Raw genomic sequence first — 55,921 nt, forward strand, 5'->3', positions numbered from 1 at the left:
CTCCCTTCTGTCCGCTCGACTTGCATGTATTAGGCACGCCGCCAGCGTTCGTCCTGAGCCAGGATCAAACTCTCCGAGGTATGCAGGATCCATATCACACATGCGTTGCTATACAATGTAGCGAACTTAGTATGTGATCCTTCCTGCCTCGTCAGCTTGACTGACTACCTATGATGTATCATAGGATTTTTTTATAAAAACTCGAATTAACAGGTACGTTTTGTCTTGTTTAGTTTTCAAAGATCATGTTCGTTGTCGCTCAGAGGCGACTTTTTCAATATAACATTTGAGCACCGCGTGCGTCAAGTGTTTTTTAGAATTTCTTTTTGTCAGCTTTTCTTTCAAAGCAACTCAGTTGCTCATTAGCGACGTTTAATAATATACCATCATAATATTCATGCGTCAATATCTTTTTTTATAAAATATCCTCGATGATAGATTTTTTGTCCCTTTGTCTCAATTGGCTCCACTTGAACAATTCCTTTTTCCACAAAGAAATCAATCATGACGCTAAGGTCAGGCGTGAAATGCTTGAGGTCAGGATGCGCAAGAAGCTCGCCAAAAAGCCAAATATCCTGCTGTTCCATGACATGACGCAAATGAGCGGCACCAATTTCTGCTTTTGAATGGATCAAAAAATCATTCGCTAAAAATAACAGTTCCAAACGCTTATGCAGGCTTTCGTGGCTTTCAATCAGTTCTGAATAAAGTTTATATACTTCCGGCTCCATATGACGCACTTGGTTCCAAACCGTCACTTCTGGGTGGAAGCCTTTATCAATCACTTCAATACGTGCCAGATGATGCAGGGCATGCACAATGGAATTATATGCATCAAGGAATTGATTTGACTCAAAAAATGCTTTTCCTTCTATATATCTGCGAATGAGTTTTCCATATTCTAAACCGATTTTGAGCTTACGGTTTGAAAACGGGAATGTACTCAGTTCATCAATCAAGTTGAAAATATATTCATTACGATCAAATAGGACTTTTCCATTCAAAATCCAATCAATGATTCGGCGGTTAGTGCCGAGGGTAATCCATTCCTTCAGCTGATCATCTGTGACAACATTTAAGGAAGCTGTTTGGTGATCGGATTCATAGTGTTTGATAAATAACGGCTCTTCCGCTTCTTTTACAATGACAAGAAGTGCTGCATCAAAGTTATCCGTCTCAGAAGATACTTTATGTCTTCTTTCTACTATAATCACAGCTAATGTGTCTGGATGGCTCGCTCGCTCTTGATAAATAGGACGGAGAAGATTTTCCATAGTGATTCCTCCAATACTTGGGTGTAAGGTTCTTCTCTAATGCTATTTATTTCTCCTCATAGAATCAAAATTCCTTCAATACATGAAAAAAGATCATTGAATCATTATAAGCAATTTATTCACAAAACTCTATAACTAATTCAAACAGAAAGGTAAAATGTGCTATATTGGAGATAAGGGGGGCTAGGGATGGCGAAATACTCCAGTAAGATTAATAAAATCAGAACATTTGCACTTAGTTTGGTTTTTGTCGGCTTTCTGATCATGTATATCGGTGTGTTCTTTAAGGAATCGATCTGGCTGTCGACTTTTTTTATGCTGCTTGGCGTCTTATCGATCGGATTAAGTACAGCCGTTTACTTTTGGATTGGCATGCTTTCTACGAAGGCGGTACGAGTCGTTTGTCCAAGCTGTGAAAAGGAAACAAAGGTGCTCGGACGAGTGGATATGTGCATGCATTGCAGAGAGCCGCTTACTCTCGATCCAGCATTAGAGGGTAAAGAGTTTGATGAATCCTACAATCGAAAAAAGTCATAAAAATAAGCTGACCATTCACCTGGTCAGCTTTTTCATTAATGATTTTCTTTTTTCGCACATTCTTGACAAGTTCCATAGATCTCCAAGCGATGATGACTGACTTTAAAGCCCGTCACATGGGATGCAAGCTGTTCAACTTCATCAAGGCCAGGATAGTGAAAGTCAACGATTTTCCCGCAATTTTCACAAATCGCATGGTAATGGTCAGATGTCGCAAAATCAAATCGGCTTGAGGAATCACCATACGTTAATTCCTTTACTAATCCAGATTCCCGGAAGACTCGTAAATTGTTGTAAACCGTTGCTACACTCATATTTGGAAATTTTCCTTCAAGTGCTTTATATATATCGTCCGCGGTTGGGTGAGTCATAGAATTTACGAGAAACTCCAAGATGGCATGGCGCTGCGGAGTAATTCGAACACCGGTTTCTTTTAAAGCATCTAAAGCGTCTTTTAGTTCGTGAGCAGCCATTTCATCATGCACCTCTCTTCAAAAATATTCTTATATTATAATCTTTATAAATAGTGTACCCCCAGAGTCGAAACTTTGTCAATTACAATCCTCTTTTTTACCTATTCTTCTTCACAAAAAAGACCGGCATGTCTGCCGATCTCATCCTGTGATGATATTAAGCGTGAGCTTTCAGTTCCTCAAGCGCTTCTTCTACGTGGTCTTTCACCTTGACTTTTCGCCATTCTTTCACAAGCGTTCCTTCTTTATTTATAAGAAACGTTGAACGTTCAATGCCCATGTATTCTTTGCCAAAGTTCTTTTTCAGCTTCCATACCCCAAAGGCTTCAGACAATTTCTGTTCATCGTCTACAAGAAGCAGGAACGGTAAATCATGTTTTTCTTTAAACTTTTGGTGCTTGTCCTGACTGTCTGGGCTTACGCCGATAATGACAGCATCTAATTCTGCAAAGCTTTGATGGCGATCGCGGAAATCACATGCTTCTGTTGTACAGCCTGGTGTCATATCTTTTGGATAGAAATAAAGGACAATATGTTTTCCTTTAAAGTCAGAAAGCTTTACTTTCTCCCCGTTGTCACCGGTTAATTCGATTTCAGGTACTTGCTGGCCTATTTCGATTGTCATGACTCAATCCCTCCAACCTATTTTTTAATTAGCCTATCCAATTTTGAAAGGATATTCAACTAAGGACGCTTGCATCGGCATGTTAAAATAATGATAGACGACGTGATACGTTGAGATAGGAGGCTATTTATGAAATTCACAGAATCAGAAAAATTACATCAAGAGGCGCTGGAGCATATCGTTGGAGGTGTCAACAGTCCCTCTCGTTCATATAAGGCAGTAGGCGGCGGTTCACCCGTGGCTATGGAAAGAGGAGAAGGCGCTTATTTTTGGGATGTTGATGGAAACCGCTATATCGATTACCTAGCAGCATACGGTCCAATTATTACAGGACATGCCCACCCGCATATTACAAAAGCCATCACGAAAGCGGCTGAAACGGGTGTCCTTTACGGAACACCGACGAAGCATGAAGTCACGTTTGCGAAGATGCTGAAGGAAGCGATGCCTGCTTTAGATAAAGTTCGTTTTGTCAATTCAGGTACGGAAGCTGTGATGACTACGATTCGTGTAGCTCGCGCTTATACAGGCAGAACAAAGATCATTAAATTTGCCGGGTGCTACCACGGTCACTCTGATCTTGTGCTAGTGGCAGCTGGCTCTGGCCCTTCCACTTTAGGAACGCCTGATTCAGCGGGCGTACCAAAAAGCATCGCCAACGAAGTCATTACCGTTCCATTTAATGATATTGACAGCTACAAAGAAGCATTAGATCGCTGGGGCGATGAGGTAGCGGCTGTCCTTGTTGAGCCGATTGTCGGCAACTTTGGGATTGTGGAGCCTAAGGATGGTTTCTTGCAGCAGGTCAATGACCTCACTCATGAAAAAGGCGCACTGGTGATCTATGATGAAGTGATTACAGCTTTCCGCTTTATGTACGGCGGTGCACAGGACTTGCTTCAAGTAAAACCTGACCTCACTGCATTAGGTAAAATTATTGGCGGCGGTCTTCCAATCGGCGCTTACGGCGGAAAAAAAGAAATTATGGAGCAAGTCGCCCCGCTTGGACCAGCCTATCAAGCTGGCACGATGGCAGGAAATCCTGCGTCCATTCTTTCTGGTATTGCATGCTTGGAAGTGTTAAAAGAAGACGGAGTCTACGAGCGTCTTGATCAGCTTGGCGCTATGTTAGAAGAAGGAATTTTAGCCCATGCCAAAAAACATCAAGTAGATATTACAGTGAATCGCTTAAAAGGTGCTCTCACGATTTATTTTACAAAAGAAACGATTGTGAACTACGAGCAGGCTGAAAATACGGATGGCGAGATGTTCGCACGCTTCTTCAAATTGATGCTCACGCAAGGTATTAACCTTGCTCCTTCTAAATATGAAGCTTGGTTCTTAACCATCGCACATACTGAAAAAGATATTTCTGAGACGTTACAAGCGGTAGATCATGCGTTTGAACAGCTGAAAATATCATAATGGAGACAAAAACAGACGTAAATCCATGCGTCTGTTTTTTTATTAATCAGCTCATGATTGTCAAAAGCGAGTGAATCTGTTACATTTTTTCTCAATACCTTCTTTTGATGTTTTCATGAACTTTCAAAAATCACTTGAATATTTCGGAAGACCGCTGTATATTACTTAGTTGTTTCATCAAAATATTTATAATAAATGACGAGTGATCATCTATTATCAAAAAGAAAGGAATGCAGGGACAAAACCAATGAAACTTGGAGCCCGTATTTTAAAAACTGGTATCGCCATTGTACTCGCGCTTTACCTGGCAACATGGCTTGGGTTGCCAACGCCCGTCTTCGCGGGAATTGCAGCTGTATTTGCTATCCAGCCATCTATTTATCGATCATTTTTAACGATCGTTGATCAAGTGCAAGCCAATATTATTGGAGCAGCACTTGCCATTATGTTCGGTCTGCTTTTCGGCACAGGACCAGTCATTATCGGCTTAACCGCCGTCATGGTCATCGCCATTAATTTAAAGCTGAAGATTGAACACACGATTCCGATTGCACTTGTAACTGTCATCGCGATTTTAGAAAGTGCAGGGGATCATTTCCTTTCCTTTGCCTTAATTCGAACAGCTACTGTGGTGTTAGGGGTACTTTCTTCATTTTTAGTGAATTTAATCTTCCTGCCGCCAAAGTATGAAACAAAGCTGGTTCATCACATTATGGAAAATACGGAGGAGATTTTAAAATGGATCCGTCTGAGCTCCAGACAGTCTACTGATCATTCCACTTTAAAGGATGACATCGATCAAATAAAAGAACGTATGATCAAATTAGATCATATTTACTTGTTATACAAAGAGGAACGAAGCTATTTAAAGAAAACCACGTATGTCAAATCAAGAAAGCTGGTTTTGTTCAGACAGGCAATTATGACGTCTAATCGAGCTCTGTACTTGCTGAAAAAGCTTCATAAATTAGAAAATGAAATTCATTTGATGCCAGAGCATTTCAGGGAAAGCTTAACTGATGAGATTGATTATTTACTGTATTGGCATGAGCGCACCTTGATGAAGTTTGTCGGAAAAATGAAGCCGCAGGACGATGATTTTCAAAATGAATGCTCTCTTCGTCTTGAAACATTAACGAAATCATTTATTCAGCATCAGCAAAACCAAGAAAACGACTTGCTCGATTACAATATGCTGAATGTGATGTCCAGCATCATCGAATACCGTGATGAATTGGAACATTTAGATACATTGATTACAAGCTTCCAGACGTATCACCCAAAAGATAGTGAAATTGAGACAGAAGAAAAAGAAGCATAAACAGAAAAGACCGATTCCCGAGAATCGGCCTTAGATTGTTGACAAAGGGCTAAAATGATCTTCATTTTAACCCTTTGTCTTCTTTTTTCAGCGTAGCCTGAAAACCCTTGAATTCTAGGAAGGACGAGCACCGAAGCACAGACCTGACAAAGAATAAGAGGGTTTGCCTACAAGCTGAGGCCGATTCTTAGATTCGGTCTTATTTTATTTTCTTCATTTTAGGATCAAGTGTATCTCTTAATCCATCTCCCATCAGATTAAAGCCAAGAACCGTCAGCATGATAGCTATCCCTGGGAAGAATAAAGTCCATGGGGCTTGAATGAGATAAGGCCTTGCATCGGCTAGCATTTTTCCCCACTCCGGACTTGGCGCCTGTGCACCCAGTCCTAAAAAACCTAAAGCTGCCGCTTCAATAATTGCCGTTCCGATCGCAAGCGTCGCCTGTACGATGACCGGCACCATACTATTTGGCAGGATGTGCCGCAGGACGATGCGGCGGTGTGACATCCCAACTGCCTTTGCTGCTAGCACATATTCTTCTTGTTTAATACTCAGCACCTTTGATCGAACCAGCCTTCCAAAGGTCGGGACGTTAATAATCGCTATGGCAATAAGGGCATTTTGTAAGGAAGGACCTAAGATGGAGACGATGGCAATCGCTAATAGAATGCTAGGAAAGGCGAGTAAAATATCAAATAGTCTCGAGATCACAGCATCCAGCACCCTTCCGCCATAACCGGCCATCAATCCAAGCAATGTGCCTAAAATGACTGACCCGAGAACCGAGAAGAAACCAACCCATAAGGAAATCCGCGCTCCATGTACAACTCTTGAAAATATATCTCTGCCGAAATCATCTGTACCAAACCAGTGCGCAGCTGAAGGTGCACTAAACCGCTCACCGAGTGATTGTTCATTGATTCCATAAGGAGCAATGAGCGGTGCGAAGATCGCTAGGATGAGAAATAAAAAGACAATCACACTGCCAATGACCGCAAGCTTGTGCTGAAAAAACTGCTTCATCGATTCAAGAATCAGTGATTGAGAGCGTTCTTTTTTTGGCTTAGGTGCTTGAAGCTCCTTTTGCGCTTCCATGTTGTCACTCTCCCTTCTCTAATATTTAATCCTTGGATCAATAACTGCATACAATATGTCCACGATGAAATTGATCAGGACAAATATGAGCGCAACAACGAGAATACCTGTTTGAATGACTGGGTAATCACGATAGCTGATCGCATCGTATATATACCGCCCAATTCCTGGCCAAGCAAAAATCGTTTCTGTTAAAATGGCCCCGCCAAGCAAGAGACCTGTCTGAAGACCGATAATCGTCAAAATCGGAATGAGCGCATTTTTCAGCCCATGCTGATAAATAATGAAAAACGAACGTACCCCTTTTGCTTTTGCTGTTCGAATATAATCTGAATGGAGCACTTCCAGCATACTTGCCCTCGTAATCCTCGCAATAATCGCAGCAGGGATTGTTGCGAGTGCTGTACTTGGTAAAATCAAATGCTTGATGCTATCAGTGAATTGATCAAACCGGCCTTGCAAAAGCGTGTCCAGTGTATGAATATAAGTGATTGACTCCACTGGATTCCTCACATTTTCTCGGCCCGTTGTCGGCAAAATGCCTAATTCGATCGAGAATAACCACTGCCCCATTAAGCCTAACCAGAAAATCGGCATGGACACACCAATGAGAGCAATAAACATCGCGACATAATCAAAGAAAGAATGCTTAAACCAAGCACTAATGATTCCAGCATTCACTCCCACAAAAATCGCCAGCACCATCGCAAAAAATGTTAGTTCTAACGTCGCAAATAAGTAAGGCTTCATTTCCTGGGCAATAGCTGCTCCTGTTCGAATGGAAGTCCCTAAATCACCTTTTAAAAGGCCCAGCATGTAATGGCCGTATTGAACGTACCACGGCTGATTCAAACCAAGCTGGATGGTTAATTGCTCTACTGCTTCTTTTGTTGCCCGCTGCCCTAAGATGACCTGTGCTGGATTCCCCGGTATAAACCGAATAATCGAAAACACGACCAATGTCATTCCGATCAGTACTGGGATGAGCATTCCTGCTCGTTTCATACAATAAGCAAACAAACAGCTTTCACCGCCTTTTGATTTGTTTGAATAAGGGGGATAAAATTCTCCCCCTTATTTGCTTATTCGAAATACACGTCAGTCAAAGCTTCTGAACCAGTTGGGTGCGGCTGGTATCCTTTTAAATCACTAGTTGCTGCGAGCATTGGAATTGAATGCACCAATGGAATCCAAGGCGCTTCGTCATGAATGATCTCTTGAGCTTTTTTATACAGTTCATTTCGTTTCTTTTGATCTGTGTCTGTTTGCGCTTCAATTAAAATGTCATGCATTTTATCATTTTGAAAGAATGTATAGTTGTTGCCGCCAATGCTGTCTTCATCCAGTAGTGTATAAATGAAGTTATCAGGATCGCCATTGTCTCCTGTCCAGCCTAACAAAAACACATCTGCTTCCCCTTTACTTGCCTTATCTAAATAGGTCGCCCAGTCATATGTCACAATTTCTGCTTTGACGCCGACCTTTTCAAAGTTTGACTGAATGACCTCTGCTACCTTCATCCCATCAGGCATATACGGACGCGGAACAGGCATTGCCCAAAGCTTGATGCGAAAGCCGTCAGGGAAGCCTGCCTCTTTCAATAGCTCTTTCGCTTTTTCTGGGTCATATGGATATGGCTCTATGTCGTCATTGTAGCCTTCTAAAGAGGGAGGAAGCGGATTTTTCGCTGGTTCAGCAAGTCCGCCATAAAATGACTCAATGATGGATTCTTTATCGACCGCATAATTGAGCGCCTGACGAACCAGCTTGTTATCAAGCGGCTTTCTCGTCACTGTCAGTCCGATATAGCCTACATTCATCGATGGTCTTTCAATGAGCTGGAGGGCTTTGTCCTTTTTAATGCCATCTAAATCAGACGGATTCACGCCATCCATTAAATCGATTTCGCCTGTTTTCAGCGCATTTAAACGGGCAGAGTTTTCAGGAATGGAGCGGAAGATGATTTGATTCAGCTTTGGTTTATCCTTCTGCCAGTAATCTTCGTTCTTTTCTAAGACAATGCGGTCGTTTTGCTTCCACTCTTTAAACTTAAATGGTCCTGTACCAACTGGATTTTCACGAAATGAATTGCCGCTTTTTTCGACAGCCGCAGGACTTGCGATCCCGAATGGAGACATGGCAATGTTTTTCAGAAACGTTGCCTGCGGGCGCTTTAGTTGAAATTCAACCTCATGCTCACCTTTGACGATGATGTCCTTAATGACATGTCCCTTATCTTTTTTATAGCCGCCAAACATGCCGTAGTAAGGAAATTTTTCTGCATCGCCATTCATCCAGCGGTCAAAGTTGAATTTGACTGCTTCTGCGTTAAAGTCTGTGCCATCGTGAAATTTCACATCTTCTCTTAAGTAGAACGTGTAGGATTTCCCGTCCTTTGCAACATCCCATTCCGTAGCTAGGCCAGGATGGATGGTCGTGTCTTTCTCGCCGTAATTCAGAAGCTTTTCAAACAAATTCTCTGTGACCTTGAAGGTTTCACCTTCTGTCGTTGTAATCGGATCAAGTGAAGTGGAGTCTCCTCCTCTGCCGAATACGAGGGTGTCTTTTGTTGCCTTTTCTTCTGATGTTGGTGCAGACGAACAGCCTCCTAAAAATAGCGCAAGTGCCAGCACAAAAATGAAACTACTGAATAACCATGTCTTCTTCATTGTGTTCCTCCTTTTGATATAAATAGCAGGCAGCTGCGTGGCCAGTTTCCTCCTCATACAAAGTAGGAACAGCTTGCAGGCAGTGCGCCCACCTTTTCGGACACCTTTTGTAGAAAGGACACCCGCCTTCTTCCGCCAAAGTCGACTCTTCTGCTTCCACATCATGCGTCTCTAGCACGTGATCCATATGTGGAATGGATTTCAGAAGCAGCGAAGTGTAGGGATGGAGCGGCTTGTGAAATACGTCTTCCGCAGGACCCATCTCCACAATGCGGCCAGCATACATCACAGCAATTCGGTCGCTCATATACTTGACAACGCCGAGATCATGAGAAATAAACAGATACGTAAGAGAAAGCGTCTTTTGCAATTCGAGCATCAAATTCAGAATTTGTGCTTGAACGGATACATCTAACGCCGAAACGGGTTCATCGGCAATCACAAGGCTTGGATGGGTGATGAGTGCTCTAGCGATCCCAATACGCTGCCTCTGTCCGCCGCTGAATTGATGCGCATAGCGGTCTCCATAGGACGGATCAAACCCAACAATGTGCAGCATCTCCTTTACCCGCTTTTGCCTTTCTGCTTTCTTCCCGTGTTGATGAACGATGAGCGGTTCCTCTAAAATATCTTTGATTTTCATTCGTGGATTTAAGGAAGCGTATGGATCCTGAAAGATCATTTGAATGTCTTTTCTTAAGGAACGCATGTCTCGTTCTTTCAGAATTGTCACTTCTTGCCCTTTCAGTTGAATAGAGCCTGAAGTCGGTTCAGTCAATCTCATTAAGCTTTTGCCAAGCGTTGATTTTCCGCAGCCTGATTCGCCAACAATGCCAAGCGTTTCCCCTTCCTTCAAATGAAAGGACACTTGATTTAACGCCAAGGTCGTGTGTTTATTTTTAGAAAAAAAAGCTGATGTCTCATAACGTTTTGTCAGCTGATTCACTTGCAAGAGTGGGTGACTCAGTGTCTTCTCCTCCTTCCATTAGAAAACATGCCACGCGATGATTGTGTTCAATGGATTGTAAGGCTGGGTCGTTTTCTAGACATTGCGGCATTTGATATGGACAGCGTGGTGCAAATTGACAGCCGGACTGGATGGCCCCGGGCTTTGGTACATGACCTGCAATAGAGATGAGTTTTTCTTTTTTCTCTTTAAATGATGGAACAGAGGCGAAAAGGCCTTTTGTGTAGGGATGCAGAGGTTTTTGAAAAATACGGTCAACGGTTCCTTCTTCTACGATTCGACCGGCATACATAATCATGACACGCTGGCATATTTGCCGCACGACGCCTAGATCGTGGGTAATAAATAAAATAGCGGTGTTCATCTCTTCGTTTAACTTTTTGAGCAAACGAAGAATTCGTGCTTGGATGGTGACATCAAGTGCAGTCGTCGGTTCATCTGCAATCATGAGTTTTGGGTGACAAAGCATGGCCATCGCAATCATCACACGCTGGCGCATGCCGCCCGATAATTCATGTGGGTATTTTTTAAGTAACGATTCTGCTTGTTTCAATCCAACTGTCTGAAGCAAATCAACAGCCTTCGCTTTTGCTTCTTTTTGGCCGATTGCTTGATGTGTGAAAAGAGCTTCTGTCATTTGCTTGCCAATGGTCATTAATGGATTCAGAGAGGTCATTGGCTCCTGGAAAATCATCGAAATGTCATTTCCCCTCACCTCTCGCCACTGTTTCTCCGAAAGTGACAGCAGGTTTTGACCTTCGAATTGAATCTCACCCGTTGTTTCTGTTTGCTGATTCAGCCCCATTAATGACATCGATGTGATACTTTTCCCGCAGCCAGATTCGCCAACAATGCCTAAGGTTTCTCCTTTTTGAATCGAGAACGATATGTGATGGACGATCGGCACTCTCTGCTTTTTTTGCTGAAACGCAATGGATAGCTGTTTGACATCTAGCAACACCTCTTGTTCTTTCACATGTTCACCACCCCGTCATACTTTTTAAAATTGTATTGAGACAAGCTGGGAAATATGTCATGTTTTTGACAAGCATAAAAAAGCCTATCCGCTAGATTCGGATAGGCTTCTACTAATTTAATGTTTGAATGGTAAATAGATGGCGATAGTGGCTGTCTCGGTTCATTAATTCTTCGTGTGTTCCTTTTTCCACAATCTCACCTTGTTCCATGACGACAATTTGATCGGCATGGGTAATGGTCGATAAGCGATGCGCGACAATAAAGGTTGTGCGGTCCTTCGCTAGCTTTTGCATCGCTTCTTGAATATAATGCTCACTTTCTAAATCAAGTGCAGACGTCGCTTCGTCTAAAATGAGGAGCGGCGGATTTTTGAGAAATACCCTCGCAATCGAAATCCGTTGTTTTTGACCGCCTGACAGCTTCACGCCTCGTTCTCCTACCTTCGTGTCATACCCTTCAGGAAGAGACATAATAAAATCATGGGCATTTGCCGCTTTGGCAGCCGATACGATGTTCTCAAAGGACGCTTCCGGGTCACCAACAGCAATGTTTTCTTTAATCGTGTCGCTGAATAAGAACGTATCTTGCAGCACCATTCCGACTTGATTTCGGAGGCTTCTTGCTTTGTACTCTTTAATATCGATGCCGTCAATTTCAAGTGACCCGTTTGTGACATCATAAAATCTTGGAATTAAGCTGACGAGCGTTGACTTCCCTCCACCGCTCATTCCTACAAGCGCAATCGTTTGTCCTTTTTCTACTTTTAAGGAGATATTATGTAAAATCTCTTCCTGTGTATGTTCATAGCGAAACGACACATTTTTAAATTCTACCTCTCCTTTTAAATCGTTGGCTTCTTTTGCATTTGGCCGATCTGTTACCTCATACGGCTCATCGATAAACTCAAAAATACGATCCATAGACGCAACCGACTGGGTTAAAGTCGTCGATGAGTTAATGAGACGGCGAATCGGGTTGTACATCCGGTCAATGTAGCCGACAAAGGCAATCATTGTCCCAATCGAAAGCGATCCATTAATCACGGTGTAGCCAGCAAATGCAATGATGAGTAGCGGTGCAATGTCAGTGATGGTATTGACGACTGCAAATGTTTTGGCATTCCAATTCGTGTGATTGATCGCTTTGTTTAAGAAATTCTTGTTTTCACCGTGAAAATTCTCTTGTTCATACTCTTCAATCGCAAAGCTGCGAATAACAGGCATTCCTTGTACTCGTTCATGGAGATGCCCCTGCACCTCCGCCAGCGCCTGTGACCGCTCTTTTGTCAGCTTGCGAAGCCGTCCATAAAAATACTTCACAGCTATCGCATAAAGTGGAAAAATAATGACAGATACGATGGTGAGCTTGATATCCAGTGTACACATAATGGCAATGACAATAAGGACGGTCATCAAATCCAGCCAAATGTTCATCAGGCCTGTAATGACAAATTCCTTCGTTTGCTCCACATCGTTGATCACCCTTGAAATGATTTCGCCTGTTCTCGTGTTGGCATAATAACGAAGGCTTAGCTTTTGAATGTGCGAGAACAGCTTTTCCCGAATATCAAACAATACCTTACTGCCTGTCCACTGTGCATAATATTGTCTGTAGTATTCGACAGGCGGCCTCATCACTAAAAATAATACGAGCATGATTCCCATCATGATGAGTAGAGATGATGTCTTTTCCTCAGCCGACCCCGAGCCTTGGATGACATCATCAATGACATACTTTAAGAGCAAAGGCAAGGTTAAGGGTATCGAGAACTTGATCATTCCGATGACCATCGTCAATGCAATCTGTTTTTTATACGGTGTTACAAAAGCCATGTAGCGTTTAATGACCCCCATGTAAATCTCCTTCCCAATCTATCAGTGCCTCTTATCCGTACGCAGTCAAAAACCTGTTAGCCTATAAAGCCAAACAGGTTTTTGCTGATCTTGCTTATTTTGTATAATGTAAAAAACGTTCATACCACATATCCACAAATTCAGGAGCAAACGGACCTTTCCGCTGGTGAATCCAATGCAGTAATGTATTCAGATGCTCTCTTAAGATACTATCGATTTCTTTTGGATAATTCATCTGCCTCTTATGGTCTGCATATTCATCTTCATCCAAAATATTGTACGTCATGTCTGGAAAGACTTTGACATCTAAATCGTAATCAATATACTTAATTGCCTCTTCGTCTGTCGCAAAAGGAGAGCTAATGTTGCAGTAATAATATACCCCATCATCTCTAAGCATCCCAATTACATTAAACCATTGTTTTGCATGAAAATAGCAAATAGCCGGTTCTCTCGTCATCCATGTACGGCCATCGGATTCAGTCACCATTGTACGGTCGTTTGCACCAATGATACACAATTCCGTTGCTTTCAGAATGGTGGTTTCATTCCAAATCCTGTGGATCAAGCCATTATGTTTATAGCTTTGAATTTGGATGGTTTCTCCTTCCTTGGGATAGCCCATATTTTCTCCCCTACTTTCTATAACAAACAAACCTAACAGTCCAAAGACCTAATTTCCCAACTAAACATGTCTCTATTATATTATACCGTTACATAGTTAAAAAATGAAATGAAAAAGCCATTCAACCCAATTGAACGGCACACTCTCTTACATCACGGTTGAACTCTTCTCCATTTGCTTATATGAATTGATGACCTGTTCTGTCTGTTTTGTAAATAAAGTTTGGACTTTTTGCAGTTCTTCTCGTTTCTGTTTGATTTGGTCATGAAGCCTATGCCGCTCTTCTTTTTTTTCATCTTGCAGCAATCGTTTTTCTGTTTCTAAGCACATGTCGAGTTCCCCTTGTACATCGAGCAGCTGATCCATGAGCTGCATTTGCTTTCTTACAAGCTGATCGAAATCAGACATCTAACTCCTCCCTTTTCACTCAAATCCATTTTTTGTATCTATACCATTTCTTGAAAGGTTGAAGAAGTCCTTTGACTGTTTATGTAGAGGTTTTACAGGTTTTGTCGGATGGTGGTGACAGGCAAAAAGAAAAGCACTTCATTCGTAGATGAAGTGCTTCCCTCTGTTTCAGTGATTAGCTGTTTTGTTGTTTGTTTTGCTCAGCTTTTTGGTTGTATTTTTTTACTTGCTGTGCGTCAGTCTCGCTAGCAAATTCAGTACCATATTGACCTTGAGCAGCAGCTTGGTTTTGTTTTTTCACTTGTTGTGCGTTTGTTTTGTTTTGTTGTTTATCCATCATTATCACCTCCACGCACATTAATTTGTGCAGAAGGTGTACATCCTATTCATGATTTTTTTAAACAAGCAAAGAACGTCCGCCATCCACAATAATCGTCTGTCCTCTAATCATGTCTGCCTTGCCTGATACAAGGAACTCCACGCTGTCGACCATGTCTTTAATTTCCACCATCCGGCCAGCAGGGGTGTTTTTCTTCGCGTCTTCTAAAAGCTCTTCTCGGTTCGGGAAGTGCTTGAGTGCATCTGTGTCGATCGCGCCGCCAGATACGGCATTCACGACAATATTTTTTTGTGACAGCTCAACAGAAAGGTAACGCGTTAAAGCTTCTAGTGCTGCTTTTGATACACCGACCACTGTGTAATTTTCAAGGTAGCGGATGGAGCCTAGTGAGCTAATGCTGACGATATGTCCGCCGCCGTTTTTCTCCATTAATTTTGCCGCTTCTTGTCCGCAGAATAACAAGGCTTTCGCATTGATATTCATTGTCCAGTCCCAATGGTTTTCTTCAAGGTCCATGATTGGGCGCTGTACGCCAGATGCCGCATTGTTGACAAATACATCTAAACGGCCAAATGTTTCATCGATTTGCTGAAACATGTCTTTGATTTTCTCAGGCTGGCCTACATTGGCTTTAACGACCAATGTTTTCACGCCCATCGCTTCAATTTCTTCCGCTGTTTCAAGCGCAGCTTTTTTGCTTCTTGCATAGTTAATGACAATGTCATATCCTTTTTCAGCTAGGCGAAGGGCAACTTCTTTACCGACACCTCTGCTGCTGCCTGTAATTAATGCACATTTACGTTGACTCATTATGGTTCATCTCCTGATTTGAATAGTTTTCGTCCATTCGCTTCACACTAATAGGAAAGTTCCTATTAGGAGGTTACATTCATGTATGTCGGACGCGATTTAAGCCAGCTTGGCATGATGTCCAAGGATCAATGGAAAGATACTGAGCTTGCTTACTTTCATCATGCTTTCCAACAAATTTTACCTTATTTAAACGAAGAAGGGCAATCTAAGTATCGAGAAATCATTTCTGAAATCGAAAACCGCGGGGGTCTGCACCGGAATGAAGCCGATTATACCCACGGTACAACGGTTAAATACGACTAGGCTGCTCGAGTGCCATCTTCCATATTTTTTGATGTGAGACCGGCAAAGCATACGCCTCAAACTCTTCTGTTGTGACTTTTTTAAGCTCAGTGTCATCAGATACAGAGGTCACACGTCCAAAGAAAACAGAAATATTCCAGATGAGGTGGGTAAATACGTGCTGAATGGTGCCTTCTAAATCACCAAGCTCCGCTTGTACACCTGCCTCTTCTTTTAGAAATTCAAGCAGCTGCTCTTTTTCCGTTTTTCTTCCCTTCACGGTTTCCAAGTTAGGGAATTCCCATAAATTCGCAAGGAGGCCTGTACTTGGCCGCTTATGAATATATAGGTGACCTGCATCATCAAATAAAACCGCTGCTGCCATTGATTTGGCAGTGGGCTTTTTCTTTTTGCTTTTCACTGGGAGCTCATGCTGAACACCTTCCTCGAGTGCCGAGCAATGCATGTTCACAGGGCAAATGAGACATGCAGGGGATGTTGGGGTGCAAATGAGCGCACCTAGCTCCATCAGCCCTTGATTGAATTCAGACGGCTTTTCCCGGGAAATGAGCTGATCGACAGCAAATTCGAACGTGTTTCTCGTTTTTGGTTTTGCAATGTCATCCCATATCGATAAGATCCGGGAAATGACCCTCATGACGTTGCCATCTACAGCAGGGTACGGCTTGTTATAGGCGATACTCAGTACTGCGCCGCTCGTATATGGGCCTACACCTTTGAGCTTTGAAAATTGCTCTTTCGTATCAGGGACGACACCACCGTAGGATTCATATACTTCTTTCACAGCTGCCTGCAAATTACGAACTCTTGAGTAGTAGCCAAGACCTTCCCATGCTTTCATGACCTTTTCTTCATCGGCTAAAGCGAGATCTTTGACAGTCGGAAATTGCTCCATAAACCGGTTGAAGTACGGAATGACCGTATCCACTCTCGTTTGCTGGAGCATCACTTCTGATACCCAGACCCGGTATGGATCTTGATTTTCACGCCATGGCAGTGTCCGTTGTTCTTTTTCATACCAATCAATTAAATCATGCTGAAAACCCGCAATATCTTTGCGGTCCAGCTTTTCTTGAATGTCTTTCATCTTTATACTCCTTCTCATTGAACCAAGGGCTAACGTTCTGAAAAGAACCTTATTTGTTGTATACTGTTTGTAGATACGTTAACATGTTACATTAAATTAGGACAAAGCAAAAGTGATTTTGCACATAGTCTTGAATGAAGACGTATACTTTGTATGATTGTTCCTAAGCATGACAACTAGGAGGTAATCAATTGGATACTGGTACTCATGTAGTAATGGGCATTTCTCTTGGGGGACTTGCACTTTTAGATCCAGCCGTCAGCGCAGATCCACAAATGGCACATGCCGTGATGATCGCGACCATTGCCGGCTCCCAAGCACCAGACATTGATACTGTGCTAAAACTAAAAAATAATGCGGTTTATATAAGAAATCACCGAGGATTTACTCACTCCATTCCGGCTGTACTGTTCTGGTCGTTGCTGATTCCGGCTGTGCTTTTCCCATTTGTGCCGGGGGCGAATTTACTTCACCTTTGGTTATGGACTCTGTTAGCCGTCGTGCTACATGTGTTTGTCGATATTTTCAATGCATACGGCACGCAGGCCATTCGTCCATTTTCGAAGAAGTGGGTAGCACTTGGGATCATTAACACCTTTGATCCGTTTATCTTTTTTACACACCTTGTCGCCATTGTCATCTGGGCCATTGGCGGACATCCCGGCTATACGTTCATCACGCTGTATGCCGTGATTTTCTGTTACTATATCGTTAGGGTCATCATGCAGCTTCAGATTAAACGTCAGCTGTGTGCACGATTTGATGAAATTGAAGAAATTATCATCTCGCCTACAATGAAGTTCAGACAATGGCGCATTGCAGTCAAATGCAAATCCTCTTTCCATGTCGGTCGAAGCATGAATGGAGAGATTGTCATTTTAGACACCTTTAACCGTGTGCCGGTCCCTGATACAGAAATTATGAAAATTGCTAAGCAAGATGAAAACATTTCAGCCTTTCTCTCCTTCTCCCCTGTCTACAGGTGGGAAGTGGATAAATACAAGGATCATTATGAAGTGCGGTTCATTGATTTGCGCTACCGCAGCAAAGGTCACTATCCTTTTGTCGCGATCTGCCATATCGACATGGATCATCAAATCAAAAACTCCTATACCGGCTGGATTTTCAGTGAAGAAAAACTGCAAAAAAAATTAAGACTCGGCTCTGTGTGAGCGAGTCTTTTTTTGTGTTGTGATTGTGAAGGGGTGTTGTACGGGAGGAAAAAGTAAAGTGTTTTTGATTAATGATTCAGGTGGAGTGCGGCAGGTTTCAAAACGCAATTGAGCAGCTACAAGAAATTTCAATACACGCACTCATATAGAATGCGACTTTATTGGTGATGCTGAAAAGTTGCAATTAACTATTATTTCAATACACGCACTCACATAGAGTGCGACTTTATTGGTGATGCTGAAAAGTTGCAATTAACTATTATTTCAATACACGCACTCACATAGAGTGCGACTGCGATTTCCGCCCTAATTGTAACATTTTTTAGGGAATGATTGTAAAAATCCTCAAACTTCAATATAGAATTTTGTTTTCTCTTTCATGAAATATACATTTTTCTCATTTTTGTCGAATAAAAAGGTGCGAATGCCCCGGGGATTTTATGTTCACCTCACATTCGCACCATCAGTTCCTCTTATAACTTCGTCATATATTCCACAATAAACTCCCAAAATCCAGGTCCCTCTTGGTAAATCAGCCGGTCTATTTTTTCGATAAGTTTGATATAGAGTTCTTGTTCGAGGTCTTCTCTTTCTTGATATGCCGTGTTTTGTAGTTTCTTTTTGATCATGGGTGTGAAGGTTTCAATGAGTTCTTCCATTTCTCCATTGGTCATTTTGTCTTCGTGCACGGACATCTCCCCCTGTTTCTTCTTTTAGTTTGTTGAGTGCCTTTTTGTGAATGTTTGAGATGTTTTGTCTTGATTCGCCCAGCCGGTCGGCTATTTCCTTCATCGTTTGGCCTTCGACATAGATTTGAGTTAAGACCATTTTTTGTTTGTCTGTGAGCTGCTGATAGGCCTTGTACAATGTTTGATCTTGCAGGTGCTCCCCTAAGTCTTGTTGGTTGAAGAGCACAGCTTCATACGTATCTGTTTGAACAGGGTCTTTCACTTCTTGTTGATCAGGATGATCGAGTATGAGCGGAAAACGCTGCTGCTTTTTTTTGACTCGTTTGTCAAAGTCGACTGAAAAGATGCGGATCATTGTGGAAATATACTTGATGATGCGGATTTTTTGATAAAACTGCTTGAACTCGGAATCTAGCTTTTTCGCATTCTCCTCGTTTGGCTCTTCCATGACTTGCCTGAGCAGCTGCTGATTTTTAGGATTGCTTAAAAACTGCTGAATAAGCGGGTGATCAATGATTTCCTTCCATTTCGCTTTCAATAACAGCCGATAATCCATGTGCATCCTCCCCTTTGTTTCCTCTATTTGAATTAAGTGGACAAAAGTTAAAAAAAGTAAACTTCATGAAACGGGTCTAATGGTTCATTTTCTCCCGCTTTGCTTTCCTTTTTCTTCTTTCAGACCACCTATATAAGAGACGAGCATCAGCTGGGAGGTGAGACAAATGGAGAACCTTTTTTCAGAGGAATGGCTGAAGCAGCTCGGTCAGGCTGGCTTCCCCGCCATTTTGACGGTTTACTTGCTGACACGCTTTGAACGAAAGTTTGATGAATTAAGCAAGCTCATCCAACGATTAGTCGCTGCTCAAAAAAATGATGAATCAGATTGACATCTGCTTGATTGGTTTCACCTTATGAAAACGAGGGCGAAATGAAAGGCCTTTTGTCACCTCACACAATACGATGTTGAAAGGAGATTTTATCATGAGTGAAAAGCAAAATGGTGTACCACAGCCGATCCGAGGAGAAAAAGGAGCAACGGTCAAAATTCCACGTAATCTCGAGCGGGACAGACAAAACCCAGATATGCTCACGCCGCCGGAAACAGATCATGGAACGGTCTCCAACATGAAATATTCTTTTTCTGATACGCACAACCGTTTAGAAAAAGGCGGCTATGCCCGCGAGGTAACAGTCCGCGAACTACCGATCTCTAAAAGCCTTGCATCTGTCAATATGCGGCTAAAGCCTGGTGCGATTCGCGAGCTGCACTGGCATAAGGAAGCGGAATGGGCGTACATGATTTATGGGGAAGCCCGGATTACATCGGTTGATGCAGAGGGGCGCAATTTTACAGAGGATGTAACAGAGGGTGATTTGTGGTACTTCCCTTCTGGCCTGCCGCACTCTATCCAAGCACTTGAACCGGGAGCTGAATTTTTGCTTGTGTTTGATGACGGGTCTTTCTCAGAAAATAGTACCTTCCAAGTGACCGATTGGCTTGCTCATACGCCAGAAGAAGTCGTGCTCAAGAACTTCGGACTGACAAAGGAACAGTTTAACAAGCTGCCAGAGAAAGAGAAGTATATATTCCAAAAAGGTCTGCCTGGCTCCCTTGAAAGTGACAAGGTGAAAACAGAGCAAGGAGAAGTCCCTCATTCCTTTAAATATGAGCTGTTAAAACAAGAGCCGATTACTTCAAGCGGCGGACAGGTCTGGATCGCAGACTCAACCAATTTCAAAGCATCTAAAACGATTGCGTCCGCTCTTGTCAAAGTCGATCCTGGTGCCATTCGTGAGCTGCACTGGCATCCAAATACGGATGAATGGCAATATTTCATTTCTGGAAAAGCACGAATGACGGTATTTGCTTCTGACGGACATGCAAGAACCTTCAACTATCAGGCGGGAGACGTGGGATATGTACCATTTGCGATGGGGCATTATGTAGAAAATACTGGGGACGAACCGCTTTATTTCTTAGAAATCTTCAAGAGCGATCATTATGCAGACATTTCACTCAATCAGTGGCTTGCGGTCACACCGAAACAGCTGGTGCTAGACCATTTAGATCAAGGCGAAGACTTCTTAACATTGCTTTCTACAGAAAAACATCCTGTCATCGCTGCACCTAAAAAAGAGGATTAACGCATACTTCCTGCAAAAAGGCCTGTCCTTTTTGCAGGTATTTCATGTAAAGGAGTGATTGTTTACATATGCAGCAATCTGTTCACGCTTTATGGCAAGGGCTGAAATGGCTCATGGCAGCCTCTGCTGTCTGTTACATATTTTTGTTGTTTTGTGTGCTGTTCTTTCATTTGACGGGTGCTTTTTATCAATCGATTTTATCGATGCTGCTGTTTATGGGCATCTATGTCGTGCTTGGGATATCTTTTGAACATGTGGAACATGTGCTCGTGCGGTTTGTCAAAAAGTGCCGGTCCAAAAAACGATCGATCGTTTTTTATGCCATTTCACTTCATCTTTTGTTTATTTGGGGAGCCGTCTATTTATCAGACGAATTGGTGGGCGGCATTTGGCTTTCTACCTCTGAGGAAATTCTCTTTGCTCTAAGCCTTTGTTTGTTTCATTTTTTGTTTGATTATGCTACGTTTCCGTTTGAGAAAGAAGCTTCGTGACTCTCTATTGTCTTTCTGGAGAGAGTGCGTCTTTGATCTGCTTCATATGATGAATATCATGCTCAATCAGCCCTTGAAAATAACTTGATAACGTCAGCTCGGTTTGACCGATAAAAAAGGATGTATTCCAGCGAGATGCTTCGATTTTCTTCATTTCTTGAAGTAATTCTGTTCTGACAGCAATAAATCGTCGAATGGTCTCACTTTTTTCTTCCTTTCTCGCTCTTTCGGCTGACTGCTGGTTCATTTTGTGCACATCAGGTCCTTGAGGTAACGGCCGATTGTTCCAAAATTCCTTTAGGCGATCGTGTAAAATAAATTCATCCCACGGAACGAAATGTGAGATGATCTCAGCAATGCTCCACTTTCCATCAGCGATAGCGCTGCGCCATTCTTGGTCTGTTACTTCTGTGAGCGACTGTACCCATTCAAGGGTGTGTTCATAATGATCAATAATAGATTCTTTGTTTAACGTCAAATGGCTCTCCCCCATACATGCTTTATATAGATTGTATCAATTAGGTGATAAGAAAGATAAAAAAACACCACTTATGATGAAAAGTGGTGTTTCTTGTGTTTTCTACGTGCATAAAGGATTGCAGCTATCAGACTGATCAATGAAATCAACGCGAGAATTCTGATATAAGGCGGATAATAGGTTAGCACAATCTCGTTTTCGCCTTTCTCTATTGGAAAGCCGATGAATGCGTAGTTGGCTTGTTCAATATCAGTTTGTTGTCCGTTCACAGTGAGCTCCCAGCCTTTTTCATATGGAACTGGCAGAACCATATAATCATCGCCGCGCTTGTTATTATATGAAATCGTAAAGCGGTTGTTTTCGAGCTTCACCTGCTGGCTGCCGTCATCCTGTTTTTCTTTTTCATATGCTTGCTCTAAGATGCGATATGGTTCGTGATACAGCTTTAATTGACTCAGTTCATACGTCCCTTTTGGCACTCGAATAGAGAGGATCTTTTCAGCAGGGACCCGAATGGTCACTTCATTGACGCCTGTTTTGTAGATCGATGTATTGCTTTTTCGTGATGTGACGTAGTCATCAAGAGACAACTGAAACCCTTCGTTACGGTCTGTCCGCTTGACATAAAAGCTCACATACACATCCCCGGCACGGGCCATATCATCTGGAAGCGTGATATTCAGCCCGCCCGTTTTTCCGTATACATCAAGCACACCATTTTCATACACCGCTTGTTCAGTATGAATGTTTGTATCCTTTACTTGATCGGGTGAGTGCTCGATTTCAGCGTTCCCTTTTTTGTCTAAAATCACGCCTTGCAGCATCGCGTGCTCTCTATCAAGTGCTGACGAATGCTCTAGGGATGCTTCTGAATAGACGTTGCTTGTTGTTCTTGCAAATGGCAGCGGCCTTGTATTTTCATACACCTCATAATGCTCGCTTTCCAACATCGGCTTGAAATAAGCTGGCGGTGAGTAAGACATCGCTTTGTCTCTCATATAATACTTGCCGTAGGTCAGGCTGTATAAATTCGCTCGGTCACCCATTGTCGCATAACGGCTGACACTTTCTCGTCCCATATCAATTTGCAGGTCATTCCAGTAGAAATTGAGCAAATGCTTATTCAATATACTCGAATACACACTCATCCCTTGAAAGCCTTCAAATAACGGGGTATTGTTTCGCACACCATTCATCCAATCAATTCGGGCGAGCGGGTCTTTTGAGCGGCTTTGAATTTGCTGAATGAGCTTCATTTGCTCAGGGCCAGCATACGCCTCACTCTTCATATACGTATCTGATACTTCCTTGATATTGCTGCTTTCAGATAAATAAACCTGTTGATAAATGCCTGCTGTCAGTAGGCTAACGACAATGAGCACAGCTGAAAAGAGACGAAGGTGCTGACGTTTCTCAGCATGTATCCAAAGGAAGAACAAGCTAATCACAAGCAGTCCTATGCCTGTAAATACAACGACATCCATATTCCCCATCGCTCGTTCTGACAAGAATACAGTGAGAAGGAAAACCATCCAGGCACCTAATACCGCCCGCTTTTTCCACTTCCACTCGATTTGCGCAAAATGCTTGATGGTAATGGCGACGACCGCTCCAACTGTAAAGGCAAGAATGTATTCAAACCGGTACTGCGGTGCCGAAAAACCATTAAACACGCTCGCCATCTTTGGACTGTAGTGAAAAATAATAAGCAGAACGCTAATCGATGTAAACATGAAAAACCACCTGTTCCGATAAAGCGGAACGAGGAACAAACAAATGAGAAAGATCACCGGTAATAAATACACCCTGCTTGTAAACAGCAGATGATCATGCAGCTCGAACCAAGGAATCGACTGTTCATAAGGCGGTCTTATATTATTGAGAAAGCCGTAAACAGATGGGATAAAAAAGGCGGCACTGATCCCAAAGGATAAAAGCGTTGAAATCGCAAGGGTCCAGAAAACCTTCCAGCCGCGCTCCTCGCTCCGAAGCTTGATCATATATCTGAATACGAGATAAATCGCTAAAAAGATAAAGTGAATATAAGCAAAGTAAAAATTGTTGATCAGCATGAGGCTGCAAGCCACAATAAACCAAGCCGGCTTGCCTGTTTTGAAAATACGTTCAATCCCAAGCACAAGCAGCGGGAGCCACATCATGCTGTCGGTGAAAAATTCCCAAAATGTTTCGTGTCGAAAATACACAATAGACAGCCCATAGATCCCGGCACTAGTCAGTGCGCCAAGTCTATTTTGAACCAACGAAAATAGAACGCGATAGGCAATGAAAAGAATCAACGTCAGCTTGATCACGCTGATCCAAATCACCGCATTTGCCCAGAAATGAATGTCCGTTGACTGAATGAGATGAAGCGCATTCATTATCCAGACAACAAGCACTGTGACCATAAAGACAGTCGACGTTGTAAAATAATAGCCTAATTGTGTGTATGTACCGCCGCCTAGACCAAATTGATAGGAATAAAAGAAGTTTCCTTTGACGTATTCGTCATAAAGCAGCTTTTTAAATGGGATCATTTGAGAAATGCCGTCCCCATCTCCTGTCATATATCGGCCTTGCGTATATTCATATAAGAAAAAGGAGTGTCCTAATAGAGCGAGAATGAGGCACATTCCAATGATTATCCATCTACGTTTCATCATCTAAATCCTTTCCACAAAAGATCCACTGTTCTTTGAAACAAAACAATCCAGCAAGCGAATCGTGCTTGCCGGTTATTTGACTCCACGTTATTTAAATAACTGCGTTAACACTCGGTCTTGTTCTTTTGAGCTTGTCTCTTGTTCCATGACATTTGATTCTTGGATCAAATAATGCGGCCTCTTTTTCGTTTCATAGTAGATCCGGCCAATATATTCTCCAATCACGCCTAGACTCAAAAGCTGGACACCTCCGAGGAAAAGCACAGCCGATATTAGTGTGAAATAACCCGGTACCATAATGCCCGTTCTGACGATTTGAATAAAGGTGGCCACGATGTAAATCAAAGAGAGGAATAAGATCAGTATGCCAGTATAAAAACAAATACGCAGCGGGCGGTTGTTAAAGGAAATCACACCATCAATGCCATAGTTAAATAATTTCTTCAATGACCATTTTGTATCACCATGCTGTCTTTCGACATTTTCATAATAGATGACCTTTTCTTCAAACCCAATCCAGCAAAAAAGCCCTTTCGAAAAACGATTTCCCTCTTTCAGCTTCAGCAATGCGTCGATTGCTTGGCGTGAAATTAATCGGAAATCTCCTACACCATCACGCAAGTCTACTTCAACCACCTTGTTCATGATTTTATAGTACATCGATGATAAGTAAGAGCGAAGCTTGCTGTCTCCTTTACGGTTCCGTTTGGCAATGACTTGATGGTAGCCTTCTTCATACCCTCTGACAAAATCCTGAATCAAATACGTCGGGTGCTGCAGGTCGGCGTCCATAATGATCGCAGCTACTCCCTTTGCATGTTCAAGCCCTGCCAAAATAGCGGCTTCCTTCCCGAAGTTACGCGAAAAGGAAATATATTTGACCTTTGCACTTTTGCGAGAGAGCTCTCTCATGTATTGAAGCGTATTGTCTTTGCTTCCATCATTAATAAAGATGATTTCAAAGTCATAATGAAAATCGCGAAACTCTTCCTCGAGTGCCTCAAAGATTCGTCTGATGTTTTCACCTTCATTGTAAGAAGGAATTATAACAGAGAGCAATTCCCGTTCCATATCGCACCTTCTCTTCACTTTTTTCACATAGTCTGTTATGTTCATTATTCCTTTTTTGTCAGAAAACGAAACCCTTTTTTATTATCCATAAATTACATGTCTCTTTAATCGTTTCATTATATCAGAGTTTTATTTCCAGTGATTTTCAGCAAGATGAATTTAATGTAATTTTAAGTTTAAACATTGTAAAAAGCCTGTAATTCCTATCACAGACTGGGTATTGTTTCATAAAATTGTTTTTACTTTAATATATTTTCCTGTTTTTTAAAAAAGATGAGTAGAAGTGAAAAGGACAACTCTTTTAGTGCAGAAGCCCTTTGTGGTTTTGTTGCAGATGCTCGTTTGCCTTTGATTGTTTATTTTGAAATAAATGCAGCTGAGCACCGTAGCTCTCAATCCATTCTTGGACAATCCGTTCTGTCGTTTCCTGTCCTTTATACTTGCGGCCTGCCTTTGCATAGGTCGTTTCAAAATCACTCCAAAGCAGCTCTACCCATGTACGTGCTTCTTCATATGTCAGCATATTGTTTTTTTCCATGAGTTGTTCTGTTAATCGCTCAAAGTATTGTTCCATGTCGGTTCCTCCTTCATCTAGCAGAAAGTGCCTTTTTAAAAAAACCTCTTTTTTCATATACTACCCTTACGTCTTCAAAAGACGCAAATGATTTGTATTGTTTGGAGGGAATCGATATGCGCAATAAAGCAAAAGGCTTTCCAAATCAAGTGAATCACAAGTTTGAAGGCGAACCAGGCGCCACAGATGCTTATGCGTCTAAAAGGCCGAATGGTGAGACGAATACACGTCCACAGGAACGTATGAGGGCATCAGGGAAACGCTAATTTTTCCAAAGGGAGTGCTTGAGATATGAGTTCAAATGGGAAATCGTATATGGCAGACTTTGTTCAACTAAGGACAACCGCTTACCCTCAACCATGGGCGAATGCAAAGCATTCTGCCTCTCAGGTCAACGGAGAAACGCAGCAAACGCAGCACGACATCGTACTTCAGAACAACGTCCGTAAACAGCGTTCGAAGTAAAGAAAAGGACTGATCATCAGATCAGTCCTTTTGCGTAAGCATTGAAATCGGCAGGGCATCTTCTTTATTTGGAGCCGACACTCTGTACCCCCAAGCAAACACCCCGTTTAGATATTCCACGTAAAATTGCTCGTCTGTGTCTTTGATTTGATAGGTCGTCTTGGTCTGAATCAATGCTGGATCTAATAAATAGGCTTTGGCCATATCAATTTTTCGCTCTAAGACGGCGTATTCATTCACAATGCCTAGCTGCTCAGCCTTTCTAGCTTTTTCAGAAAGGGCTGCAATCTCCTGCTTTAATTCATATTCTGTCATCTCACTATAGCGTTTTTCCATTTGTTATTCCCCTTTGTCTAATACGTGATCAATAGTATCGAGATCAAAGCCTTTTCGGTATAAAAATTGCTTCACTTTCATCTTCTTTTCAAAAGATCCGTCATATCCTACCTTGCGCTTTGCCTTCTCTAGCATATACAGGAGGGCTTCTTCTTCTTTTTCCTCTTCTTGTCCATCATAGGCCTCTTGAAGGGCTTTATCAATGATCGCAAACGAAAATCCCTTTCGCTGAAGCTGAAGCTTGATGCGCTGCTCGATCTCTTTTGCAGAACGATTCTTTTCTTTTCTCACCAGCTTGAGAACCTGATTGACGGCTTCCTCCAGCTGTAAGTCATCAGGATATTGCGATAGCGATTGTTCAATGGTGTCATCGTCTATGCCTTTCAGCTTTAATTCTTTTTTCAGGACGGAAGGCCCTTTGCTGTTCGTTTTCCGGTGGGTGCTCACATATGCTTCTGCAAATTCAAGATCATTTACATACTTATAATGCTTTAATTTGTGTATAATTTCACTAATAGCAGGTGCTGGTATTTCTTTTTTCGTTAAATAATCGGTGACTTCTTTCACTGATCTCATGCGATAAGATAAATAATCGACGGCCTGCTGAAATCCTTTTTTGACGGAATCGCCGAATTGAATCTCAATGATCTCTGCTTCGTCCAGCTCTTTCCCCTTTTTCAAATCGTGCCGAACGAGCACATCTAAATCAACGCTAAAGGCGTACTTTTCATCAAGAAAGATGTTCACGCGCTCTGTATTGTTTTTCTGAGCAGAAATTTTTGTAATATAAGGCATCCTGTAATCACTCCTTTTCTAAAACAGTCAGGATGTTTCTTCTGATTCAAAATTGTGAAAGATATAGGTATGTATATGAGAGGAGAGATGTCAATTGAATATCGCCATCACCGGAGGAACCGGTTTTATCGGCCAGCACGTCACAAAGGTGCTCGCAGACGAAGGACATCATCTATATATTTTAACAAGAAATCCAAAGGAATCCGAACAAAATCATTTACATTACGTGCAGTGGCTGACAGAAGGTGCTACGCCTGAACATGAATTGCCTGCCATCGATGTATGGATTAACCTTGCTGGAAAATCCATTTTCACACGCTGGACAGACAAGGCGAAAGAAGGCATTCTCTCTAGCCGTCTACAATCAACGCAAGAAGTGAGACGCATCATCGAAGCGCAGGAATCAAAACCGTCTGTGCTCATTCAAGCCAGTGCTGTCGGTATTTATGGCACTTCTAAGACAGAGGATTTTACGGAGGAAGCCCCTCCAGCCGATACAGACTTCTTAAGTCATACGTCAAAGCTTTGGGAAGCTGAGGCTCAAAAAATTGAAGCTCTCGGCATCCGTACTGTCTATACACGCTTTGGGGTTGTTTTAGGAGAAAAAGGGACACTGCCTCTGATGACCATGCCATACAAACTGTTTGCCGGTGGAACCATCGGCTCGGGGTCACAATGGGTATCGTGGGTTCACGTGGAAGATGTGGCACATCTCATTGCCTTTGCCATCCGGCATGACGCGGTATCGGGTCCACTCAATGTCACTTCTCCAAATCCTGTTCAAATGCAGCGGCTCGGACAAACCATCGCATCCGCCCTTCACCGCCCCCACTGGCTGAAGGTGCCATCCTTTGTTATCAAAACGGCACTTGGCGAAATGTCATTACTTGTTTTAAAGGGCCAGCGTGCCCTGCCGAAAAAGGCCCAGCTTTCTTCTTATGAATTTTTGCACCCTGAGCTAAAAGAAGCGATTTTACATTCAGAGGAATAAAGTTTGTCAAAAACACCCACCCTATTAAGAAACGATATGAGGGGGCAATTTGATGAAGAAAAAAGACCACCAGCCAACTTCGAAGCTGAAGAAGACCCAGGAAGTCCTGTATCAGCAGGAATTCAAAAAAGCGGAAAGAGCAGCAGAAAAAAGAAGCAAATAAGACGGATATTCCACTCCAACAAGCACATAACTATAGTGATCTTGTAAAGGAGGAGAAGGCTTTGAAAAAAGACCAACACAAAAAATCTGTCCAAGAAATCGCAGCTCAAGAGACGGATGGCGAATTTGTTGAATTTTCCAAAGAACTTGCAGATCCAAATGACGTAAAAGCAATGGCTCGTATGAAAGCAGCCGATCAGCGCGCCAAAAAACAATAAGTAAAAAAGCAGTCCCTTTCAAAAAGGGCTGCTTTTATTTAATTTCAGTAAGCAGGCTTGATGCCTTCTGACGTGATTTTTCTTCAGGGACTTCTTCTGGATAACCGATGTGAAGGATGGCTGCAAAACGCTCGTTTTCCTTTAATCCCATCTCCTGTTGAAAGCCTTTGTCGTATAAAATGCGGCCGCTCTTCCATACCATACCGATCCCTTGATCCCAAGCAAGCAGCTGGAAGTTTTGAATCAAAGCGCTCACTGCAGCAAAATCATCATTTCTCACCACTGGGTTCTCGTCTTCCTTTAATACGACAAATAATAGCGCTGGGACTTTTGTAAAGTAGTCTCTGTATTGAGTAATCTTTTCTTCCTTTGCATCTGGGTTGTTGCGTTTAAAGAAAGCAATGAAGCGCTCAACAAATGTCGCTTTTGCTTCAGCAGTTGTCGCATATAGAAAGCGCCATGGCTCAGTGATTTTATGATTTGGTGCATAGACCGCATCCTCTAATAATGGCTGAAGCTGCTCAATGGTTACTGCCGTTTCTTTGAATTTTCGAATCGATCGTCTATATCTGACAGCGTCTCGAACCGTTAACGCTTCTGTTTGTTGTTTCATGTTTGGCATATATGTCATCCTTTCAATCAATTTTAATTGAAATTGATTCTCATTCACATTATAAACATCATCACGTGCTGTTGCAAATAGAGTGTCCCTCCCCATCTGCTAAAAAGTTGTTTGACTTTTTCAAGTAATGTTACAATCATATTACGTTTTAAACAAATTTTGAGAAATCAGCCAAGATGATGAAATGATTTCAGGTATTCCCATTTCGTCTGATTCGGTCATTTTTTCAAAAGGCTTTCAACCCATGATTGGAAGGGAGGCTTCTGGATGGAATGAAAATCAATATTGGGCAAATCATTAAACTCTATCGTTATAAACAAAATATGACCCAATCTGAATTGGCAGAAGGAATTTGTTCTGTCTCTCATTTAAGTAAAATTGAAAATGGCTCAAAGGAGGCCAATCAAGATACGATTAATCTGCTGCTTGAACGGCTTGGTATCAGCCAAGAAACGCTGTCGCAAAAGGCGCGTCACCTGCTGTCACTCTTGGATGAGTTTCAAATGAATATGTATTTCTATGCACTCGATCAGGCTGAACAAAATGCAGAAATGATCATTCAACACGAGGAACAGTTCTTTTCGCTAGATTTAGGAATTCAGTATCATTTGTCCTTATTTCAATTTTATTTATTAACGGAAAAACAGCCGCTTGCCTTAAAAACACACCGCGTGCTCAAAAAGTTTGAAAAAACCTTTATTGAAACGGAAAAAGAAATTTTTGAATATCTAGATGGCATCCATCAGATTAAAAATGGTCAGCTTGAAGAAGGGCTGAAAAAACTTGAAAGCTGCTTTTCCTACGCGTCTGTTGAACAAAGTGACCTGTATTATCACTATGCAAAAGCACTTGGAAATATGGGACATCTTGGTGATGCGCTTGAAGCCACACATCAAGCGATGGATTTATATAGACAAAAGAACAATTTCAAGCGGATCATTCACTGTACACTCATTCATGGCGTGATCTCACTGGAACTAAAAGCTTTTCAAACAGCTAAGAAATATTTAAAAGAAGTGATTTTGCACACTTCCCTTCACCCTGATGCCTATATTAAAATGACGGCTTATTTTTATTATGGGGTGCTCTTAAAACGTGAAGGTGATTTCTCTTCAGCTGTGCCTTATTTACTAGATTCACTCAATTACTTTAATCAAGAACAGATAGAAGATCGTTACTGTGAAACGCTATATGAAATTGCGACATTGTATGCTGAATATGATCGTAAAAAGGCGCTTCCTTACATACACGAGCTGTTAAAACAGCCTCGTATTCAGCCAAACTGTTTATATATGATTAAAATATATAAATTGATGATTGAGGAGAATCCTCATGATTTGAAAACATATTTAGCCGAAGCAGCCATTCCTTATTTTGAACACAATCAGCTGCACAGTGAGTACTTGTTTGCTCTTAGAACCTTGCTTTCCTATGCAGCTTCTGAGCTTGACGAACGTGCGTATATGTCCTACACGGGGAAGCTGCTTGATCACTTAGCGTCATATGTGCCCTATTACAAAAAAGCATGACCTTCTGCCGATCGAAGGTCATGCTTTTTCTATTCATTAAATGGTTTTTTGCTGATCTGTATCAGGACGGGTGACTTGTTCGACAGAATGAATATATCGTTTTCTCGCAAAATAATCATACGCATGCTGTCCAAATCCTAGCCAAATGCTGAGCATAATGAATGGGACCGTTCCCCATAATGCAGGGATGTTATAAGCAATACGCAGCAAAGTATAGATCCCTGAATTTTTCTGATTTTTGGCTAAGGAAATAGAGACGATTCGTTTTTCTGCCTTCTCTTCACTTATTTTATTCAGCCTCAGCAGCTGTGAATGTCTAAATGATTCAAAGTGTATACGGTTCTTCCAATCGAGTGATTTTAACAGGTCAATCGCTTTTGCACATGTAGGACTTTGTCCATCATAAAACACAAGCAGCCTGAGTGATTTGATGGAACGCTGTTCTCTTTTTTTTGATTCAGCGAGCTTTTTCTTTTCTTGATCGAGATAAATGATTTTTTTCATAGATTGATCGCCAGCCCTTTTCCGTCATTTGTTTTTTTAGTTCGTTCAAAGGAGATTACAATTAGATTACTATAGTTGCTGGGCCTCTTGTATTGGGAAAAAGCAAACCAACGTGCGTTATATGAGCCTTTAGATAAGGGCAAAATTGATGATTTCATGGCATATATGAGGTTTTTCAACTAAAAGTGGTTGGGAAAATCGTGGTGCTTTGCGGTTTTCTGCGGTATTTGATAGAAATCTGCGGTTTTTCTACAACTTTATTCGGTGTTTTGTAGGTGAAACGCAAAAACAAGATAAAAAAAGACTACTTCCCATTGCGGCGAAGTAGTCTTTTGGTTTATATTTTTGCCAAAACTTCTACTATTTCTTTCTCAATATCTTTCCATAAGTAACGATCTGTCGTATAGTGATGAGCGGCTTCTTTAGCAAAAACTTTAAATGCTTCTTCAAAGTCAGGTGCATCCTTGTCCGGTTTTTTCTCGTCGACAAAGCGCTGCGCTTCTGCTGAGCGAGGTCCCCATTTCCCCACTTCATTCCCATCCTGATCAATGATGACGATAATCGGAATAGATCTTGCGGTCCCGTTCGTTAAATACTGATCCATCAGGTCTAGATGCTCGTCCCGAATGAAATAGCGCGCATCAATGAGTGCTTCACTCGCGATACGCATGAAAATCGGTACATTGACCATCGCATCCCCGCACCAATCCGCTGTGATGACAAGCGCTCTTAGCTTTTTCTTTTGCAGCCGTTGAAGCAGCTCTTTTTCTTTTTGATGAATTGTGTACTGGTTGTACACCGTGAGCAGATTTTCACGGTTTTTCTCCATGTTGTGTACATATGTACGTTCAGCTAATCCCTTTATAAACCATTCATTCAATGTCGTCATTTTAACATCCCCCTTACCCTTCAACTTTACCACTTTTGCTATTCTTTTGTCTAAAAAAAAACCTTCACCTAGTGAAAGGTAAAGGTTTTTGATTTATTGACGCCGTTTCCGATTTGGGTCCATCCCAATCAGTTTAGTGACAAGCACCATGGTGACAGCTAGTGACGTATTCTTTTTATACGCTAAATATTTCCCGTGCCATTCGGGTTTATATTTCTGTTTAAACGACCGTAATCCGCTGAAACTATACATATATCTGACGTTATTGTAGATGACACTCGCCAAACGTTCTGTGAGGAACGACTGATGGAACGTCCCTACATTTGATAAAGGCGCCATTCCCATGTTAAAGGATTTGTAGCCTTTTTCTTTCCCCCATTGAAAAAGGTGGATAAACAGCGCATCCATCATTCCGTTCGGTGCATCATGCATATGACGCATTAAGTCGATGGATATTTCTCCTTCTTGGTACATCGGCATTAATGACACAAAGGAAATGATCTGTCCCTTTTCATCCTTTAAGATCGCAATCGGTGCTTTTTGAAGATAGTCTTCATGAAAGTAGCCGAGAGAAAATCCTTTTTCTTTTTTCTTTCCAAGCCAGCTGTCAGAGATCTGTTTTAAGGTAGAAATAAATTCATTTGAAAAGGGTGGTTCCACCATCTCAAAGGTATAGCCTTCTCGTTCAAACTTATTAGCGACAGCTCGTAAATTTGATTTTTTCTTACCTGATAGAGAAAACGTTTCTAAGTCGACCATGGCTTCTTCTCCAAGCTTAAAAAAGTGAAAACCTAAGTCATGATAGAGAGCCATCCCTTCTCGTTCTACTTGGTAAAAAGCGACACGATAGCCTGCTTTTTCGGTCTGCTGCAAAAACTCTTCAAGTACAAGTGGATAAGACGCTTTACGTCCAGATGGATCTCCGAGCACAATGACGCAGCGGCCAATTCGGCCAAACTGTAGCATCGCCTCTCCATCACTTGAGAAAAACAGCTTTTTGTCTCCTAAAAAGCCAAGATGACTGAGGGCATTTCCTCCCTTTTCTTCTAAAAACGCGTTTAATTTTTCTTCATCTGCCTCTTCTCCAATTGGAAATGCCTTTTTATTAAAAATCAATTTACTAATGAAAAAGAAAAGCGGTACACCGATTAAAGCAATCACGCTTGTCATCGTGATATGCCGTTCATTATGAACCAAATAGTCCTTGCTCAAGAAATGCCCGATTTTTGTCCAAATAAAGTTGCCAATGACATTATAGTTAAACAAAACGAGTAAATATCCGGCGGCAGCCGCCACAAACTGATACAAGGAATACGGCGCCTGCTGCTTCACAAATTGATGTCGAAGAGAGAAAAACACCGCCATGATGACTGGCAAAATAAAGATTAGACTCAGGTTAAACCCTTTTAACAAAGTAAACACAAAGCCGCCAGCTAAGGCAATCATCGTCAGCACGTAAGATCTTTTTGTCCGTTTATACACTTCTATGGACAAAATCATCAGAATGATCCCAAACATTAAAGAAAGACCATTAAATCCCGATAACAGAAAGCGTGGAATGCTGGTAATCACGCCTAACCGATCAACAGGTAGCACAACGGAAGCCATAATGAGCAGGCCGCTTCCTAACGTTAAAATGGATAAAGATCCGTACAATAAGCGGATTAATAGGGCGCGGTGTAAGACAATTAAGACGTTCGTTGTTTCAATGGCAGGTGCCATCCTCGGATTGCCTTCAAGACGTCTAAGCGTCGTTCCCGTTAAATCATATGCAGCCAGACATAGTCCAAGGATAAACGGGAAAATCGAGTACACGAAGCGGTACAATACTAGCGCCGTCAGCACCATCTCTTTGTCAAAACCAATGTATTGCATTTTGAGTAAAAAGATCAAATCAAATGAACCAAATCCGCCCGGAACCATACTGATTAAACCACCGATTGATGCAATCGCAAACACGCCTAATACAATACGGACATCGACGTTCATCCCCATTGAGACGACAGCCATGTACATGACAAGACCTGCTGCCAGCCATTCTAAAAACGATGCGCCGATATAAGCGTAGATCGGGTGCTTCAGTCCATTTTCACCGCTCTCAATCGAGCTTTTTCGAACCGAGGCCATGATGATGTAAATTGGCACAATACAGGCAAAGATAATGACAAATGCCCATAACCACGGCTCCTGACTAATAATACTTTCAACAGGCAGAACCCTGACCAAGATCAAATCACTGAAAATAGATAAGCCCAAAAGGACAGACGATGTCAAAAGGGCAATGCCTTTCAGCAGTTTTTTCGTATCTGTTATGTACTCTTTGTATAGAAGCGTTCTGAGCCCTGCTCCCGATAAGCCGCCGAAACCAAGTACACTGTTAAAGGAGTTCGCAATCCAAGAAATGCGAATCGTTTTCCAGCCGCTGATTGGCATGTTAAGGCTTCTTCTTAAAATAAAATCATATAAGGACATCGATAAAACCGCGACAAGTCCAAGAAAGACAAGAATAAACAAGTCCATTCGATTCAAGCTGTCAATAATATAAAAAGTCTTTTTAATGGAAAGGCCGCTCAGCTCCTGCTTGGCGACAAAAATTAAGACAAGGATGATCACGATCGGAAAGAGCATTTTTAAGATCGTCATACCCGTTTTTTTGTTCCACATGTTTTTCCCAACTTTCTAGGTTGCTTCATTTATTTCAACTGAACATTATTATACAACAAATACCACTTGATTCATGCAGTTTAACATTCAAAAGCTTGATGATACTTTCAATTAGAAGGGAAAATCAGTAATATAAAGAAAAGAGCCGCTTAAAGGAAGTGAACAAGCGTGGAATATAATATTCATGACACCACCGTACTAAAAGAAGAAATTCTATCTCCTGAGGAAAAAAAGACATGGGTGCTCTATATGAAAGTGCTCACTGCTGCAGGACTTGGAGATGTTTCTGAATGGATGAAGCTTGATATGAGTATGCCTCAAATGAAGGTGCTCATGCTGCTCAATAACCATGGCTCTCTCAAGGTATCCGAAATTGCTGAAAAAATGGGGGCTTCTTTGTCCAATATGACTGGCCTGCTTGACCGTTTAGAACAGTCTAACTTTGTCGAGCGAAAGCATTCTGAGCGTGACCGGCGAATCATTGTTGTAGAACTGACAGAGGAAGCCAAAAATATTTTCAGAAGTATTTATCAAAAAGGACACGAAAAAATTAAAAATTCCCTGCAACGGCTCAATGATGAGGAAAAAGAAAAAGTCAATGAAGGTCTAGCCATTTTAGAAAAGGCACTACGTCCTGAACGAGGCTAAAAATGAAAAGGAAAAAAGACGGTCACTTGAGGTCCGTCTTTTTTATTTCTTCTACTTGTCGATCTGGGGTGAAGAGATATTGACGAATGACTTCCCTGTCATCCCATAAGAGATAACCTACACCGATGATGAGAAAAATGATGCTGATCCATGTCCCACCAGGCAGCAGATGTTCAAGTTCCTCAATCGTTCTTTCTGAGCCTAAGCTGTTACTATAGCGTATCTCAAACAAAACGTATTTTGCTATATAAAACAATGCCGCCATACAGATAAACATGGCGCCGACAATTCTTCTACCAGACATGTGTCTACTCCTTTAATTCCACTGATTTCTTTTGATTAATTCCGTCACATGGGCAAGGTGGTGCTGTGAATGCCAGACGTACATTCCTGTTGCATCATATAAAGACACCGTTTGTTGATCGGCTGGATGATAATAAGCAGCGCTAAAGTCTTCCTCTGTCATCCCGCGAAGCAGGGTGACCCACCTGCGATGCAGACTGCTGATCAAGGACAGTGATAGGCTGATGGGTGCCTTACTATCTGGAAGGGAGGCAAATCCCTCCTGATCGTATGGACGTATGTGCGGTGTAACTTCTGTGAGAGCGAGTTTGAATCGCAAGTAAGCATTCAGATGGCTGTCCGCTACGTGATGAATGAGCTGACGGACGGTCCATCCTCCCGGCCGATACGGTGTATCCAGCTGAGCATCTGCCAACTGTGCAGTCACCTCTTCATACCGTTGAGGAATCGCAGCCAACTGTTCGATCCATGCCTCAAGCTGTTCTTTCGTTTGTGTTTCAACCGGTTCATATAAGCCAATCGGATATTGTAATGACGTCATATGCTCTCCCCTCTCTCAAACCCTTCTAGCACAAATTTACCAATCATCTTCCCTTGCTCAAGCGTTTGATGTGCCTGTTTCAAATTGGCGGCATTGATCGGGCTGAGTACCTTTGTTAAAGTATGCGTTAATTTTCCCTGTTCAAATAACTCGCTCGCTTCAGTTAAAAGCTCGTGCTGCTTGATCATATCCGCTGTTTCGTACATAGGCCGTGTGAACATGAATTCCCACACAAATGCAGCACTTTTGTTTTTGAGCAATTGAATGTCTAGATGGTGTTGATTTTCAACAATGGTACAGATCGTGCCTTGAGGTTTAATGGCTTCTGTCATGCCTTTAAAATGCCCGTCTGTATCATTTAAGCATAAAATGAAATCCACTTCGCCAATCCCTTTTTCCTGAAGCTGCGTGAAGAGCGGCTCATGATGGTCAATGATATGATCGGCCCCTAATGACAGACACCATTCTTTTGTTTCTGGTCTTGATGCGGTGGCGATCACGGTTGCCTTCGCCAATTTGGCCAGCTGAATGGCAATCGAGCCCACCCCGCCTGCACCACCGATGATAAGCAGTGTCGAGCCTTCTGCATTTCGCTTGACATGCATCCGGTCAAATAAAGCCTCATATGCCGTAATCGTTGTAAGAGGAATCGCTGCTGCTTCTGCAAAAGAGAGATTTGCAGGCTTTTTCGCTACAATGCGCTCATCCACAAGCTGGTACTCACTATTTGAGCCTTGACGCGTGATATCTCCTGCGTAGTACACGTGGTCACCAGGCTGAAACAACGTACAATCTTCGCCTACTTCAACAACCGTTCCGCTTGCATCGTAGCCAAGAATTTTCAGTTCTTCTTCCTTCTGATCCTTCGGTGACCTCACCTTTGTATCAACTGGATTCACCGACACAGCCTCTACCTTCACCAGTATATCTCGGCCAGCTGCTTGAGGCTTTGCTACCTCTTGATCAATCAGGCTTTGCTCATGCTCAATCGGCAAGTACTCAAATAGTCCAACTGCTTTCACTCGCTCGCACTCCCTTTCTCCATGCTTCTTTTCCACATTTTATCATAATTTTCTGATGTTTATAGGTGGATCAACGGAGCGATTGCACATTTATGACCTCTTCAAAGCCTTTCGCTCCCTCACAATATAAGAAGAACGAGCCTTTTTCAAAGAAGGAACATAAGTGAACCAGCTGTTGGACTTAAAGAATAGTTGGACGTAATAAAACTGAATGTGATGCAGGGAAAAGATGATCAATAGAAAAATAGTGAATGAGAGGGTAAAGTTATCTGCCCCTCCCTGTATCCATTCGCTGATCCAGAGAATGACAAAACCGATTATCATGAGCTGTTCGAGCCTTTGCACGATCTGGACAAAGACATGTCCCCGCTTGGATAGGTCGCCTGACTGACGCTTTCGGATGTGTCTCGATTTGTAAAACCACACGATACTTCCTACTAGATTATGAGTTATAAAAAGAGCGATCAAAACAATAAATAAAGGGGATGGCACAAAAAGGGCTTTTACCATGAATGGAATCACCAAAGAGTACAAAGCGATAAATGCGTATCTGAATGATAAGAGAAATAGTTGTTTTTCTGTGTATGGTTGCATGTGTTTCACCTCTACTGTACTACGTCTCATTTTTTAAAAGGTTCCCTTGGCCTATTAAAAAAGGACGCCCTTCAAAAGGCATCCTTTCAATAACAAACTTTAAAATGCGGCACTTAGTACGACAGGACCTTGCGGAAGCTGGTTATCCTCTTTTGGTTCAAGGGTGACAGCCACGGTATCCCATGATTCGCTTGCTTCTTTTTCAGATAACGCATAGGTGACCGTGCCTTCCCCTTTGCTGTCTGTTTTAAAAGCTCCGGCTGGAACCGGCTGATCTCCTTTAATGAGCCATACTTGATAAACAGCAGATGAATCAAGCTGACCCTTTAACCCGTCTGCACTCACAACAAGCTCTTTTTTGCCGTTATGCTCGATCACTGAAAAAGCACCCGTTGTTTTTGGTGATGCGGCAGATGCCAGTGACTTTGTCGCAACAACTCTTACAGGTTCTTCCGCTTGTTCTTTTCCATTCGTCAGGAAATACACGTTTCCAGCTGCAGACATGAGAAACAGTGCGGCAACGAGTGGCAATAGCCATTGGTTTCGCTTCTTTTGCGGCGGTTTGATCTCGTTTCGTTCAGATACGACCTCGATCTCTTTTTTCTTGTCGGTCTTTTCTGCGACTGTCTCTGACGTCTCATCTTCAAACACTTGGGATAAAATGCGATCTTTCATCCCCGCCGGAGGTGTTTGGTCACCAGCTAGAAACGGAATGTCAGACATGAGAGATGTCAGTTCTTCAAGCTCTTCTTTGCAAGCCGAGCAGTGCTTGATGTGCTCTTCAAATTGCACCTTCTCTTCTCCTTGTAAATGCCCGTTGAAATAATCAATGACTTGATGTTTACACTGAGTCATGCCTCTTCCTCCTTTCCTCCGCGAGACAGTCTCGTTCGTAAATGCTTCAATGACAATCGAACCCTTCCCTTCACCGTTCCAATGGGAATGCCTAGCTTTTCTGCAATGCTCTTTTGTGTCAGTCCTTTAAAATAGACATCTTCTATGATGGTTTGCTGTTCTTTTGACAATGTAGATACTGCTTCACGTATGATTTGTTTTTCCTCGTTCCATTCTACTTCTTTTGACACATCTTCTTGATGATCTGCTAAGTATTCGATATGTTCATCTTCCAGTGCTGTTTCGTTCCGGTGTTTTCTTAGGAGATCAATGGCTGTGTTGCGTGACATCATGAATAACCACGAGGAGAATTTCCCTTTATCCATATTGTATTCTCCTATGCCGCGCCAAAGCTTGATAAAGACTTCTTGAAGCACTTCCTCGGCCAGCTCACGGTTTCCAGTCATTTTATAAATAAACGAATATAATACACGTTCATAACGATCGTACAACATTTCAAGCGAAGGCTTGTGACGATCATATTTGATCTTGTGATACAGCTCAAAGTCCTTCAGTGTGTCCATGGTCCTCTCCTTCCTTTTTCATGAGAAAGAGCATGCTGCATTCATCATGAAATCCTTCACGTATTGCTTATATCACGAGATTACAGTGATAAGCCTACTTTGTACTTTACTCTTTTTTTAAGGAGAAAAAAAGAGCGCTGAAAAAGGAAGTGTGCTCCTCATGAGAATGTACTTACTTTACGAACTGATAGACCATTTGGATCACTTATGCCAAAAGAGTCAAGAATCCATGTGTTACCGTTCACTGTTCAGTTGATTTTAGCAAACTCTCGCCAGTCTCTCAATTCAAATTGGATAGAACGCATTCTTTGATCATGTCATAATAGAACGTAAAATAGGAGAACTGGAGTGTCCGTAAATGATTGTAACGATTGTCCTTTTTCTATTAGCTGGTTTAGCTGAAATTGGCGGCGGCTATCTTGTCTGGCTTTGGCTGCGTGAAGCAAAACCTGTCAGCTATGGAATCGCCGGCAGCCTCATCCTCGTCGCTTATGGGGTCATCCCTACCTTCCAGCAGTTCCCGACCTTTGGACGAGTTTATGCGGCCTATGGCGGTGTGTTTGTTGTTCTTGCTGTGTTTTGGGGCTGGTGGGTCGATCGTAAAACACCTGATTTCTACGACTGGATAGGTGCTTTGATCTGTTTGGCAGGAGTCAGTGTGATGTTATTTGCGCCCCGCAGTTAATAGCCCCATATAAAAAGTGCTGCCACATGCGGGCAGCACTTTTATGATGTTATTTGAATGATTTAACGAGCTCCAGCCGTTTGCAGTTCTTTGTTTTTCTCTTTAAAGCGTTCATTATGGGAAGAGACGTACGCCACTTTTTCGGCTTCTGGTTCGATGTAAAGCTTTGCGCTATTCAACGCATTTACTCCGTCAACAAACGTACCAGCAATTAAACGAACTTTGCTTTTGTGTGTACATAAATCGCCTACCGCATATACGCCGGGTAAATTGGTTTCCATATTTTCATTGACCTCGATCAATCCCCATTCACCTTGCTTTAAGCCCCATTCTGATAGAACACTTAAATCACCTTTCATGCCATGATTGACGATGACAGCGTCTGTTTCAATTCGCTCGATGTCACCTGTCTCTAAATGCTGAATCGTGACAGCATCAATTTTGTCACCTTGACCGTGAAGCTCTGTCAGTTCATGCGGTGTTAAAATTCGTGCACAAGATGCCTTCATGTTGGCGACGTTTTTCTCATGTCCGCCAAACATGTCACGGCGATGCACAACGGTGACACTTTCAGCAATTGAAACAAGGGCATTTGCCCAATCAACAGCTGAGTCGCCTCCTCCAGAGATGACTACTCGCTTCCCTGCAAATGTCTTGAGCTCCTGCACTGTGTAATACAGGTTTGTCACCTCATAACGGTCTGCATGCTCGATTTCAAGTTTCCGCTGGACTGGGATCCCATGACCCATGGCTAATATGAGGGTCTTTGTCAAATGACGGTCGCCATTTTCAGCCGTCAGCAAGATGTGATCATTCTCTACGCGCTCGAATTTCGTCATTTTTTGATTCAGCGCAATCTCGGGTTCAAATGTTTTCGCCTGCGTCTCGAGCTGCTGAATCAGCTGTTCTCCTCTTGTTGGCGGCAAACCGCCCACATCCCAAATGACTTTTTCAGGATACAGAAGGATTTTTCCGCCAAGGCTTTCGTTGTACTCAAGTACCTTCGTCTTTAAGTCCCGCATCCCACTATAAAAGGCGGTGTACATTCCTGCTGGACCGCCGCCAATAATTGTGACGTCAAACAATTCAAGCTGATCTGTCATTTGAGTCCCTCCAGTTGTTTTTCATCGTTCGATCTATTTATAAGTGATATTGATTCTCATTATCATATGTATCTATTGTAGTCTACTCTGGTTACGGGAATCAATAGCTTTCTGCAAAAAAAGAACAGGACGAGCGCTCGCTCGTCCTGCCGTCCATCATACAATGGTTAAACCAAGGTCCTTTAGTTCAAGAGAAACAAGTCTTGCAATCGCATCTGCTCCTTCTTTTGTAAAATGCGTGCGATCTTCAATGCCTGTTGACAGCATAAAGAAAGAAGTCGTTTTCTCAATGCCGGAAATTTGATAAAACTGAAGACTTGCGGTATTTAAATCCACGAGAAGAACCTCTTCTTCATCGGCTAGTTCTTTCATAGCGGCACAGTAATCAGGGAAATCATTGATATATTCTCCGTCTTTTTCATGAAAACGGCCGACAGGGGTTAATAAAAGCGGGGTTGCCCCTTTCGCTCTTGCTCCGTGAATATATTGAGACAAGTAGCTTTTATACGTTGTAAAAGGCTCTGTATGCCGCTCTGGCTTATCCTTTGAAGCATCATTGTGCCCCATTTGTGTGAAAAGCCAGTCTCCCGGCTGAATCTCAGCCAATATGGCATCAAGGCGTCCTTCTTCAATGAATGTTTTTGAGCTTCTTCCACCGATTGCCCGGTTCTCGACTTTGACATCATGCGCGGTATAGCGGTGTAAAAACTCTCCCCATCCTCCTTGAACAGGACGATCTGGGTAAGATGAAACGGTTGAATCACCAGCTAAATAGATGGTTGTCATGTTCATACGCCCCCTTTGTCATTGAACCACCTCTTATGAGCGATGCAGACTGGTGGCTGCTGAAAAGATAAGAAACAATCAGCATCGCTACTTCAATCATTCTCTTTTTGATGATGAAAACCCTGCTTACTGGGAGATGTGAATGAGTTAAATATGCGGCGGAAGTTCTATTTTTGTCTCAACGGCTCTCTTTAACGCCTGAAGCATATAACCAATTCCTTTATATGGAGCCAGCGGATAATTCGCTTTTTGATGAGGATGTAATAAAGGGTCGATCACTTTTCGATATTTCTTTCCACCTAGTATCACAAACTCATCATAGGCGGACAGATTTTTCTCATGAAATTGATGACTCAGTTCTTCTCGTGTCACCTGTTCAGCATGCGGCGTGCCAAATGCCACATCGTAATTTTCATCAACGAAATCATCTGCCTTTAAGAATCCGTGCTTTGCTGATAAAATCAGCCAGTCTGCAAAAAATGTTTGAGCGTAGCTTTTCGTACGCTGATGCAGCGGGCTTAAGTATACAAGGTTCGCCGGCTGGCTTCCTGCCTCTGGATTCACGTCCCATATTTTCTTAGCGCCACATGGAATGATACAAACTCGCTTCACCTGATTTTCTCCTTCCTTCGTCGATACATCTGATACAAGGTGCAGCCTAGCGCTGTGCCAAGTGTATTTAAGAGGATATCATCAATATCGCTGCTTCTTGTAATCATACCAGATTGCGAGAACATCCATTGAAGCACTTCGATCATTGCTGACAAGATCAAGCCGGCTAAAATCGCCTTTTGCCAGCGCATTGTCCGAAAGGCTTGATAAAGAAAAAAACCGAGTGGCACAAATAATAAAATGTTCCCTGCCAAATTCAAAAAGACGAGATTTGGATAACCGTGATGGTAGGCGTGAAGATTTTGATAAATAGATTGTAAAGGAATGAGATTGACACTCACCTGATCCCTTGGTGCAGAGAAACGATTCGGAAAGACCGTCAAATATAATAAAACATTCGTATAAACAAACAGACAGGCAAGGACCATTTCTGTTCGCAAATAGATAAAGCGTTTGTGCCTTTTTGCCTGTCTGTATCTCATATGTATATATAGCGGGACGAGCAGGAGGAAATAAGCCATTGAAAACATAGCGCTCGATGTCATACGGAGAGCTGCCCCTTTCTCACATAATGCTTGACCATATTACAGCTTATTCAGACCTGCCCGCATCTATTCATCACTTATTCTCTCAATCAATGAAGGAAATATCATATTGACAAATTGTCAGTTTTCCGCTAAACTGACTGACATTCAGTCATTTAAGGTCGGTGATGATATGTCAAAACGAGAAAAGATTATGCTTGCTGCCATTGACGCGTTCAAAGAAAAAGGAATTGAAAAGACGACCATTTCGGATATTGTGAAAGCAGCAGGGGTGGCGCAAGGAACGTATTATTTATATTTCCCTTCAAAGCTGTCTGTCATGCCTGCTATCGCAGAGCATCTGATCTCGGAGATGGTTCCTGCAATTGAAAAGGAATTAACTCAGCATGCGGATGTACTCGATCAAGCAGATGCGCTTGTTGAATTTATATTTTCTTTTACAAGACAATACCGTGATGTCCTTGCCCTGACCTATTCAGGTTTAGCTGCCACTGAGCATTTAAAGGAATGGGAAGATATTTATGAGCCGATTTACAAATGGGTCGCTGCTTTTTTAGAAAAAGCAAAGCAGGACAAAAGAGTCCGTGCCAATTTAAATTGTCATTACGCGGCGAAGTTCATTATCGGTTTACTTGAATCGTCAGCTGAGCAAATGTATTTATTTACAGAAACAGATACAGAAGAGGTTCTGATTCAAAAACGAGAGGTCAAGCAATTTCTCCTTTACGCACTTGGCATAGAGACACCTTAACATAGTACAGCACTTGCTGTACGCTCTTTTTTGGCTATAAAATGACGAATCGTCAGTTTTAGGAGGAAATATCATGAAGAAAAGCTGGATGTATGTCGCCCTCACCTGTTTATTCGAATTACTTTGGGTGTTTGGTTTAAATAAAGCAGATGCTGTATGGGAATGGGCGGTCATTATCTGCCTCATCCCAATTGATTTTTATTTTTTAATGAAAGCCTGTGAGAAGCTGCCGACTGGAACGGTATACGCCGTATTTGCCGGAGTTGGAACAATCGGTACGTCTATAATGGATTATGCGCTGTTCGGCGGTTCGTTTTCATTCGAGAAGCTATTATTTATGGGAATATTGGTCCTTGGCATTATTGGACTAAAAGTGTCTGATGGAGAGACACATGAGCAGAAAGGAGAAGCGGTATAATATGGGCTGGTTTTTTGTGTTATTAGCCTCTGCCTTTGAAATCGGCGGAACCATTGGCTTGAATATGTTTAGTAAGAAAAAACAAATCACGACAGGCATCCTATTTGTCGGCGGTTTTGCCTTATCCTTTTTGTTTTTATACGCGTCGTTCTCTTCCGTTCAAGTATCCGTCGCTTATACGGTCTGGATTGGACTTGGAACTGCGGGCTCTGTCTTGTTTAATATGATTCTATTTAAAGAGCCGAAAAACATAATTCGCATGCTCAGCCTGCTGCTGATTGTGATTGGTGTTGTTGGGCTGAAGTTGTTTGCGTGATTCCAAACAAACAGGCAGGAGATGCTCTTTCTGCCTCAGGCTGCCGAGAAAATTGAGCCTCGAACACAGTGAGCCAATTGGCAACACCGCCGGTTACTTTAGATAATCATACACCACTTCATCCCTCGTTGGGACAAGCTTGACCGTCAGTGGATATCCAGGTGACACACCATCGGGCACACAGTGGCAGCATTCGGGATCGATCGCCGTATCAGAAACTTACAAACTGCAATATGCGATGGACACTTACGGAGGACAAAGCGGTTCACCTGTATTTGAACAAAGCAGTTCACAGATAAATTGCAGCGGCCATGCTCTCTTGCGGTTCATACGAATGGAGTATACGGAGGTTCTTCATACAATAGAGGCACCCCCATCACAAAAGAAGTCTTTTCATTTCACAAACTGAAAGACAGCGCACAATAAAACAATAAGGACATGAAGACAGCCCGCTTCCCTCGAGAACGGGCTGGTCTTCGTTTTTTGCTACAGCTGTGCTTGCGGGAATAGAACTCGCCCTCACTGGCCTTTCAAACTGTACTTTTCACCATCAATGGTGATGGTGAAATGAGATGGTCCGCTGATAGGCAAGTAATAGACAAGCTGAAACTCCTCTGTCTCACCTGGTTTAATTGACTTCCAATTTGATAGGGTCACACCGATGCGGTGGAAATCTCCTGTCAGCCCGCCAATGTTAGGGCCTGTATGCCCTTTAGAAATGACTTCAACCTGGTCACCGCTCCAGCTTCCAAATAGGGGTGAAGTAGAGGTAGGCACATCAAATTCAATCACAGATCCTCCTGTTATGGTGACATCACTGTTATTCGTCAGCCTCATTTTCGGATGGATCGGGTAATTTTGATCTCCTAACGGATAATCGGTAAACTCTATATTGATATCTAGTGATTCGCGAGGTAAAGGTGACGTGCTGAGCCGATTATCGTATGGTGTCGCGTCCGCAAATTTATGATATAAGGTTCTCGTTAATGTCCTGCCGATACCGTACTCTCCATTGTTGTCATTTCTGTCGGGATACCAGTCATAGTCACCGCTTAAGTCCCAAAACATCACACCACCGATTCCTTTTTCAATGACATAATCGGCCTTTGTTTCTATTGATTCCTCGTCTTCAGTAGATAGAAATACTTTCTTTTCGTCATTCCATAGCCAAGGTGCCGCAAGCACTGCGTCATAATATCTAGTGTAAGCACCTTTTAAATCGGCTTTGCTTAGTCCATACCTTTCTAGATAAGAACCGGCAATGCCTTTTTCGAGATTTTTGGCATGCCACATCGGATTTGCTCCTGCTCCCAGTTCATTTCCCTGCTCATCTTGATCATGCCAAATATTATCGATCCCGACTGCCCCGTCGCCGCATTTGGTAAGGCCTTGAGGACAATTTGAACTTTTAGCGCTTCCCCACAAACCGTTTACTCCTCCGCTCACATTTTTCCAGCCTCTCGTATAGTAAGGAACGCCGATATTGATTCTGCCTGCCTCCATCGCTCCCCTAAAATAATGGTAAGCCCAGTCTGTATTTAAATATCCGATCCCCCCATATTGCGGCGTGCTGTAAATGTTGGACTGCTTTAACTCCGCATCCTCGCCGTTATCATATAAGGAAGCGTTAGGACCGACAAACTCATTCCAGGCTCCATGGAGATCATAGGACATGATGTTGACATAATCGACATAACGGAGCGGTTTAAAGGTTTCCATGCCCCTCAGCAAATAGGCTGATGATGGCGCCGCAATGGTGAGCATGTAATATTGTTCATCTTCAGCAGATGCTTGATCAAGTTTTTCTCTTAATGTTTTCATCAATACATCGAAGCTTTGATTTAATCCCTTGCGTCTCGGGTTGGAAATGCTCCAATCTAACGGATTGCCGGCATCTTGCATGGTTGTGGGATATTCGTAGTCAATATCAATTCCATCCAATTCATATTTTCTGAGAAACGCTACGACAGATTCAGCAAAGGTGCTGATTGCCTTGTGGTTCACAGATCCATCACCATTCGTTGTCATAGAGTAAAAGCCTCCGCTTGGTATTCGGTTCCCATCCTTATCGACATAACCGCCGGTTTCAGCCCAGCCGCCGACTGCTGCCAACACTTTGACATCGGGGTATTTCTTTTTAAACTGGTGAAGAAGGTTAAAATGGCCTTTATACGTCAATGTTTGATCCATCTTTACATCCGGATACTCCGGCCAGGTCATCCCTAGGGACGGGTTGTTCGCATCCGTCTCGCTCCCGATTGAAACCCGATGATCCTCCCCGATATGAGCAAATGCATAATTAATGTGGCTTAAGTACTTCCATGGGATATCGTTTACTAAATAACGATCTTGATTGCCTTTTCCCGTACGCCAGCCCGTAAAATAGCCGATCATTCTGCGGTCTAAATTATTGGCCAGCTTTTCGCGCCCCTCCAGATCGTACACATCACAATATGGAATGTTGGCAACACCCGAATCCCATAACCCTTCTGGACGGCAAGTCTGTTTTTTGCTTGGAGACTCTGCGGAAATGTTCTGGAACGGGGTCAAAAGTGACAGGAGCAGCATCGATGACAAAGTAAATAAAGCGGTTCTTTTCACTTCATTCATCCTCCTTTCTCATAAAGAGAGATGGGGAGCCCACTCTCTCTTTATCGTTTTCTATTAAACTGATTATTTGCAATCACCGATTAATTTCCATACACCCGACTCACCAGCCTGATCCGGCTGCTCTCCTTTCGTCCACCATTTCGCTTCATACACTTTGCCGTTAAAGACAACTCGGTCTCCGCCTGTGTAGACGACTGTATCTTTCCATTCTTTATACCCACATGTTTGATCAGAGTTTGTTGCTGCTTCTATCGTTGGCCCGGTATGGAGTTTTCCGTCCGCATCCTTTGCCGATACTGTAAATGAGTATGTCGTATTCGGCTTTAATTTCCCGATTGTCGCCGATGTTTCCTTGACCGATACGGACCCGCCTTCGTATGACAGCACATACTCTGAGATGTTTGCTCCGTCGCTCGGTGCATCCCACGCCAGACTGATACTGGTTGCGGTTTTTTCGGTCACACGCAAATTATCCGGTGCAGATGAAGGCGGTTCTGGATTACTCCCACCTGGAGCGAACCCTAAATCGGCTGCTAATTTGTTGAGCAAAGTCTGATTTGAATCACCGCTGAAATCCCAAAACATAGCCCCGCTTAATCCGTTTGATTGAATAAAATCGGTTTTGTATCCATATGATTCTTCATCATCGTAGGTAATGAAGTTTCCATTTTCCGCATTATACAAAAACGGCACTTTTGCTCGATCATTCCAATATCTTTTATAGCCGTTTTTATTGATGTAGTTCTTTTCAAGATCTGAAAAATCAAATACCCCCTTTTCCCACGTCCCTTCTTTAGCCGGTCCGCATTTTTGATATTCTCCATTGTCTGCAGATTCACAATCGCTCCAGCCTCTGCCATAGAACGGTGTGCCAAGCACTAATTTGTCCGCTTTGACACCGGCTTCCTTGTAGCGCTTCACGGTGCTTTCAATGTTAAATGTCTCAGCGTTTGGAACGCCGGCTTCTTTCGCTTTTGGATCATAGAATAATGGGGCGTTATGGGCGCTTATACTTTGCCATCCGCCATTAAAGTCATAGGTCATAATGTTAATCCAATCAACGGTTTCAGCAATTTTATCTAATTCAGTGTTGCTTACATATTCAGGGCTGGCACCGGAGGCGATTGTCAGCAAGTATTTCTTGCCATCCTTCGCTTCTGCGGCGTCAAGCTTTTCGCGCACATCCTGCAAGAGTAGCGTGTAGTTTCTCTGATCCTCCGGACGGGTGCTGTTTCCCGGCAGCCCTCCGCTTACCGGATATTCCCAGTCAAGGTCGACTCCATCAAACCCATATTTTCTTAAAAAATCTACTGCTGAAGCAGCAAAATTCTCTCTGGCCGCAGGATCTGCCGCAACATCTGAAAAGCGATTTGACCAGGTCCAACCGCCAACTGATATGAATGTTTTCAAATGAGGATGGTTCTTTTTCAGCTTCAATAGTTGTTTAAAGTTGCCCCGAATTGGCTCATCCCAAGTATCTCCGGGATTTGACTTTTGCACATCGATCCATGGGTCCCCCATCACGATTGATCCATTAGGAACATCAATCACTCCGTTTTCATCCTGGCAAGACCATGTCTGGGAATTCGGGCCTGTCGGATCAGGGTTTCCATGCCGCCCCTCCCAGCAAATATCAGCAAATGCATAATTAATATGGCTGACTTTAGAAGCATCCATATCCCATACTTGAAAATCCCTTCCATAAGCGCCCCAGGACGGATAGTAGCCGATCATTTTATAACTTTTGTCAGAACTGGCTTTTGCACTTTCCCCATTAAAAAAGGACAGACTTAAAAGCATCACAAAAATGAAAGAAAAAACGAGAAACTTTTTGTTTAAAAACAATTTTTTCATCCCCTTTTCATTAATTTTTTTGGCTGTTCATCACTGAAACGCTATTTTGTTCACCCCCTTTTCAATAGGTTTATATTCACCTTGTCATGACATAGCAGCTGATGGCACTGAAGACAACAACGAGAAAACGCTTACATTTCTAGTTTTCATATGCTTTTTCAAACCGTATATGTGAGTGGAGAGTAAACATTAGAATGGCATTTTGAATAACAGGTATGGATGTCTAGACCTTATTTGGCAAGAATAGCTTCAAGCAAAAACTTGATGATACAAAAAATTTGTTATGACAAATTCATGATAATTAGAATATTCTGAATTGTCAATGCTATTTTTGCATTAAATGCTGAAAATGCCTGAGACATTTCCAGCATCAAGACTTGGAGAACGGCAAGCTGACGTTCTCATGAGCCCTTTTCATATTTTTACAAGAATTGTAGATTTAAAGACCGGCATAAGAAATAAGGCGAATATCCGAACATTGTATTAAAGCCGCTTTCAACAAAGGATCAGTCAGTAATGAAAGCTCATAAACCCGAGGATAATGGAATGAAGATTTTTCGAGCAGTAATTTATCAACATAAGCCGGATGGCACATGACTTCAATGACTTCTGCGTCTTGATGAAGATCAAGGAAGGATGATAAGTCTTTCAATCTGTCCACTTTCAACTCAAAGGCATCATTCGATCTCACATTCTTCCACAAGGAAGGATGATGATCGTTCACCTTTCTGCAGGGAAGATCATACTCTTTTGCCAGTTTCACAAACACCTCGGGAAGATTTCCGTATGTATGGATATGATGATGGCTGTCGATATGCGTCGGATGCAAGCCGCAGGAGAGGGCTTTTTCTATCTGTGCTCTCCATTCCTGATACACTTCATCAAGATCGATGTCGAAAAAACCTTGATAGTATGAAAGCTTGCGAAAATTCCCATCTTCCTCCGTAACCGTTTGCAGGCCGCTGAGAAGCGGACGTCCTGCTGTCAATGTTAAGTGAACGCCGACCCCAAGTTCATGATTTTCCCTTGCAAGTAAGACGGCATGTTCCATTTCTAGCATATTGGTCATGAGCGTAGTCGATGTGAGCACCCCTCGCTGGAACGCATCAATGATGCCGAGGTTGACTCCCCGTGAAAATCCAAAATCATCGGCGTTTATGATCAAAGCTTTCATCCTTCATCCCCTCTTTCTTCATAGTCGCGTTCTATGAAGAATTCAACGCGGTCTCCGCGGAAATAAGCCAGAGAAAACTCCACGACTTCTTCAGACGCCAAAAATGTTTGTGTTGCAATCTGGAAGCAGGGCGTGCCTTGTGTGATATTCAAATGCTGTGCAATTTCTTCATCCGAAATAAAGATTTTGATTTGCTCTTCGGTTCTTTTAATCGTATTTCCTTGACTGTTAATACACTGGTACAGAGAAATATTGGCCATTTCTTCCGTTATCTCCGGCACGAGATCGGCTCTGATAAAGGCCATTTCGAACTGGATTTCTTCCTCATCCGCATACCGAATCCGCTTCACCTGATAGACCATTTGTTCATCATCAATCCCAAGGCAATTTTGGATCTTTTTGGCTGGTTTTAATTTTTGCAAATCGACAACTTTGATTTTCGGTTTAATACCTTGCGCTTTTAATTGATCTGCATAGCGAAGATTGCTGGAACTTAAGATCTGCTTTACTTTTCCTTTGGCGACAAATGTCCCTTTCCCCTGTTTGCGGTAAATAGCTCCTTCCATAAGCAAATGGTTCAAGGCAGTCCGCAGCGTTGTTCGGCTGACATCGTACATTTTGCAAAATTCGGACTCCGTCGGAAGCAGGCTGCCAGACGGGTAATAACCGCTCTCTATTTTATCTACAATATCTTGTTTAATTCGACTGTGGAGTTGTGGTTGCTTTGCCATTTATTTTCTCCTTTAGAGTGACATTATTAACTATAGAATAGCACAAAAAGTTCTCAAAAAAAATAATTTATCATAACAAATATGTATGGACAAATTTGTTACTACATGTTAAATTCCAATTGTGTAAAGCGCTTTCAAAAATAGAGATTTGAGGAGGGGGATTATGGCGTTGAAGTTAGTCATTATAGGCGGGGGATCAAGCTACACACCAGAAATCATTGAAGGTATCATCAAACGGTATCAGCATTTTCCAGTGAAAGAGATTGTCCTCGTCGACATTGAGGAAGGGGAAGAAAAAGTACGCATCACTTCAGAACTCGCGAAGCGAATGATCAAACATGCGGATGTTCCGATTGAATTGAGCTATACAAAAGATCGTGCGAAAGCGCTGAAACATGCGGATTTCGTCACGGTTCAAATAAGAGTCGGAGGATTGAAGGCCAGAGCGATGGATGAAAGAATCCCGCTCAGCCATGGTCTTATCGGCCAAGAAACAAATGGCGCCGGCGGTATTTTTAAAGCTTTGCGGACCATTCCCGTCATGCTGGATATCGCTCGCGATATAAACGAGATTTGTCCAGAAGCGTGGCTGATCAATTTTACAAATCCAGCAGGCATCGTGACTGAAGCTTTATTGAAACATGGATCCCATCAAAAAGTCATCGGGGTTTGCAATATCCCTTATAACATGAAAAACAGCATTGCAGAAATTTTTGACGTGAATGTGAACCGTGTCATGATTGAATTCGCAGGGCTTAACCATTTTGTCTTCGGACAAAAGGTGTGGATTGACGGGGTTGACCGCACAGAAGAGGCAATAGGTCTTCTATTGAATGACACCATAGACTATTCTCCTTCCAATATTGCGATGCTGCCTTGGAATCGCCAATTTTTACGTTCTTTGCGCATGCTTCCGAATCCGTATCATCAGTATTATTATCAGTATGAAGATGTACTTGCAAAAGATATCGAAGCATACAAAAACAAAGGGACACGCGCAGAAGCTGTCTTGAACGTAGAAAAGCAGCTGTTTGAAAAATACAAAGACGCAGACCTCCATGAAAAGCCTAAAGAATTGGAAGAACGCGGCGGGGCTTATTATAGTGAAGCAGCCTGTTCATTAATGAACTCGCTTTATCATCATTCGATGGATATTCAGACCGTCAACACATTGAATAAAGGAAGCATACCAGATCTTCCACATGATGCAGTGATTGAAGTCAACAGTGTCATCACAAAAAGCGGCCCTATACCGCTGACAGTCGGAAAACTGCCAGATTCAATCAGCGGGGCAGTGATCTCTATGAAAAAATTCGAACAATTAGTTATCGAAGCAGCGATCACGGGTGATGACAACATATTGTATTCCGCTATGATCATGAATCCGCTAATTCCATCTGATCATAAAGCCCAAACGGTGATGAATGAAATGCTTGAGGCTCATAAACGTTATCTTCCCCAGTTCTTTGAGGAGGCTGTACAATATGAAACAAAATAAAACCATGGCGTTCATCGAATCTAAAATCATGCCGATCGCTGGAAGAATCGGCTCCCAAAGGCACTTAATTGCCATACGCGATGGATTCATTGCCATTATGCCTTTAATCATCATCGGCTCTCTTGCCATACTGATCAATCATTTCCCTATACCGGCATTTCAAGATTTCATGACGAGTCTTTTTGGAGAAGGATGGACGGCTGCCGGCGGAGCTATATGGAATGGATCATTTGCTATTTTAAGTCTGCTGGCCGTTGCAGCTATCAGTTTCAAGCTTGCAGAGTCTTATAAGACTGATGGTCTTTCTGCCGCATTAATCGCGGTCGGGGCATTTGCCGTACTTACACCGACGACAGAAGACTTTGGTTTTTCAATGACTTGGCTGGGGGCTCAAGGTCTTTTCGTTGGATTAATCGTGGCTTTGCTATCAACGGAAGCATTTAGGCTCTTCTCTCAAAATGAGAAACTTAAAATCAAAATGCCTGATGGTGTACCTGATGGCGTTACAAAATCCTTGAACGCTTTATTGCCGGCTGCTGTGATATTGGCGGCAGCAGGATTATTTAACACTCTGATCGTGTATTTTTTCGGTCAAAGCATCCACGAGCTAGTCTTCAGCTCGATCCAGGAACCGTTGCAAGGCCTTTCCAACACGATTGGATCAGCTTTGATTTTTACTTTTTTGAATCATTTGCTTTGGTTTTTCGGATTGCACGGAACAAATATTCTAGGACCGATCATGGAATCCATCTATCTTCCGCTCATTCAGGAAAATCAGCATTTATTCTCGCAAGGAATGAGCGCGTTTGAAGTGCCTTATATCGTGACGAAGCCCTTTTTTGATTCTTATGTGTTTATGGGAGGATCGGGGACAACATTGGCTTTGCTCGCTGCTATTTTCATCGGCGTGAAATCGAAGCACTACAAAACAATCGGAAAGGTATCCTTCGCACCCGGCCTTTTTAACATTAATGAACCTATTCTGTTCGGCCTTCCTATCGTATTAAATCCGATTATGTTCATTCCATTTTTATTGATTCCATTAGTTTTAACGGTGACGTCGTACATCGCTTTAGCCTGTGGACTCGTTCCGAAAACTGTAGCTATTCTTCCGTGGACGACGCCGCCGATTGTCAGCGGTTATCTCGTAACCGGAGGATCAATCCGGGGAGTCTTTCTGCAAATCTTCAACTTGGTGCTGGCTGTCTTGCTTTACCTGCCATTCATTAAAGCAGCAGAACGAGCCTCTCTGCATCAGGCAACAAAATAACTAAACAAGGTGGGGAATATCATGGCGGACACACTACATTTAGAACAGGTCTCTTTTGAAATCATCTTGCATGCTGGAAATGCGCGTTCATCTGCAATGGAAGCATTACAGCATGTGAAAAATAACGAGTACGATTCAGGGAATCAAAAGATCCAAGAAGCAGAAGCGGAACTGCTTCAAGCGCATCAGGCACAAACCCGCTTATTGCAAAAAGAAGCACAAGGTGAAGGCCTTTCACCCAATCTATTGTTAATCCATGCACAAGACCATTTGATGACGTCAATGACTGTAAAAGATGTAGCAAAAGAAATGATTCAATTATATCAAGAGCTGAGGAGTGGAAAACCAAAATGAAGATAGCACTTGTATGTTCTGCCGGCATGTCGACCAGCATGCTGATGAAAAAAATGAGAGAAGAAGCGGAAAGCCGTAAAATAGTCGTTGAAATCAACGCTTATGCTGAAGCGGATTTACAAAGCCATATGAATGATATTGATGTCATATTGATCGGACCGCAAGTCCGCTATTTAAAAACACAAATTGCAGAACGAGCGGAACAATACCAGACACCGGTCGATATCATTGACCAAATGGCATATGGAATGATGAACGGAGCAAAAGTTCTGGACCAAGCGATCAAACTGACACAATAAAGCCTTCTCTTCACACTAAAAACAACCCATTTTCTTTTGAAAACGGGTTGTTTCAGCTTGTAGACAAAATCCTGACTCGGGAAAAATCCTCTACAAAAAAATAGAGCGCTGCTTTGCAGATTCAAAACAGCTGCATGGGCTTCGCTGCTGCCGATTGAGGGGACCGAAATGTGAACGAAGAACAAGTTCTCCTCACAGCCGCTTGCCAGAATATGAAGAAGATTGCCACACACTAGCGAAGCTAGGTCAGGGGTGTGGGAGTCCTTTTTTTGTTTCTTTCATAAAGATGAAAAACACATTATTAAAACAAAAAAGCTTGTAGAAAAACATAGGTTTCTCTACAAGCTGAGGCAGGAGATGCTCTCCTCCCTTTCTTTTTAATGAAGTACGATCTGTTCATTCATCAAATCAATGGCGTAAATTAACTGCTCATATTCATCTAACAGAAGATATACTTTGAGCGGGGCAGCTGTTTGATCTGTCTGCTGCGTGAATAGCACACAAGTGAATTTTTCGATCCCCTCTGGCAGCTTGCTTTTCAGAAAAGGATGAAGAATAGGAGAGGTTCGAAGGGTATCAACATCTTTCAGCCAAAGCTCATCTTGTAACGCAGGATAATGGTCAACCAAAAACTGACGAAACACTTCCAATGTACTCAAGGTAGATATCCTCACTTTCTTCTATCTTGACTTCAAACTCACCTAAACATAAACGTAATCAACTCATCATATGATCTCGGCACACGTATTTTCGCATACTACTTGAGACACAATTTCTCTATTCTAGAGATCAATTGTAGATCAACTGTACTGTCACGACTGTTTAGTATATATGACGTTTACTATATCTTCTCATTAACTCAACCACGAATCCAAACGATGGACCTATGATCATATTCTTATCTGTTTTCTTTCGTGATGAAACGACAACTTCCTGCTACAAAATTCCATTTTTCTTCAAAAAATAGGTTAAATAGACAGAAAAAAGAACAGCTCCTCACTGTTCTTTAAAAAGTCGTAAAGTGCCTTGTCTTCATTACTTCAAATGTCCTGTAATGGAATGAATTCACCACTGGCTGCATCTACCCCATAATGACAATCCAGTTTTCCGCATAAAACATATTGTTTTTGTGCAAAG

At 42.4% G+C, this 55,921-nt stretch carries 63 protein-coding genes, 1 rRNA gene and 3 pseudogenes (1 of these 67 cut by a window edge); 25 read left to right on the forward strand and 42 right to left on the reverse strand.

What is annotated here, in order from left to right; genetic code table 11:
- Positions 1–80: ribosomal RNA gene (locus R0K30_RS13760) — 16S ribosomal RNA — on the reverse strand; the annotation flags it as partial.
- Between the two features lie 315 nt (positions 81–395).
- A complete protein-coding gene (locus R0K30_RS13765) occupies positions 396–1,274 on the reverse strand; it encodes a nucleotidyltransferase-like protein (RefSeq protein ID WP_099727586.1) in 879 nt (292 codons plus the stop codon).
- A 189-nt stretch (positions 1,275–1,463) separates the two neighbouring features.
- Between R0K30_RS13765 and R0K30_RS13770 the strand changes: the two genes are divergently transcribed.
- The gene (locus R0K30_RS13770) at positions 1,464–1,811 is read left to right on the forward strand and encodes a YgzB family protein (protein ID WP_034323008.1); all 348 of its coding nucleotides are present in this window, start codon (positions 1,464–1,466) and stop codon (positions 1,809–1,811) included.
- A 35-nt stretch (positions 1,812–1,846) separates the two neighbouring features.
- On the opposite strand, the gene perR is transcribed toward R0K30_RS13770, so the two are convergent.
- Together perR and bcp are read right to left on the reverse strand one after the other, a co-directional pair.
- Entirely contained in the window at positions 1,847–2,284 is a 438-nt protein-coding gene (perR, locus tag R0K30_RS13775) for a peroxide-responsive transcriptional repressor PerR (protein WP_012009347.1), read from the reverse strand.
- Positions 2,285–2,441: 157 nt separating this feature from the next.
- On the reverse strand, positions 2,442–2,909 hold the full coding sequence (gene bcp, locus R0K30_RS13780) for a thioredoxin-dependent thiol peroxidase (RefSeq protein ID WP_034664955.1): 468 nt from the start codon (positions 2,907–2,909) through the stop codon (positions 2,442–2,444).
- A gap of 129 nt (positions 2,910–3,038) precedes the next feature.
- On the opposite strand from bcp, the gene R0K30_RS13785 reads away from it, so the two are divergent.
- Together R0K30_RS13785 and R0K30_RS13790 are read left to right on the forward strand one after the other, a co-directional pair.
- A complete protein-coding gene (locus tag R0K30_RS13785; protein ID WP_099727588.1) occupies positions 3,039–4,334 on the forward strand; it encodes a glutamate-1-semialdehyde 2,1-aminomutase in 1,296 nt (431 codons plus the stop codon).
- A 247-nt stretch (positions 4,335–4,581) separates the two neighbouring features.
- Positions 4,582–5,655 carry an FUSC family protein gene (locus R0K30_RS13790; protein ID WP_099727589.1) on the forward strand — a complete coding sequence of 358 codons (1,074 nt, stop codon included), beginning with the start codon at positions 4,582–4,584 and terminating at the stop codon, positions 5,653–5,655.
- A gap of 199 nt (positions 5,656–5,854) precedes the next feature.
- Here the strand turns inward: R0K30_RS13790 and R0K30_RS13795 are convergent, their stop codons facing one another.
- From R0K30_RS13795 to fabL, 10 genes and pseudogenes are all read right to left on the reverse strand, one after another.
- Positions 5,855–6,751: an ABC transporter permease gene (locus tag R0K30_RS13795; protein WP_099727590.1), complete on the reverse strand. Its 897-nt coding sequence runs from the start codon at positions 6,749–6,751 to the stop codon at positions 5,855–5,857.
- An 18-nt stretch (positions 6,752–6,769) separates the two neighbouring features.
- A complete protein-coding gene (locus R0K30_RS13800) occupies positions 6,770–7,771 on the reverse strand; it encodes an ABC transporter permease (protein ID WP_230031584.1) in 1,002 nt (333 codons plus the stop codon).
- Positions 7,772–7,833: 62 nt separating this feature from the next.
- The gene (locus R0K30_RS13805) at positions 7,834–9,420 is read right to left on the reverse strand and encodes an ABC transporter substrate-binding protein (protein WP_249705313.1); all 1,587 of its coding nucleotides are present in this window, start codon (positions 9,418–9,420) and stop codon (positions 7,834–7,836) included.
- A complete protein-coding gene (locus R0K30_RS13810; RefSeq protein WP_230031582.1) occupies positions 9,395–10,372 on the reverse strand; it encodes an ABC transporter ATP-binding protein in 978 nt (325 codons plus the stop codon). The genes R0K30_RS13805 and R0K30_RS13810 overlap by 26 nt, the downstream gene beginning before the upstream one ends.
- Positions 10,341–11,363, reverse strand: coding sequence for an ABC transporter ATP-binding protein (locus R0K30_RS13815; RefSeq protein ID WP_410611266.1), 1,023 nt, complete (start codon positions 11,361–11,363; stop codon positions 10,341–10,343). The genes R0K30_RS13810 and R0K30_RS13815 overlap by 32 nt, the downstream gene beginning before the upstream one ends.
- 112 nt (positions 11,364–11,475) lie before the next feature.
- Positions 11,476–13,218: an ABC transporter ATP-binding protein gene (locus R0K30_RS13820; protein WP_099727595.1), complete on the reverse strand. Its 1,743-nt coding sequence runs from the start codon at positions 13,216–13,218 to the stop codon at positions 11,476–11,478.
- 94 nt (positions 13,219–13,312) lie between these two features.
- On the reverse strand, positions 13,313–13,843 hold the full coding sequence (gene ntdP, locus R0K30_RS13825; protein WP_012009337.1) for a nucleoside tri-diphosphate phosphatase: 531 nt from the start codon (positions 13,841–13,843) through the stop codon (positions 13,313–13,315).
- Positions 13,844–13,990: 147 nt separating this feature from the next.
- Entirely contained in the window at positions 13,991–14,251 is a 261-nt protein-coding gene (locus R0K30_RS13830) for a YgaB family protein (RefSeq protein WP_099727596.1), read from the reverse strand.
- 175 nt (positions 14,252–14,426) lie between these two features.
- A pseudogene (locus tag R0K30_RS13835) lies at positions 14,427–14,573 on the reverse strand (gamma-type small acid-soluble spore protein); the annotation flags it as partial.
- A gap of 75 nt (positions 14,574–14,648) precedes the next feature.
- Positions 14,649–15,401 carry an enoyl-[acyl-carrier-protein] reductase FabL gene (fabL, locus tag R0K30_RS13840; protein WP_024425211.1) on the reverse strand — a complete coding sequence of 251 codons (753 nt, stop codon included), beginning with the start codon at positions 15,399–15,401 and terminating at the stop codon, positions 14,649–14,651.
- A gap of 81 nt (positions 15,402–15,482) precedes the next feature.
- On the opposite strand from fabL, the gene R0K30_RS13845 reads away from it, so the two are divergent.
- Complete coding sequence (locus R0K30_RS13845; protein ID WP_044139672.1) at positions 15,483–15,707, forward strand: hypothetical protein; 225 nt, start codon at positions 15,483–15,485, stop codon at positions 15,705–15,707.
- Here R0K30_RS13845 and mutY read toward each other — a convergent pair.
- Complete coding sequence (mutY, locus tag R0K30_RS13850) at positions 15,694–16,794, reverse strand: A/G-specific adenine glycosylase (RefSeq protein WP_099727598.1); 1,101 nt, start codon at positions 16,792–16,794, stop codon at positions 15,694–15,696. The genes R0K30_RS13845 and mutY overlap by 14 nt on opposite strands.
- Positions 16,795–16,985: 191 nt before the next feature.
- Between mutY and R0K30_RS13855 the strand changes: the two genes are divergently transcribed.
- On the forward strand, positions 16,986–17,966 hold the full coding sequence (locus tag R0K30_RS13855; RefSeq protein ID WP_410611270.1) for a metal-dependent hydrolase: 981 nt from the start codon (positions 16,986–16,988) through the stop codon (positions 17,964–17,966).
- Positions 17,967–18,439: 473 nt separating this feature from the next.
- Here the strand turns inward: R0K30_RS13855 and rsoA are convergent, their stop codons facing one another.
- Positions 18,440–18,661 (reverse strand): sigma-O factor regulator RsoA, encoded by a 222-nt coding sequence (gene rsoA, locus R0K30_RS13860; protein ID WP_029707333.1) that lies wholly within the window; start codon positions 18,659–18,661, stop codon positions 18,440–18,442.
- Entirely contained in the window at positions 18,609–19,211 is a 603-nt protein-coding gene (locus R0K30_RS13865) for a sigma-70 family RNA polymerase sigma factor (RefSeq protein ID WP_410611272.1), read from the reverse strand. The genes rsoA and R0K30_RS13865 overlap by 53 nt, the downstream gene beginning before the upstream one ends.
- Positions 19,212–19,377: 166 nt before the next feature.
- On the opposite strand from R0K30_RS13865, the gene R0K30_RS13870 reads away from it, so the two are divergent.
- The 3 genes from R0K30_RS13870 to R0K30_RS13880 all read left to right on the forward strand — a co-directional run bounded on the left by R0K30_RS13870 (position 19,378) and on the right by R0K30_RS13880 (position 21,291).
- Positions 19,378–19,542 carry a YvrJ family protein gene (locus tag R0K30_RS13870; protein ID WP_230031580.1) on the forward strand — a complete coding sequence of 55 codons (165 nt, stop codon included), beginning with the start codon at positions 19,378–19,380 and terminating at the stop codon, positions 19,540–19,542.
- Between the two features lie 94 nt (positions 19,543–19,636).
- A complete protein-coding gene (locus R0K30_RS13875; protein WP_256499421.1) occupies positions 19,637–20,800 on the forward strand; it encodes an oxalate decarboxylase family bicupin in 1,164 nt (387 codons plus the stop codon).
- Between the two features lie 68 nt (positions 20,801–20,868).
- Positions 20,869–21,291 carry a regulatory YrvL family protein gene (locus tag R0K30_RS13880; RefSeq protein ID WP_099727603.1) on the forward strand — a complete coding sequence of 141 codons (423 nt, stop codon included), beginning with the start codon at positions 20,869–20,871 and terminating at the stop codon, positions 21,289–21,291.
- 4 nt (positions 21,292–21,295) lie between these two features.
- Here R0K30_RS13880 and R0K30_RS13885 read toward each other — a convergent pair whose 3' ends face one another.
- The 4 genes from R0K30_RS13885 to R0K30_RS13900 form a co-directional block, all read right to left on the reverse strand.
- Complete coding sequence (locus R0K30_RS13885; RefSeq protein ID WP_410611275.1) at positions 21,296–21,769, reverse strand: DinB family protein; 474 nt, start codon at positions 21,767–21,769, stop codon at positions 21,296–21,298.
- Positions 21,770–21,840: 71 nt separating this feature from the next.
- The gene (locus tag R0K30_RS13890; RefSeq protein WP_410611277.1) at positions 21,841–24,432 is read right to left on the reverse strand and encodes a YfhO family protein; all 2,592 of its coding nucleotides are present in this window, start codon (positions 24,430–24,432) and stop codon (positions 21,841–21,843) included.
- 87 nt (positions 24,433–24,519) lie between these two features.
- Positions 24,520–25,503: a glycosyltransferase family 2 protein gene (locus tag R0K30_RS13895; RefSeq protein ID WP_099727606.1), complete on the reverse strand. Its 984-nt coding sequence runs from the start codon at positions 25,501–25,503 to the stop codon at positions 24,520–24,522.
- A gap of 301 nt (positions 25,504–25,804) precedes the next feature.
- Positions 25,805–26,077 (reverse strand): YfhJ family protein, encoded by a 273-nt coding sequence (locus R0K30_RS13900; protein WP_099727607.1) that lies wholly within the window; start codon positions 26,075–26,077, stop codon positions 25,805–25,807.
- Between the two features lie 116 nt (positions 26,078–26,193).
- Here R0K30_RS13900 and R0K30_RS13905 point away from each other — a divergent pair, with 116 nt between their 5' ends.
- Positions 26,194–26,343, forward strand: a complete 150-nt coding sequence (locus R0K30_RS13905) for a small, acid-soluble spore protein K (RefSeq protein ID WP_003217849.1) — start codon at positions 26,194–26,196, stop codon at positions 26,341–26,343.
- A gap of 25 nt (positions 26,344–26,368) precedes the next feature.
- Positions 26,369–26,542 (forward strand): YpzG family protein, encoded by a 174-nt coding sequence (locus R0K30_RS13910; RefSeq protein ID WP_008360604.1) that lies wholly within the window; start codon positions 26,369–26,371, stop codon positions 26,540–26,542.
- Positions 26,543–26,563: 21 nt separating this feature from the next.
- Here the strand turns inward: R0K30_RS13910 and R0K30_RS13915 are convergent, their stop codons facing one another.
- Both R0K30_RS13915 and recX read right to left on the reverse strand, forming a co-directional pair.
- Positions 26,564–26,878 (reverse strand): YfhH family protein, encoded by a 315-nt coding sequence (locus R0K30_RS13915; protein ID WP_105928239.1) that lies wholly within the window; start codon positions 26,876–26,878, stop codon positions 26,564–26,566.
- Positions 26,879–26,881: 3 nt separating this feature from the next.
- Complete coding sequence (recX, locus tag R0K30_RS13920) at positions 26,882–27,673, reverse strand: recombination regulator RecX (protein WP_410611282.1); 792 nt, start codon at positions 27,671–27,673, stop codon at positions 26,882–26,884.
- Between the two features lie 94 nt (positions 27,674–27,767).
- Between recX and R0K30_RS13925 the strand changes: the two genes are divergently transcribed.
- The 3 genes from R0K30_RS13925 to R0K30_RS13935 all read left to right on the forward strand — a co-directional run bounded on the left by R0K30_RS13925 (position 27,768) and on the right by R0K30_RS13935 (position 29,044).
- Entirely contained in the window at positions 27,768–28,664 is an 897-nt protein-coding gene (locus tag R0K30_RS13925) for a TIGR01777 family oxidoreductase (protein ID WP_099727610.1), read from the forward strand.
- Between the two features lie 52 nt (positions 28,665–28,716).
- Positions 28,717–28,827, forward strand: coding sequence for a YfhE family protein (locus tag R0K30_RS13930; RefSeq protein ID WP_099727611.1), 111 nt, complete (start codon positions 28,717–28,719; stop codon positions 28,825–28,827).
- A gap of 61 nt (positions 28,828–28,888) precedes the next feature.
- Positions 28,889–29,044, forward strand: coding sequence for a YfhD family protein (locus tag R0K30_RS13935; protein WP_099727612.1), 156 nt, complete (start codon positions 28,889–28,891; stop codon positions 29,042–29,044).
- Positions 29,045–29,078: 34 nt separating this feature from the next.
- On the opposite strand, the gene R0K30_RS13940 is transcribed toward R0K30_RS13935, so the two are convergent.
- On the reverse strand, positions 29,079–29,666 hold the full coding sequence (locus tag R0K30_RS13940; RefSeq protein WP_249705304.1) for a nitroreductase family protein: 588 nt from the start codon (positions 29,664–29,666) through the stop codon (positions 29,079–29,081).
- Between the two features lie 272 nt (positions 29,667–29,938).
- On the opposite strand from R0K30_RS13940, the gene R0K30_RS13945 reads away from it, so the two are divergent.
- The gene (locus R0K30_RS13945) at positions 29,939–31,195 is read left to right on the forward strand and encodes a transcriptional regulator (RefSeq protein WP_099727614.1); all 1,257 of its coding nucleotides are present in this window, start codon (positions 29,939–29,941) and stop codon (positions 31,193–31,195) included.
- A 36-nt stretch (positions 31,196–31,231) separates the two neighbouring features.
- Here the strand turns inward: R0K30_RS13945 and R0K30_RS13950 are convergent, their stop codons facing one another.
- The 3 genes from R0K30_RS13950 to mprF form a co-directional block, all read right to left on the reverse strand.
- Complete coding sequence (locus R0K30_RS13950) at positions 31,232–31,699, reverse strand: thiol-disulfide oxidoreductase DCC family protein (RefSeq protein ID WP_099727615.1); 468 nt, start codon at positions 31,697–31,699, stop codon at positions 31,232–31,234.
- 337 nt (positions 31,700–32,036) lie between these two features.
- Positions 32,037–32,588 (reverse strand): thioredoxin family protein, encoded by a 552-nt coding sequence (locus R0K30_RS13955; protein WP_099727616.1) that lies wholly within the window; start codon positions 32,586–32,588, stop codon positions 32,037–32,039.
- Positions 32,589–32,681: 93 nt separating this feature from the next.
- Positions 32,682–35,252: a bifunctional lysylphosphatidylglycerol flippase/synthetase MprF gene (mprF, locus tag R0K30_RS13960; protein WP_410611287.1), complete on the reverse strand. Its 2,571-nt coding sequence runs from the start codon at positions 35,250–35,252 to the stop codon at positions 32,682–32,684.
- Between the two features lie 168 nt (positions 35,253–35,420).
- On the opposite strand from mprF, the gene R0K30_RS13965 reads away from it, so the two are divergent.
- A complete protein-coding gene (locus tag R0K30_RS13965) occupies positions 35,421–35,900 on the forward strand; it encodes a MarR family transcriptional regulator (RefSeq protein WP_008341672.1) in 480 nt (159 codons plus the stop codon).
- A gap of 22 nt (positions 35,901–35,922) precedes the next feature.
- On the opposite strand, the gene R0K30_RS13970 is transcribed toward R0K30_RS13965, so the two are convergent.
- The 5 genes from R0K30_RS13970 to R0K30_RS13990 all read right to left on the reverse strand — a co-directional run bounded on the left by R0K30_RS13970 (position 35,923) and on the right by R0K30_RS13990 (position 39,778).
- Positions 35,923–36,204, reverse strand: coding sequence for a hypothetical protein (locus R0K30_RS13970; protein ID WP_099727618.1), 282 nt, complete (start codon positions 36,202–36,204; stop codon positions 35,923–35,925).
- A gap of 12 nt (positions 36,205–36,216) precedes the next feature.
- Complete coding sequence (locus R0K30_RS13975) at positions 36,217–36,744, reverse strand: YfiT family bacillithiol transferase (RefSeq protein WP_099727619.1); 528 nt, start codon at positions 36,742–36,744, stop codon at positions 36,217–36,219.
- Complete coding sequence (locus R0K30_RS13980) at positions 36,741–37,766, reverse strand: zinc-binding alcohol dehydrogenase family protein (protein WP_099727620.1); 1,026 nt, start codon at positions 37,764–37,766, stop codon at positions 36,741–36,743. The genes R0K30_RS13975 and R0K30_RS13980 overlap by 4 nt, the downstream gene beginning before the upstream one ends.
- A gap of 693 nt (positions 37,767–38,459) precedes the next feature.
- The gene (locus R0K30_RS13985) at positions 38,460–39,215 is read right to left on the reverse strand and encodes an anti-sigma factor (protein WP_410611291.1); all 756 of its coding nucleotides are present in this window, start codon (positions 39,213–39,215) and stop codon (positions 38,460–38,462) included.
- Positions 39,212–39,778: an RNA polymerase sigma factor gene (locus R0K30_RS13990; protein WP_256499415.1), complete on the reverse strand. Its 567-nt coding sequence runs from the start codon at positions 39,776–39,778 to the stop codon at positions 39,212–39,214. The genes R0K30_RS13985 and R0K30_RS13990 overlap by 4 nt, the downstream gene beginning before the upstream one ends.
- Before the next feature lie 358 nt (positions 39,779–40,136).
- Here R0K30_RS13990 and R0K30_RS13995 point away from each other — a divergent pair, with 358 nt between their 5' ends.
- Entirely contained in the window at positions 40,137–40,463 is a 327-nt protein-coding gene (locus R0K30_RS13995) for a YnfA family protein (RefSeq protein ID WP_099727624.1), read from the forward strand.
- Between the two features lie 62 nt (positions 40,464–40,525).
- On the opposite strand, the gene R0K30_RS14000 is transcribed toward R0K30_RS13995, so the two are convergent.
- From R0K30_RS14000 to R0K30_RS14015, 4 genes are all read right to left on the reverse strand, one after another.
- Entirely contained in the window at positions 40,526–41,566 is a 1,041-nt protein-coding gene (locus R0K30_RS14000; RefSeq protein ID WP_099727625.1) for an NAD(P)/FAD-dependent oxidoreductase, read from the reverse strand.
- Positions 41,567–41,722: 156 nt separating this feature from the next.
- Positions 41,723–42,352, reverse strand: coding sequence for a rhamnogalacturonan acetylesterase (locus R0K30_RS14005; RefSeq protein WP_099727626.1), 630 nt, complete (start codon positions 42,350–42,352; stop codon positions 41,723–41,725).
- A 147-nt stretch (positions 42,353–42,499) separates the two neighbouring features.
- Entirely contained in the window at positions 42,500–42,964 is a 465-nt protein-coding gene (locus tag R0K30_RS14010) for a DUF6884 domain-containing protein (protein WP_410611294.1), read from the reverse strand.
- Positions 42,961–43,509, reverse strand: coding sequence for a VanZ family protein (locus R0K30_RS14015; RefSeq protein WP_099727628.1), 549 nt, complete (start codon positions 43,507–43,509; stop codon positions 42,961–42,963). Before R0K30_RS14015 ends, R0K30_RS14010 begins: the two co-directional genes overlap by 4 nt.
- Before the next feature lie 172 nt (positions 43,510–43,681).
- Here R0K30_RS14015 and R0K30_RS14020 point away from each other — a divergent pair, with 172 nt between their 5' ends.
- From R0K30_RS14020 to R0K30_RS14035, 4 genes and pseudogenes are all read left to right on the forward strand, one after another.
- Entirely contained in the window at positions 43,682–44,260 is a 579-nt protein-coding gene (locus R0K30_RS14020; RefSeq protein ID WP_099727681.1) for a TetR/AcrR family transcriptional regulator, read from the forward strand.
- 73 nt (positions 44,261–44,333) lie between these two features.
- The gene (locus tag R0K30_RS14025; protein ID WP_099727629.1) at positions 44,334–44,678 is read left to right on the forward strand and encodes a DMT family transporter; all 345 of its coding nucleotides are present in this window, start codon (positions 44,334–44,336) and stop codon (positions 44,676–44,678) included.
- 1 nt (position 44,679) lies between these two features.
- Positions 44,680–44,994 carry a DMT family transporter gene (locus R0K30_RS14030; protein ID WP_099727630.1) on the forward strand — a complete coding sequence of 105 codons (315 nt, stop codon included), beginning with the start codon at positions 44,680–44,682 and terminating at the stop codon, positions 44,992–44,994.
- A 55-nt stretch (positions 44,995–45,049) separates the two neighbouring features.
- Positions 45,050–45,420 (forward strand): annotated as a pseudogene (locus R0K30_RS14035) (trypsin-like serine peptidase); the annotation flags it as partial.
- 93 nt (positions 45,421–45,513) lie between these two features.
- On the opposite strand, the gene R0K30_RS14040 reads toward R0K30_RS14035, so the two are convergent.
- The 4 genes from R0K30_RS14040 to R0K30_RS14055 form a co-directional block, all read right to left on the reverse strand.
- Positions 45,514–47,562 carry a glycosyl hydrolase family 18 protein gene (locus R0K30_RS14040; RefSeq protein WP_410611366.1) on the reverse strand — a complete coding sequence of 683 codons (2,049 nt, stop codon included), beginning with the start codon at positions 47,560–47,562 and terminating at the stop codon, positions 45,514–45,516.
- A gap of 105 nt (positions 47,563–47,667) precedes the next feature.
- Positions 47,668–49,404, reverse strand: a complete 1,737-nt coding sequence (locus tag R0K30_RS14045; RefSeq protein WP_410611368.1) for a glycosyl hydrolase family 18 protein — start codon at positions 49,402–49,404, stop codon at positions 47,668–47,670.
- Between the two features lie 493 nt (positions 49,405–49,897).
- Complete coding sequence (chbG, locus tag R0K30_RS14050; RefSeq protein WP_410611297.1) at positions 49,898–50,632, reverse strand: chitin disaccharide deacetylase; 735 nt, start codon at positions 50,630–50,632, stop codon at positions 49,898–49,900.
- Positions 50,629–51,363 (reverse strand): GntR family transcriptional regulator, encoded by a 735-nt coding sequence (locus R0K30_RS14055; RefSeq protein ID WP_230031568.1) that lies wholly within the window; start codon positions 51,361–51,363, stop codon positions 50,629–50,631. The genes chbG and R0K30_RS14055 overlap by 4 nt, the downstream gene beginning before the upstream one ends.
- A 163-nt stretch (positions 51,364–51,526) precedes the next feature.
- On the opposite strand from R0K30_RS14055, the gene R0K30_RS14060 reads away from it, so the two are divergent.
- The 5 genes and pseudogenes from R0K30_RS14060 to R0K30_RS14080 all read left to right on the forward strand — a co-directional run.
- Positions 51,527–52,861: a 6-phospho-beta-glucosidase gene (locus tag R0K30_RS14060; RefSeq protein WP_230031567.1), complete on the forward strand. Its 1,335-nt coding sequence runs from the start codon at positions 51,527–51,529 to the stop codon at positions 52,859–52,861.
- Positions 52,848–54,131: a PTS cellobiose transporter subunit IIC gene (celB, locus tag R0K30_RS14065; protein WP_410611300.1), complete on the forward strand. Its 1,284-nt coding sequence runs from the start codon at positions 52,848–52,850 to the stop codon at positions 54,129–54,131. The genes R0K30_RS14060 and celB overlap by 14 nt, the downstream gene beginning before the upstream one ends.
- Before the next feature lie 21 nt (positions 54,132–54,152).
- Complete coding sequence (locus R0K30_RS14070) at positions 54,153–54,485, forward strand: PTS sugar transporter subunit IIA (protein ID WP_249705298.1); 333 nt, start codon at positions 54,153–54,155, stop codon at positions 54,483–54,485.
- The gene (locus tag R0K30_RS14075; protein ID WP_230031564.1) at positions 54,482–54,784 is read left to right on the forward strand and encodes a PTS sugar transporter subunit IIB; all 303 of its coding nucleotides are present in this window, start codon (positions 54,482–54,484) and stop codon (positions 54,782–54,784) included. The genes R0K30_RS14070 and R0K30_RS14075 overlap by 4 nt, the downstream gene beginning before the upstream one ends.
- 94 nt (positions 54,785–54,878) lie before the next feature.
- Positions 54,879–55,020: pseudogene (locus R0K30_RS14080) on the forward strand (transposase); the annotation flags it as partial.
- Between the two features lie 141 nt (positions 55,021–55,161).
- On the opposite strand, the gene R0K30_RS14085 reads toward R0K30_RS14080, so the two are convergent.
- Together R0K30_RS14085 and R0K30_RS14090 are read right to left on the reverse strand one after the other, a co-directional pair.
- On the reverse strand, positions 55,162–55,443 hold the full coding sequence (locus R0K30_RS14085; protein ID WP_099727639.1) for a hypothetical protein: 282 nt from the start codon (positions 55,441–55,443) through the stop codon (positions 55,162–55,164).
- A 381-nt stretch (positions 55,444–55,824) separates the two neighbouring features.
- On the reverse strand, positions 55,825–55,921 hold the 3' end of the coding sequence (locus tag R0K30_RS14090; RefSeq protein ID WP_410611303.1) for a hypothetical protein. The gene runs 1,184 nt beyond the window's last position; 97 of the gene's 1,281 nt are visible here — the last part of the coding sequence; its start codon lies off the right edge, out of view; the stop codon is at positions 55,825–55,827.

The organism is Bacillus sp. SIMBA_154 (genome assembly GCF_046536015.1).
Lineage (GTDB): Bacteria > Bacillota > Bacilli > Bacillales > Bacillaceae > Bacillus > Bacillus pumilus_P.

Bases quoted from the DNA above. Each gene is read 5' to 3' on its own strand.
- R0K30_RS13765 (WP_099727586.1), bottom strand. From the start codon at position 1,274: ATGGAAAATCTTCTCCGTCCTATTTATCAAGAGCGAGCGAGCCATCCA.
- R0K30_RS13770 (WP_034323008.1), top strand. From the start codon at position 1,464: ATGGCGAAATACTCCAGTAAGATTAATAAAATCAGAACATTTGCACTT.
- perR (WP_012009347.1), bottom strand. From the start codon at position 2,284: ATGGCTGCTCACGAACTAAAAGACGCTTTAGATGCTTTAAAAGAAACC.
- bcp (WP_034664955.1), bottom strand. From the start codon at position 2,909: ATGACAATCGAAATAGGCCAGCAAGTACCTGAAATCGAATTAACCGGT.
- R0K30_RS13785 (WP_099727588.1), top strand. From the start codon at position 3,039: ATGAAATTCACAGAATCAGAAAAATTACATCAAGAGGCGCTGGAGCAT.
- R0K30_RS13790 (WP_099727589.1), top strand. From the start codon at position 4,582: ATGAAACTTGGAGCCCGTATTTTAAAAACTGGTATCGCCATTGTACTC.
- R0K30_RS13795 (WP_099727590.1), bottom strand. From the start codon at position 6,751: ATGGAAGCGCAAAAGGAGCTTCAAGCACCTAAGCCAAAAAAAGAACGC.
- R0K30_RS13805 (WP_249705313.1), bottom strand. From the start codon at position 9,420: ATGAAGAAGACATGGTTATTCAGTAGTTTCATTTTTGTGCTGGCACTT.
- R0K30_RS13820 (WP_099727595.1), bottom strand. From the start codon at position 13,218: ATGGGGGTCATTAAACGCTACATGGCTTTTGTAACACCGTATAAAAAA.
- ntdP (WP_012009337.1), bottom strand. From the start codon at position 13,843: ATGGGCTATCCCAAGGAAGGAGAAACCATCCAAATTCAAAGCTATAAA.
- R0K30_RS13830 (WP_099727596.1), bottom strand. From the start codon at position 14,251: ATGTCTGATTTCGATCAGCTTGTAAGAAAGCAAATGCAGCTCATGGAT.
- fabL (WP_024425211.1), bottom strand. From the start codon at position 15,401: ATGAGTCAACGTAAATGTGCATTAATTACAGGCAGCAGCAGAGGTGTC.
- R0K30_RS13845 (WP_044139672.1), top strand. From the start codon at position 15,483: ATGTATGTCGGACGCGATTTAAGCCAGCTTGGCATGATGTCCAAGGAT.
- mutY (WP_099727598.1), bottom strand. From the start codon at position 16,794: ATGAAAGACATTCAAGAAAAGCTGGACCGCAAAGATATTGCGGGTTTT.
- rsoA (WP_029707333.1), bottom strand. From the start codon at position 18,661: ATGTCCGTGCACGAAGACAAAATGACCAATGGAGAAATGGAAGAACTC.
- R0K30_RS13865 (WP_410611272.1), bottom strand. From the start codon at position 19,211: ATGGATTATCGGCTGTTATTGAAAGCGAAATGGAAGGAAATCATTGAT.
- R0K30_RS13870 (WP_230031580.1), top strand. From the start codon at position 19,378: ATGGAGAACCTTTTTTCAGAGGAATGGCTGAAGCAGCTCGGTCAGGCT.
- R0K30_RS13875 (WP_256499421.1), top strand. From the start codon at position 19,637: ATGAGTGAAAAGCAAAATGGTGTACCACAGCCGATCCGAGGAGAAAAA.
- R0K30_RS13880 (WP_099727603.1), top strand. From the start codon at position 20,869: ATGCAGCAATCTGTTCACGCTTTATGGCAAGGGCTGAAATGGCTCATG.
- R0K30_RS13890 (WP_410611277.1), bottom strand. From the start codon at position 24,432: ATGATGAAACGTAGATGGATAATCATTGGAATGTGCCTCATTCTCGCT.
- R0K30_RS13895 (WP_099727606.1), bottom strand. From the start codon at position 25,503: ATGGAACGGGAATTGCTCTCTGTTATAATTCCTTCTTACAATGAAGGT.
- R0K30_RS13900 (WP_099727607.1), bottom strand. From the start codon at position 26,077: ATGGAACAATACTTTGAGCGATTAACAGAACAACTCATGGAAAAAAAC.
- R0K30_RS13905 (WP_003217849.1), top strand. From the start codon at position 26,194: ATGCGCAATAAAGCAAAAGGCTTTCCAAATCAAGTGAATCACAAGTTT.
- R0K30_RS13910 (WP_008360604.1), top strand. From the start codon at position 26,369: ATGAGTTCAAATGGGAAATCGTATATGGCAGACTTTGTTCAACTAAGG.
- R0K30_RS13915 (WP_105928239.1), bottom strand. From the start codon at position 26,878: ATGGAAAAACGCTATAGTGAGATGACAGAATATGAATTAAAGCAGGAG.
- recX (WP_410611282.1), bottom strand. From the start codon at position 27,673: ATGCCTTATATTACAAAAATTTCTGCTCAGAAAAACAATACAGAGCGC.
- R0K30_RS13930 (WP_099727611.1), top strand. From the start codon at position 28,717: ATGAAGAAAAAAGACCACCAGCCAACTTCGAAGCTGAAGAAGACCCAG.
- R0K30_RS13940 (WP_249705304.1), bottom strand. From the start codon at position 29,666: ATGCCAAACATGAAACAACAAACAGAAGCGTTAACGGTTCGAGACGCT.
- R0K30_RS13945 (WP_099727614.1), top strand. From the start codon at position 29,939: ATGAAAATCAATATTGGGCAAATCATTAAACTCTATCGTTATAAACAA.
- R0K30_RS13950 (WP_099727615.1), bottom strand. From the start codon at position 31,699: ATGAAAAAAATCATTTATCTCGATCAAGAAAAGAAAAAGCTCGCTGAA.
- R0K30_RS13955 (WP_099727616.1), bottom strand. From the start codon at position 32,588: ATGACGACATTGAATGAATGGTTTATAAAGGGATTAGCTGAACGTACA.
- mprF (WP_410611287.1), bottom strand. From the start codon at position 35,252: ATGTGGAACAAAAAAACGGGTATGACGATCTTAAAAATGCTCTTTCCG.
- R0K30_RS13970 (WP_099727618.1), bottom strand. From the start codon at position 36,204: ATGTCTGGTAGAAGAATTGTCGGCGCCATGTTTATCTGTATGGCGGCA.
- R0K30_RS13975 (WP_099727619.1), bottom strand. From the start codon at position 36,744: ATGACGTCATTACAATATCCGATTGGCTTATATGAACCGGTTGAAACA.
- R0K30_RS13985 (WP_410611291.1), bottom strand. From the start codon at position 39,215: ATGACTCAGTGTAAACATCAAGTCATTGATTATTTCAACGGGCATTTA.
- R0K30_RS13990 (WP_256499415.1), bottom strand. From the start codon at position 39,778: ATGGACACACTGAAGGACTTTGAGCTGTATCACAAGATCAAATATGAT.
- R0K30_RS13995 (WP_099727624.1), top strand. From the start codon at position 40,137: ATGATTGTAACGATTGTCCTTTTTCTATTAGCTGGTTTAGCTGAAATT.
- R0K30_RS14000 (WP_099727625.1), bottom strand. From the start codon at position 41,566: ATGACAGATCAGCTTGAATTGTTTGACGTCACAATTATTGGCGGCGGT.
- R0K30_RS14005 (WP_099727626.1), bottom strand. From the start codon at position 42,352: ATGACAACCATCTATTTAGCTGGTGATTCAACCGTTTCATCTTACCCA.
- R0K30_RS14015 (WP_099727628.1), bottom strand. From the start codon at position 43,509: ATGACATCGAGCGCTATGTTTTCAATGGCTTATTTCCTCCTGCTCGTC.
- R0K30_RS14020 (WP_099727681.1), top strand. From the start codon at position 43,682: ATGTCAAAACGAGAAAAGATTATGCTTGCTGCCATTGACGCGTTCAAA.
- R0K30_RS14025 (WP_099727629.1), top strand. From the start codon at position 44,334: ATGAAGAAAAGCTGGATGTATGTCGCCCTCACCTGTTTATTCGAATTA.
- R0K30_RS14030 (WP_099727630.1), top strand. From the start codon at position 44,680: ATGGGCTGGTTTTTTGTGTTATTAGCCTCTGCCTTTGAAATCGGCGGA.
- R0K30_RS14040 (WP_410611366.1), bottom strand. From the start codon at position 47,562: ATGCTGCTCCTGTCACTTTTGACCCCGTTCCAGAACATTTCCGCAGAG.
- R0K30_RS14045 (WP_410611368.1), bottom strand. From the start codon at position 49,404: ATGCTTTTAAGTCTGTCCTTTTTTAATGGGGAAAGTGCAAAAGCCAGT.
- chbG (WP_410611297.1), bottom strand. From the start codon at position 50,632: ATGAAAGCTTTGATCATAAACGCCGATGATTTTGGATTTTCACGGGGA.
- R0K30_RS14055 (WP_230031568.1), bottom strand. From the start codon at position 51,363: ATGGCAAAGCAACCACAACTCCACAGTCGAATTAAACAAGATATTGTA.
- R0K30_RS14060 (WP_230031567.1), top strand. From the start codon at position 51,527: ATGGCGTTGAAGTTAGTCATTATAGGCGGGGGATCAAGCTACACACCA.
- celB (WP_410611300.1), top strand. From the start codon at position 52,848: ATGAAACAAAATAAAACCATGGCGTTCATCGAATCTAAAATCATGCCG.
- R0K30_RS14070 (WP_249705298.1), top strand. From the start codon at position 54,153: ATGGCGGACACACTACATTTAGAACAGGTCTCTTTTGAAATCATCTTG.
- R0K30_RS14075 (WP_230031564.1), top strand. From the start codon at position 54,482: ATGAAGATAGCACTTGTATGTTCTGCCGGCATGTCGACCAGCATGCTG.